Here is a 57,671-nt window from a genome sequence, read left to right as displayed (position 1 = left end):
GCGGAAAAAGCCCAACCAAAAAGGAATACAACATCCCCCACAAGATCATCACAGGACCTTTGATCAATGCAACGATTGCGATGAACACAGTCAGCAATATTAGTTTTTGTGATAACGTTGCAACAGTCATTAATCCAAATAAAATTAATGTGAACCAATGCCAACGGGACTGCTGTTGTTCTTTACGGGAAAAATCGACCCGGTTGGATAAATAATCTGCTAATTTCGGATAAGAACGCTTAAAATCCATAAACTGTTCCTCCTTCGTGGAAAAGGTAGGTTTAGTATACGAAAAATAAAAAAGAAATACATCCGTCTTAAGAGGGAGTTTTTCACTGAAAGTGGAGAAAAAAGAATGGTAAATTAAAATATTCTCAGTTATACTGAAAATTATACCAAATTTCAAAGAAGAAAGAGGATGGGAATGAAAGGCAAACTAAAACGAGAAATCAATCTGTTTGGCGCATTAGCTACCGTTATGGGAACCGTGATCGGTGCAGGCGTCTTCTTCAAAACTGCTGCTGTTACTGCTAGTACTCAGTCTACAAGTTTGACATTGCTAGCTTGGCTTTTGGGTGGTTTCTTAACGATCTGTGCTGGATTGACAGTGGCTGAATTAGCTACAGCAATCCCGGAAACTGGTGGAGCTGTAAAATATATTGAAGCTGCGTATGGAAAATTGCCCAGCTTTTTATTAGGATGGGCGCAAAGCTTGATTTACTTTCCTGCTAATATTGCTGCATTATCGATTATCTTTGCGACACAATTGACGAACTTATTACAATTATCTACCGATTATCTTTTGTTGATTGCAGTGATCACCGCTGTTTCTGTGACAGGGTTGAATTTGTTAGGGACAAAAGTCGGTGCTTCTGTACAATCAGTGACGTTGATTGTTAAATTAATACCAATTGCTGTGATTGTCATATGGGGATTATTGACCCCAGGACAAGGAACTGTCCAGTTATTTCCAATCGAAGCTGGAAAAGATGTTACTTTTGTCGAAGGATTGAGCAGTGCGTTGTTAGCAACGTTGTTTGCTTATGACGGCTGGTTAGGTGTCGGTGCAATGGCAGGGGAAATGAAACGGCCGGAAAAAGATTTGCCTAAAGCAATTATTCTTGGTTTGAGTTTTGTAACAGTCGTTTATTTATTGATCAATTTTGTTTTTTTGAAAACTTTGCCGATTGATCATCTTGCCGGTAATTTGAATGCAGCTTCTGAAGCATCAGACGTAATTTTTGGGGGAATCGGTGGAAAGCTGGTCACTATTGGGATCTTGATCTCGGTATACGGTGCATTGAACGGTTATACACTAACTGGGATCCGTGTGCCTTATGCGATGGCTTTAGAAGACGAGCTACCTTTCAGTAAACAGCTGACAAAGCTTTCAAAGAAGTTTACGGTTCCTTATGTTCCTGCGATTTTCCAGTTAGCAGTAGCTTGTATTATGATGAGCCTTGGTTCTTTCGACTTTTTAACAGACATGTTGATTTTTGTGATGTGGCTATTCAGTTTACTGATTTTTATCGGTGTCTTTATTTTAAGAAAAAAAGCGCCGGAATTGCCACGTCCATATAAAGTACCACTTTATCCAATCGTTCCGATTATTGCGATTCTCGGCGCTATTTTCATTTTAGGTATGACGATGATGACGCAAACGAAATTAGCATTGATCGGTATAGGTGTTACCTTGATAGGTATCCCAGTCTATTATCAAAAAAAGAAAAAACGCTCAGAAGAGTAAAATATTTCAACAACAGACAGAAAAAGTACGAACTAGGTCCTCTAGATCTTCGTGCTTTTTCTATTTCAATAAAACAAGTTCTTCTATTTTGATTTTTGCTACTTCTGCAAGTAGTGCTTATGTGCTAAAGTAAGAATGAAAAGGAGAGATAAACATGATATTTGATTCTCATACCCATTTAAATGCTGAACAGTTCAATGAAGATATTCCAGAAACGATTCAGCGAGCACAAGAAATGGGGGTAACGAAAATGGCGGTCGTGGGCTTCGATACGCCAACGATTGAAAAGTCTTTGCAATTAAGCCATGACTATCCAAATATATACAGTATTATCGGCTGGCATCCGACAGAGGCTGGCAGTTATACGAAAGAAATCGAAAATAAATTACAAGAACAATTGACTTTACCAAAGGTTGTAGCATTAGGGGAAATTGGCTTGGATTATCATTGGATGGAAGACCCGAAAGAAGTCCAAGATAAAGTATTTCGTAGACAGATTGCTATCGCAAAAGAAATGAACCTACCAATCAGTATTCATACTAGAGAAGCACTTGAAGACACGTATCAAATTCTAAAAGAAGAAGATGTTCGAGATATCGGTGGAATCATGCATAGTTTCAGTGGTGATTATGAATGGGCAAAACGATTTCTTGACTTAGGGATGCATATTTCATTTAGCGGTGTCGTCACTTTCAAAAAAGCATTAGACGTCCAAGAGGCTGCAGCAAATGTACCAATCGAACGATTACTTGTGGAAACAGATGCCCCTTATCTGGCACCAGTTCCTTTTAGAGGAAAGCGGAATGAACCAGGCTATACTCGTTATACAGTAGAAAAGATTGCTGAACTTAGGAATCTTCCGACAGAAGAAGTGGCTGCCCAAACATGGACAAATGCGCACCGATTATTTGGTCTAAGCGAACATGGATAAGATGAAGATCCAAGAGATTATAGTCGTTGAAGGAAAAGACGATACAAGAAGGCTGCGGGAAGTAGTTGATGCAGATACGATAGAAACAATAGGGTCTGCAATCAATGAAGAGATCCTGATGCAAATTGAACATGCCCAAGAGACTCGTGGGGTGATCGTTTTTACCGATCCTGATTTTTCAGGAGAAAAAATAAGAAAAATCATTATGGAAGCTGTTCCTCAGGCAAAACATGCTTTTTTGCCGCGCACACAAGCTAAACCAAAGAAAAAGGGAAGCCTTGGTGTCGAGCATGCAAGTGATGCTGCTATTTTAGAAGCATTGAAAAAGGTCGTGACGCCAAACATTTCCCAAACGGCTGTTTCTGAAATCACTAGACAAGACCTTTTAGACTATGGTTTAATAGCTGGGGCACAAGCAAAAGAAAAACGAGAAAAACTAGGTGACGAGTTGCGCATCGGTTACACGAACGGCAAACAATTGGAAAAACGTTTGAAGATGTTTCGTATTACGCCGAAAGAACTCGCCCAAGCAATGAAAATAGTGGAGGAACAACATGAGTGAATATCGTGAAATTGCGACACCCTCTAGAACAAAAGAGATTTTATTGAAACATGGTTTTTCATTTAAAAAAAGTTTAGGACAAAATTTTCTGACTGAACCAAATATTTTAAGGAAAATCGTAGAAACTGCGCAAATAGATGAACATACGAACGTGATCGAAGTTGGACCAGGAATCGGTGCATTGACGGAACAATTAGCCAAGCATGCAAAACAAGTCGTAGCATTTGAGATCGATGATCGTTTGATCCCTGTATTGGCTGATACGATGCAACCCTATGACAATGTGACTATTGTACATCAAGATATTTTAAAGACCGATTTGTCAACAGCTGTTAGAGAAACATTTCATGAGGAGCTTCCGTTAAAAGTCGTAGCGAATTTACCTTACTATATTACGACACCGATCATGATGCATTTTCTTGAATCAAATTTGGTTGTGGATGAACTAGTCGTCATGATGCAAAAAGAAGTAGCTGATCGTATCTCTGCTGAACCAGGAACGAAAGCTTATGGTTCATTATCGATTGCTGTTCAATATTATATGGAAGCCAGTTTAGCATTCATCGTACCAAAAACAGTATTTGTCCCTCAGCCAAATGTAGATTCAGCGATTTTGAAACTGACAAGAAGAGATATACCGGCAGTCGAAGTGACAGATGAAAAAGCATTTTTCCGATTGACAAAAGCGGCATTTCAGCAAAGAAGAAAAACGCTTTGGAATAACTTGCAGCATTCTTATGGCAAAGATGACCAGACAAAAGCATGGTTAGCAAAAAGCTTGGAAACAGCTGGAATCGATCCAAAACGTCGTGGGGAGACTTTGTCATTACAAGAATTCGCCGCATTAAGCAATGCGATGTCAGAAAATATGCAGTAAAAAAAGAGGTTATGACAGAAGTTGTGAAAAAGCTGTCCTGCATCAAGTAATAAGAACAGCCAAACAAAAATAGTTCCTCATGTTTTTCGTTTGTTTGGGCTTATTACCGCAGATGCAAGCTTTTGAACACCGTTTAAGAAAGAGGTTGTGGGCCTGCCGTTTAACTCTAAGTCACAAGGAACAATTTCAAAAAACAGCTTCTCATGTTTTTGAGTTAGTTGGTCTTATTACTTGATGCAAGCTTTTGACCACTATTATGCTGAACAAGGAGATGTGACACAAATTTTGTCACATCTCCTATTTTTGTTTCTTGATCAAAAAATTCTTATACTTGATACTCACACTCATTTTGTATGGATTTAGAAAAGAATATGTGTCTTGACAGTTATTAGTAAGTGAGTTATACTAAGTCGACATTTATGTGTCAAGACATATTAGGAGAGAGAAAAAATGAGAAAAAATTCAGTTCGAAAACTAACGATTTCTGCTTTATTGATTGGGATGGGGGTCATTATCCCAATGGTCATGCCTAAAATCATGATTCCACCAGCTTCCTTTACTTTGGCGTCTCATGTGCCATTATTTATTGCGATGTTTTTTACACCAGGAGTTGCAGTGGCTGTTGCGCTAGGTACGACATTTGGTTTCTTTTTAACAACGCCGGTTATCATCGCATTGCGAGCATTGTCACATCTTGTGTTTGCGTTGATTGGGGCTTGGTACTTGCAAAAGCATCCGAGTATCGTTTTAAAAAATGGACAGTTTACTTTTGCTAATTGGCGTTTCCAAGGGTTCAATTTTGTGATCGGTGTGGTTCATTCTTTAGCAGAAATGCTAGTAGTCAGCATCTTTTACTTTATTGGTAATATGCCTGAAACATATTATTCTCAAGGATATTTTTATACAGTATTCATCTTGATGGGGATTGGTGGGCTCATCCACAGTTTAGTTGATTATAATATTGCTTATTTTATAGCAGGAACACTCAGCAAATATTTTGATATCCCCGTATTTACGGCAGCAAAAAAAGAAAATCGGAAAGAGTCGATTCAAGGGTACGCGAAGAAAACGACATATTAGACATGATCTCTCAAAAAAAAACTCTCATCTAGTAATGGATAATAAATCCTCTAAGATGAGAGTTTTTTGTCCTAAAAAGAGCTGCACCAACATCTTCTGGCACAGCTCTAACAGGGGGCAATTTATGGAAGTTTGATGACTTGTTCTGTTTCTTTATCAAAGAAGTGGCCCTTGCTGATGTTGAAGGCAAGGTCGACTATTTCGCCTGGTTTATGGAAATCTCTTGCATCTACTTTTGAGATGAACTCAGTAGAACCAGTTTTTGTGTAAAGCATCGTTTCAGCTCCAAGTAATTCGGAAACGACAACTTCTGATTTGACTACGGCTTCAGGTGAAGCTTCAAGGGCTACTTGTTCACTGTGGATGTCTTCTGGACGAATACCGAAGATAACTTCTTTTCCTTCATAACCTTTTTCAACTAATACTTTGTTTTTCCCTTCAGGAATACGAAGCTTAAGCCCATGTCCATCTGTGATAACACCATTTTTCAATGTCACATTAAAGAAGTTCATGGCAGGAGATCCAATAAAGCCGGCAACGAACATATTGACGGGTGTATCATAAACTTCTTTCGGTGTACCGATTTGTTGGATAAATCCGTCTTTCATGATAACGATTCGGTCAGCCATAGTCATCGCTTCTGTCTGATCGTGAGTAACATAGATGGTCGTTGTTTCAAGACGCTGGTGAAGTTTGGCAATCTCAGCACGCATGGCTACACGTAATTTAGCATCTAAATTTGATAATGGCTCATCCATTAAGAAGACTTTTGCATCCCGAACGATTGCCCGTCCCAATGCCACACGTTGGCGTTGTCCACCAGATAAAGCAGCTGGTTTTCGTTTCAAGTATTCTGTCAGACCTAAGATCTCTGCTGCATTGTCCACACGTTTTTTGATGTCTGCTTTATCATATTTACGTAATTTCAAGCCAAAAGCCATATTATCAAAAACAGTCATATGAGGATACAATGCGTAGTTTTGGAAAACCATGGCAATATCACGGTCTTTAGGTGCCACGTCATTCATGACTTTTCCGCCGATATTTAGTTCTCCTTCAGAGATATCTTCCAGTCCCGCGATCATTCGCAAAGTAGTTGACTTTCCACAGCCGGAAGGACCAACAAAAACGATAAATTCACGGTCTTTGATTGATAGATTAAAATCAGTTACAGAATAATTTTCTGCATTGTCATATTTTTTATATACGTTTTTCAGAGCCATTTCTACCATAATACGTTCCACACTTTCTTTTTTAGTTTTATTAACTATTTAAAGTATAAATGAAAGCGTTAACTAACCGCAATGTCATGTTGAACAAGAATTTTTTCTTTTTTTTGTCAATGTGCTAGTTTTAAGCTTTAATAAATATCCATAAGAAATAAAAACTGATACACTGGAGTAAATAAGTATGTTAACAATATCAAAAGGAGTGTCTATTATGAAAATCGCTTTGATCGCTCATGACCGAAAAAAAACTATGATGGTGAAATTAGCAACAGCGTATAAAACAATATTGGAAAAACATGAACTTTTTGCTACCGGGACGACTGGGCAGAGGATCACGGAAGCAACCGGCTTGCCGATCCATCGGTTTAAATCCGGACCGTTAGGCGGGGATCAGCAAATTGGAGCCATGATTTCGGAGGATCAGTTAGATTTGGTGATTTTTCTTCGAGACCCGCTGGCTGCACAGCCCCATGAACCAGATGTAACAGCACTTATCCGTTTATCTGATGTCTATGAGATTCCGTTAGCTACGAATATCGGAACAGCTGAGGTGCTACTAAGAGGACTGGAAGCCGGCTTCCTAGATTTTCGAAGAATCGTCCATGAAATAGACAAGCGTCCACTTTCATTTTGATGGATAAGCGTATGGAAAAATAACGTTTAATGTTCGCCTATATGTAGCTATAAAAGCTAAACAAACTGATAATATGCGATATAATACGAACGTATTGGATAATATAAACAATAATATTAGTTTTTCGTATTTGCAGTAAATGTGAAAATATGCTATAGTTTCTGTGGGAAAAGATCCCAAAAATAATACAGAGTAGAAAATAAAGCGTTAAGTGCTAAGAGGATGGGATGTTGCCTCTTGGACGAAGGACGTAATGTTCGCGGTTTTATTTTCGCATTCGCTGCATGATACGATGTAGCAGCTCTTAAAGGAGATGCTAAAAATGAAGAAACACCGGTTAGACGCACGTATGATTGCTATTATGGGCTTATTGATTGCATTGATGGTCACTTTGTCCCGACTGGTAGCAATCGAGACCCCATTTATTAAAATCAGTGTCACATTTATTCCACAAGTGATCATGGGCATTCTTTTTGGTCCTTTTTGGTCAGGGATAGGCGCAGTTTTAGCTGATTTAGTAGGAATGGCCCTCTTCTCGAAATCTGCATTCTTTATTGGATTTACATTGAATGCATTTATTGAAGGAGCAATCTACGGATTCTTTTTCTATCGAAAAGAGATCACTTGGAAAAATGCCATTCTGGCTACGCTTAGTGTCACGCTGATCATCAACTTATTTTTGACACCATTATGGCTTGCGTTGATGTACCATGTGCCATTGTTCAGTTGGGTCGTTTGGGCGCCCCGCCTGTTAAAAACAGTAATATGGTTACCGATTCAATCAATTGCCATTTATTACGTAGGACGTAGTATTCCTTACAAAAAAATTTTAAGAAGTTTAGCGATCCACGCTAAATAAAAAACAAGCAGTCTTCCCATCCCAGAAGACTGCTTGTTTTTATTGTGCTGTGAATTGTGCTTGATAGAGCCGTCGGTAATAACCATCTTTTTGAAGCAGCTCATCATGGGTGCCCATTTCGACAATAGCTCCCTGATCCATCACTAATATCTGGTCCGCATTTTTGATTGTGGACAGGCGATGGGCAATCACAAAACTGGTTTTTCCTTCCATCATTGCTAAGAAGGCTTGTTGGATTTTTTTCTCTGTCAATGTATCGACTGAGCTGGTAGCTTCATCTAAGATCAACATAGGGGGATTACTGATCATCGTTCGAGCAATCGTCAACAGTTGGCGTTGTCCATCTGATATCTTTAACCCTTGACCGCCAATCTTAGTATCTAATTTTTCCGGCAAACGTTCTACAAATTCATACATGTAAGAGGCTTTTAGGGCATCATTGATTTCTGCGTCACTTGCTTCCGGATTCCCAAAACGAAGATTTTCTCGCAATGTACTGTCAAATAGCCAAGTATCTTGTAACACCATTCCAAAACTTTTACGTAATGTATCACGTTGGATAGAGCGGATGTCATGGTCATCGACTGTAATTGTTCCTTTTGTTGTGTCATAAAAACGCATCAGCAAATTAACAAGTGTGGATTTTCCGGCCCCTGTTTTTCCTACTATAGCAATGGTTTGACCTGGATAAGCAGTAAAATTGAAATCTTCGATCAAACGCTGTTTGGGGTCATAAGAAAAAGAAACATGATCAAAAGAGACTTTTCCTTTGATATGTTTGGGTTCCAAGGCATAGGCATCTGGCAAATCAGGCTTTTCTTCTGGCTGATCGATCAAATCAAATGCTCGTTCTAGACCAGAAAAAGCGGTTTGCAGTTGTGTCGTGATTCCAGAAAGTTCGATAAATGGTTTAGAAAACTGACTTGAGTAGATCGTAAAGCTGGAAATCACACCAACAGTGATTGACGAACCACTCTTCAATGCCAATAGGCCGCCAACTAAACCAATCGATAAATAAGCAAGGTGATCTACAAAACGAGAAGACGGGTTTGTCAAGGAAGAAGAAAATTGTGCCCGTTGTCCTTTTTCATATAGATCAGCATTTAGCAGTTCAAATTGCTGTTGACTAGCTTCTTCTTGCTGAAAAGCTTTCACGATTTTCTGGTTACCGATTCGTTCGGTCACAAAGCCCGAGATATCCCCAATAATCCTTTGCTGTCTATCGAAATTTGTTTGTGAAGCACGAGCAACGATCCAACTCACAAGGAAAATAATTGGTGTAGAACAAAGAACGACCAATGTCAGAAGTGGACTTAGACGCATCATAAAAATAAACGAAAGAATGATGATTGCCACTCCAGAAAATAATTGATTGAAGGCCGCAGAAATTGCAATGGAAATATTGTCCATATCATTTGTAAATCGACTGACGATATTTCCGTGGGAGTTTTGATCATAATAACGAAGTGGCAATCGATTCAGATGAGCAAATGCATCTTTTCTTAATTTTGCAACGGATAAGTAAGCTAACCGATTGCTTAACACTTGGATGAGCCATTGACTGACTACGTTGATTAAAACGATACCACCGTATAGAATAAGTAAATGGAACAGTCGATTGAAGCGGACCTGTCCTTCTCCAATCATTTGATCGATACTTTGACCAATTTGTAACGTCATCACAACTGTTGCAATCCCATTGATGATTCCTAGTAGCACAGCTAGCCAAATGTCTTTTGCATAGGCAGTAAGGTAAGGAATGAATCGGCGGAGCGTCTGCAAGGATAATTTTTTTACTTTCATAACTATTCTTCCTCCTGTGATGCGACGATTTCCTGATATTCTGCTGATTGAGCAAGTAATTCTTCATGGGTACCCTGAGCAGCAATCTTACCTTGATCCATCACTAAGATATGATGTGCTTCTTGAATAGAGCGGACACGTTGGGAGATAATAATCACTGTACTGCCAAGATAAGTCTGTAGCGCCTTACGCAAATCCAAGTCTGTTTGATAATCCAACGCACTTAAAGAGTCATCTAAAATCAGTAATGCTGGCTTGGCAATCAAAGCTCTTGCAATCGTCAGTCGCTGTTTTTGTCCGCCAGAGAAATTTTTCCCATTTTCCATGACTTTTGTATCTAAACCATTTGGAAGCTGACGGACAAATTCTTCTGCCTGAGCGATTTTCAGAGCTTCCCAACATTCTTTTTCTGTGGCGTCTTTCTTACCCCATTGAAGGTTTTCACGAATAGTCCCGGTAAATAGTACAGAAGTTTGGGGAACAAGAGCAATTTGCTGACGGAGATGATCCAGCTGCCAAGAACGAACATCCATTCCGTCCATTATGACTGTACCGGAACTGACATCATAGAAACGCGGAATCAATTGTGTCAAAGTCGTTTTCCCGCTTCCGGTTGGACCAATGATTCCAAGGACTGTATTTCGCTTCAGCTGAAATGTAATATTTTGGAGAGAAAGACCAGAATCAGGAGTATAACGGAAGTCAACATGGTCAAAAGCGATAATTGCTTCAGAAGAAAAATCGGGAGTAGTACTGACCTCAGCTTCAAGAATCGAATTTTCTGTGTCTAGCACCTCTTTCACCCGATTTCCTGAAGCTTCGGCACGTGTGAAGATCACGACGAGGTTTGAAACAACGATCAGTGCCAAAAGCATTTGATTCATATAATTGATCAAAGCAAGAACTTGTCCTTGTTGCAAGCTACCAATATTTACTTTGATCCCGCCAACTGTCAGCAAACAGATGATCCCGATATTCATGATCAAGGTTGTAGCAGGTGATAATAGGGCAGAGATATTGGAAACACGTAAATAATTGTTCGCTAGATCATTTGTGCTTTTATCGAACTTCTCTGTTTCTTTTTTTGTCTGCGCAAATGCGCGGATGACACGAACACCGCTAAGATTCTGACTAACGTGTTCATTGAGCTGATCTAGTTTTTCTTGCACTTTTTGGTAGAGAGGAACGGTTTTTTTGATGATAAAAAATAAAATGATTGAGAAAATAGGCAATAATGCTAAGAAAAACAGACCTACTTCCCAGTCGATCACAAAAGCCATGACCACTGACCCGATACTTAAAAACGGTGCTCTGATCAATAAACGAATGACCATTGCTAAAGCTAGCTGAAGCTGATTGATGTCGTTTGTCATTCGGGTGATCAAGGTATCTGTTCCAAAATGATTCAACTCGTTGTGAGAGAAAGTATTGATTTTTTTGATTAGCTGATTACGTAACTCTGTACCAAATCCTTGTGAAGCTACTGAAGCATAGTATTGGCAAATGATAGCACAAATCAGACCAATCACAGACATAGCGACCATCCATAAGCCCATTTCAATGATTTTTCCTCGGTCATTCATTTTTAGTCCATTATCGATCAAGGAAGCCATCATTAAAGGCAGGACAAGTTCGAAGACAGCTTCAAGAAATTTGAAGAACGGGCCCAAAATGATTTGCTTACGATAGTCTTTTGCATAACGTAATAACTGAATCATATGATTCCTCCTATTATTTATTTGTCCACAATTGAAAAAACAAGTACTACCACATTGTAGCTTAGGAAATTTAGAATGAAAAGAGAACAAGCCTTTTCATAAATGAAAGTTTTATTATGAAGAAGCTTTAGAAATTGAATAGACTATTTTTTTTAAAACGCCGATTGTAAAATTAAGCTAGACAACTAAAAAAGTCATTTGTGCTACACTCAAAATAGTTCCGTCCAAAGAATTATAAGGAGTGAGTACAAATGACCTATACCCATCTTACAACGGATGAACTTGTAATGATAGAGTCTTATTTCAAAATAAATCAATCTGTTGCGAAAACTGCGCATTGCTTGAATCGTTCAAGACAAACGATCCATAAAGTATACCTGTTCTTCAAGCAAGGAAAATCAGCCTTAGAGTACTATCAACAGTATAAGAAAAACAAATCAAACTGTGGTAGACGCCCGCTTGTTTTACCTGAGGAACAATCAGAATATATTCAAAGAAAGGTTGTTCAAGGATGGACACCCGATGTGATTGTTGGTCGTGCAGCGTTTCCTATTCGTTGTTCTGCTCGTACCATTTATCGTATGTTCAAAAAGGGGCTATTTAATCCTTCTGACTTACCGATGAAAGGCAAGCGTAAACCAAATGGACATCAAGAAAGACGTGGAAAACAAGCTTTCCGTCGCTCTATTCATGAACGTGAAAAAGATTATAGCCAATTCTCAAATGAGTTTGGTCACCTTGAAGGTGACACTATCGTAGGTTTGAAACATAAAAGTGCTGTAATTACCTTAGTTGAGCGATTATCAAAAGTTATCATCACATTGAAACCGTGTGGTAGACAAGCGATTGATATTGAAAACAAATTAAATCATTGGTTTGAATCTGTACCGAAAAATCTATTCAAATCCATCACTTTTGATTGTGGAAAGGAATTTTCAAATTGGAAACAGATCAGTAATGCCAATGATATTGCCATTTATTTCGCTGATCCAGGAACGCCGTCTCAAAGAGGCCTAAACGAGAATTCTAACGGATTGTTACGTAGAGATGGTTTATTGAAATCTATGGATTTCAATTCAGTAGATGAATCTTTTATTCAATCTGTCGCATCGAAACGAAATAATATTCCTAGAAAATCACTGAATTATCGAACACCTTTGGAAGTATTTTTGAGTTACGTAAGTATTGATGATTTGTCTAACTTAATTTGACAATTAAGAAAAAAAAGAAAATGAGAAAACATGCCAGTCTCTTCATTCATAGGAACGTCTATTTTACTTAATTTTTCTATAAATGAATTCTGCATAAAAAATATATCAAGTAAATGTTTATAGACGAAACTCTATTTACTTTTTTTTTAATTTGTTCTTGCAATCTTTTTTGCTACGTAATTTTTGTAAAAAAGTGGGTTGAGAGAAATCTAATTGATTTTCAAAGAAGGAGTATGAAAATGAGAAAAATATTTATTCGTTTATTGTGGGTACTATCTTAGAGGAATAAATAATAGTGGAGAAAACTATGGTTTGGCGCAGATTCTATCAGGTTTGATGGAACGAAGACAACCTCCCGACATCAAGTCAAAAGCTACTTGAGATTTTGATCTGAAAATAAAAAAAGAAAACAAGGTAGGAACATCAATGTTTCTACCTTGTTTTCGTAATCAATGGGAAAAAACTAAGAGTGGTGTACGTAATCAATAAAAAGGATGGTGACAACAGTACCTCTTTACTCTCTGAAAGCATCATAACTCGTTTTTCCTCATTATGCCAATAAATTGTTGTTATACCACATATAAGGATTTGCAATAGCTAAAAACAGACAGGAAAGTTGAAATCTGTGAATCTTATTTTGTATGGAAGGATTTATAGAACGCAAAAATCAAGATAAAGATGAATAAAAATCCTGTTTCGGCTATATATTGCGTATCTACGCCAATAAAACGAGTTTGTTCTGTCATAGCCATATAAAGCAAAGGCAAAAATACAACTACAGCGAGATAAGATCCGATGATTTCTAGAAAAGTTTTCCAGGAAGTATGTTTCCTGTTTTTATATTTATCCGATTTCATTGAATAGTCATAGCCTCCTTATTCTTTCATATGTTGAAATTCCAGTATAAAAACTGGAAGGAACTGTACGTTTTTTAGAATAAAAATTATAAGGGATAAGTAGGCTGCTGTCTATAATAAGATATATTTTTCAATTCTTTATTAAAGATTTTATTGACAAAATGAATCCGTTTTCTATGATGGAGAAGGGGTGAATAAGTTGTTGAAGAAGGAAATTTTATGTTACTTAGAGAACCAGACAGCCTTTTTCGATTTAGAACATATGAACGAGGTCTTTACAGCACAAAGGTTAGCTGATCATTTTGGGGTAAAAAGAAACACAGTCAGTCATTATTTGAACCAGTTAAATGATGAGCAACTACTAGTCAAAATCAATTCTCGACCAGTGATTTATTTCCACAAAGAAGCTTTTGAAAAACAATTTTTTAAGTTACGCACGAATTTTTATTTTTCTATCGATGATCTCAAAGAGGAACAGCCTTTTTTCGCGCAACCAAAAGACTTATTCTCTTTTATGATCGGATACGACGCCAGTTTGAAAGAAAGTATCGAACAAATCAAAACAGCTCTTTACTATCCAGATGGCGGATTACCACTTTTGATTACAGGCGAAAGTGGCACAGGTAAAAGTTATTTAGTTAATTTGGTCTATCAGTATTGTCTGCTTCATGATCTGCTAGAAGATTCTGCACCATTCATCACTTTTAATTGTGCACAATATGCAGATAATCCTGAACTTTTGACTAGCAATTTGTTTGGACATGTTAAGGGAGCGTACACTGGTGCAGAAGAAAATAAAAAAGGGGCTTTTGAAGCAGCAGATGGTGGGATCTTGTTTTTAGACGAGGTACATCGCTTAACACCAGAAGGTCAGGAAAAACTGTTCACCTATCTTGATCAAGGTGTGATTTATCGTATGGGAGAACCTAATTTGTCACGCCGGATCAAAACACGTCTCTTTTTTGCTACGACTGAAGAGATTACTAGTCATTTCTTAACAACTTTCATTCGAAGAATACCTATCCGAATCGAACTACCTGCACTTAATCAGCGTAGTCGTAATGAACGGCTAGAACTGATTTACTCTTTTTTTCTCGAAGAACAAAGAAAAATGGGGAGCCCTTTGTCAGTCAGTGGACCAGCTTTGTCACTTTTAACAAGTCAGAAATTATCCGGAAACATAGGAGAGCTGAAAAATATCGTCAAAGTTTCAGCAGCAAAAGCATATGCTGAACAGCGTGAACAGCCTGAAATCCATGTCACGATCCATCATTTGCAAAAAGAACTACTTGCGCAGCCTATTACTAAAAATACAGCACAGCAAGGAATCTATATTACGCAAGACCAGACCTTAGAGCAATTAATGGAGAAGCAACAGCCCGAACAGCAGCGAATCGTTAAAAGTTTTGAGCAAATCCTACTTGATTTCAAGAAAAATAACTGTCTGCTATATTCTTGCGAAGGAAAATTAAAGCAAGAAGTGATTCAATTATTTGATTTTTTGCTGTTTGAGACCAGTAGACAAGAAAAACACGAGCTGCTGGTTTATTGGACACAATCTATCCGAGAGACCTTTCGACAAATGGAAACTGCCTATCAAATCAAATTCGATGGAAACAGTGTCTATGCCTTGAGTTACTATCTCTATCAGCGAAGCACTATCAAATGGTTACCGGAAGAACATGATATTATCCAACTAATCAAAGAATTAGAACAACAAGTTTCTCAGTCTTATCCATCTAGTTATCACTATGTCCAACGAATTCTGGAATTAAGTAAGATCAAATTAGATATTGAAGACACAAGTATGGATCGGATTTTACTGACGATCTATCTAAAAAAAGCGAAATGGTCAAAAGAAAAACGACTGCCAAAAGCGATGATTGCTGCTCACGGTTATGCAACTGCTAGCAGTATGGCAAATGTAGTAAATCGTTTATTACAAGAGGATCTATTTGAATCATTTGATATGCCACTAGATGTCACACCACAGCAGATTGCTTCAGAAATCCTTGATTATTGCGAAAACAGCGATGTTTCAAATGGATTGATCATATTAGTAGACATGGGATCTCTGAAAGAAATCCATCAGTTTTTTAAAAAACAGTTATCCGTACCGCTTTTGATTTTGAATAATGTGACGACACCTTTAGCAATCACAGTAGGGGAATGCCTGCAAAAAAATGTATCATTAGAAGAGATAGCAGAAGAGACTGTTCGACAGATCCAGCCAGAATGGCGACTGCTCTATCCAGAGGAAAACAAACCCAAAGCACTCATTACTACTTGCTTCACTGGAATCGGTACGGCGGTCCACTTAAGTGAACTGCTAGAAAAAAGCTTACCTACGGCTTGTCAGTTGAAAATCATCCCATATGAATATCAGCAATTAAAAGATAAGAAAAACAGTGACCCATTATTTTCCATATACGAAGTCGTAGGAATGATTGGCACCACAGATCCTGATATCACCAATATCGAATATCTTTCATTAGAAGACCTCATCTCGGGGGAAAAGATGTCTGTACTAGCTGAATGGTTGGACACTACTATGAATGCTTCAGAGAAGGAAATATTCAATCAGCGCATCATTCGTAATTTTTCATTGGAAAAAGTACTGGATTCCGTGACTATTCTAGATACAGAGAAGGTGATGGGAGAAATCGATCATTTTATGAGAGAATTAGAGGTGCAGTTGAATCGAAGCATCAGCAATCCCAAAAAATTAGCGTTGTATGTCCATGTGAGCTGTCTCATTGAACGATTGATCCGACAAATGCCAATCGAAACCTATCAAGGATTAGAGAAATGGAAGCAGTGTCAAAAAGAAGGGTTATCTGCTATTAAATCTGCGTTTAGTGTCATTGAAGAGCATTATAGTGTCATGATCCCCAATTCTGAGATTGCCTATATCTATGATATTTTGAGTGAAGATACAGAGTTTCTCTCGATAGAAGAAGAATTTTGAACATAAGCAAGTTGTTGCCACTAATTTTGGCATGCAACTTGCTTTTTTAGTATGTGTAAGTGAAAAGAGGAGATGAAAAAGTGGATAGAGAAATTATCTTAGCTTCCCATGGAAAATTTGCTTCAGGGATATTAGATTCATTAGAGCTGATCTATGGGAAAAATCATTCTATTACTGTATTGGATTGCTATACTGATGAGAATTTTGATTTAGCGGAAACAGTAAGGCAGCTTTTTATGAGGTACAAAGATAAAGAAATCATTGTTCTGACGGATCTTTTTGGCGGAAGTGTCAACAACGAATTCTTACAATATATCAATCAGGATCATGTCTATCTCGTTGCCGGATTGAATTTGCCACTCTTGATTGAGCTAGTATCTCAGTTGGACGCTGAAGTAGAGACAACTGTTTTGATCCAGCAGGTGCTAACTGATTCAAAAAAAATGATCCAGTTTTGTAACGAGCGGCTCAATCAGAAAATAGAAGAAGACGAATTTTAGGAGGAAGAAAAATGATTGTATTGACAAGAGTCGACCATCGGTTATTACACGGACAAGTAGCTTTTTCATGGACACAAACAATAGGTGCAGACTGTATTTTGATTGCTAATGATGATGTACCTACGAATGAGATACGAAAGACAACGATCAAATTAGCCAAGCCACAAGGAGTCAAACTAGTGATCAAATCAATTGATGACTCGATTGCCGCGTTGAAAAGCGGGGTGACAGATAAATATAAGTTATTCATCGTAGTGGAATCGATCGAGGATGCATATAAGCTGGCAGAAGCGTATCCAGAAATCAAAACCATCAACTTAGGAGGGATCAAGGCAAAACCTGGTACTCGCAGCATCGGAAAAGCGGTAAATATTTTACCAGAAGAGGAGGAACGCTTGAAACGATTAATTGACAAACAAATAGAAGTAGAAATCCGTCAAGTACCAGCAGATAAAAAAGTGGATGTAAGAGAAGTTTTGTAAGAAAGGAAGAACCTCAATGATTGTACAAGCAGTCTTATTAGGAATTGTTGCATTTGTCGCACAATCAGAATATGCACTAGGGACATCGTTGCTTTCTCGTCCGATTGTGACGGGGCTGTTTACAGGAATCGTGTTAGGTGATGTAAAAACTGGGATCATTATGGGCGCAACTTTAGAGTTAGCATTTATCGGATCGTTCTCAGTAGGTGCTTCGATTCCACCTGATGTTGTGACCGGTGGGATTTTAGGGACGGCTTTTGCTATTACAGCTGGAGCCGGTACAGAAACCGCGCTTTTACTAGGTTTGCCGATTGCTACGTTGACATTGATATTGAAAAATATTTACTTAGGGCTTTTGATTCCAATTATGAACCATAAAGCAGACAGTTATGCAGAAGAAGGAAATTATAAAGGAGTCGAGCATATGCACTTGCTTGCCGGTATCGGTCTTTCCTTGATGCTTGGTGTTGTGGTAATGGTTTCTTATATGGTGGGAAGCAATACGATCGGAAATCTATTAAATATGATTCCTGACTTCGTTCAAAAGGGGTTGTCAGTAGCTACAGGGTTGATTCCAGCTCTTGGTTTTGCGATGCTTGCTCGTTTGCTGATCAACAAACAAGTTGCACCATATTTTTTCTTAGGTTTTGCTATAGCTTCTTACTTAGAGATTCCTGTGACCGGAGTAGCTATTTTTGGTGCGATTTTAGCAGTTGTGGTAGTCAATATTATGAATGTCCGTCAACTACCACTTCAAACAACTGCAGGGGAGGTAGAAGAAGATGAAGAATTCTGAGATCAAAAACAGCAAAATAACGAAAAAAGAGCTAAATCACGTATTTTGGCGTTCTTTTCAAATGGAGTTTTCTTGGAATTATGAACGTCAGATGAATATGGCTTATGTTTATGCAATGATTCCGATTTTGAAAAAGTTATATCAGTCGAAAGAAGAAATGGCAGCAGCTTTGAAACGGCATCTAGAGTTTTTTAACACGACCCCACATATCGTTACACTGATTTTAGGAATCACGGCTGCAATGGAGGAAGAAAATAAGGATGATCCTGAATTTGATGTGACTGCGATCGATAGTATCAAAACATCTTTGATGGGGCCTCTTGCAGGGTTAGGAGATTCTTTCTTTTGGGGAACTTTGCGATTGATTGCCACAGGTGTGGGTACCTCTTTAGCCATGCAAGAAAATATTTTAGGCCCTATCTTGTTCATTTTGATTTTCAATATTCCGCACATTCTGTTTCGCTATCTAGCAACAGGTTGGGGATATCGCTTAGGAACGGGTTTTTTGAAAAAGATCCAGGCAAACGGTATGATGGAAAGTTTGACATTAGGCGCGTCTATTATTGGACTGATGGTCGTTGGAGCAATGACTGCCACGATGATCACCATCAATATTCCTTTAAAAATCGGTTCAGGAGAAAATGCTGTGACTGTTCAAAGTATTTTTGATGATATCGTTCCAAATATCTTATGTCTTGGAGCATTTGGCATAGTGTTTTATCTATTGAAGAAAGAAGTGAAACCATTAACGATCTTGATCGGACTAGCTTTCTTTGGAATTTTTGGTTCGTGGATAGGGATTTTTTAAAAAAGGAGCAGAGAAAATGTTTACGATACAAGATTATATCTATGAAGAAAAGGAAGTACTAAGTACGATCTTGAAAAAGAATGATTTTTCGACAAGAGAACATATGAAAAAAACAGTGAATTTACTGATCTTAGCAACGGGTTCATCTTATAACGCTTGTTTAGCAGCGAAGCCAGCATTGGAATCTTATGGTGATCTTACTGTCGATATTCAAGAACCTTTTTATTTTTCCCATTATGGAAAACTTTCTCCTTCAATCGATACTGTGATTGCTGTGTCACAAAGCGGGAAAAGTGCTTCTACTGTTGAAGCAGTAAAAATGATACAAAAACAAGGGTTACCTGTTGTTGCTATCACAAATGACGTGCAAAGTCCACTTGCTTTAGAAGCTGCACAAATTATTGATTTAGGTGCCGGGGTAGAATCAGTAGGCTTCGTTACAAAAGGCTATTCTGCGACTGTTTTACAGTTACTACTCTTAGGGATAGGAATTGGAATAAGTAAAAATAAAATCAGCAAAAAAATAGAACAAGACTACATGCAACATTTGCGCAAAATAATCAACCATTTACCAGCGATTATTCAAAAAACGGAAGAATTTTTTGATGGATATCAAAGTTTATTTCGTTTAGCACAGCGTTTCGTCACCATTGGATATGGTCCAAACTGGGGAACAGCTAAAGAAGCAGAGACGAAATTGACTGAAACAATCCGCGTTCCGTTACAAGGATTTGAGTTAGAAGCTTATATGCACGGCCCATACCTGGAGGCAGATGCTTCGCATTTGCTATTCTTTATTGAAGGGGAAAGTGTAAATAAGGAACGTTCGCAAAAGTTGCAAAGATATATGAGTCGGTACGTTGGAGAGACTCTCACCATTACCACAAAAAAAGCAAGAAACGAGAAAACACTTGGATTAGCAATAGAATGTGATGAATATCTGTCTGTATTAGCGCTTGTCGTTCCGTTTCAACTATTCGCTTATAAAACCGCAGTAGCTAAAGGTATTGACTTGAACAAAAAGATTTTTGAAGACTTTGATACAGTCTTGAAAAGTAAATTATAAGAGGTGGAAATCATGCTGAAATTCAATGAAGAAGAACAAATCAAAGCAATAAAAGGCGCACTAGCTTTACGTCCGCAAGTAGAAGAAATCATCGATAAACTTTATGCGGAAAAATTTGACGCTGTCTATTATCTAGGAATCGGTGGAACGTATGCTTCCTCGATGCAAGCTGTCACTTATATGAATGGGAAAAGCAACTTGCCTGTCTTTGTACAGCATGCTGCAGAATATTACACTACTGGAAACAAAAGATTAACAAAAGATTCTATCGTTATTTTGTCCTCTGTTACCGGTACAACTCAAGAAGTAGTGAAAGCAGTAGAACAAATCAAGAAAGTAGGAGCGACACTGATTGGATTTATCGATAAAGCGAACAGTAAGTTGTCTCAGCTATGCGATTTTGTGGTCACTTATCCAGCTCCTGGAACAGAACAAATCAAATTTTTTATGGCAGCAGATCGATTGATGTATTTGAATGGAGAATTCGAAGCTTATTCAGAATACTATGAACAGCTCGAACGTTATTTACCAACAGGGTTAGTGGAAGCAGAGAAAAAAGCAGATGCATTTGGCTTATCATTTGCAGAAAAACATCGACGTGATAGTATGCATTATTTTATTGGAGCAGGGAATCAATGGGGAGCTGTTTATTCATATGCCATGTGTTACTGGGAAGAACAAAGCTGGCTTCCATCGAAATCTATCCATGCTGCCGAGTTTCTTCACGGGACGTTAGAGATCGTAGAAGAAACAACCCCAGTCACATTATTTTTAGGCGAAGATGAACAGAGAGTGTTATCTGAACGTGTGGCTAAACTTTTGCCAAAAATTTGCAGCAATTATACATTGATAGACACAAAAGACTATCCAGTAGAAGGTATCAGTGAAAAATATCGCGGACGTGTTTTGTCTTTCTTATTGATGCATGTAGTGACACAACGCATCGATGCTCATGTGGAGCAGTTGAACTGCCATCCATTAGAGATACGCCGCTACTATCGTCAGTTTGATTATTAGGATAGACTGGATAAAAAGAATATAAAAAATAAAGAGAGCAGCGATAACTGCTCCCTTTATTTTTTTAAAATATTGGCATCAATTACGTTATAAAACACATTTTTTGCATTATCTACAGTTCAACTTATAATCTGTTTAATGGGACATGTGGGTGCCAACCATTTTTTGTTATGCAATAGTACTATTTTGTTGTTGCATGGATCCGTAGTAAAAGTCCAAGTACAACGAGTTGCGCCAGTTTACATAGCGTTTTGTATCCAGAATGTTGACTAAAACAAAAGTTCCTATGTCAACCGTAAACAGAGACAATCTGTCCGTTGCAGGACCTGACAGATTTAGAAATGTTCAATCTGTCTCTTATGTATTTTAAATCAATACTCACTAGGAGAAGTTTCCTAACCTCCTAATAGTAATGCTGGTAGTAACATTGTCAAAACTGCTTCCTCTTAGGAACAAGCAAAGCATAACGAGTGTAAAAATAAAATGTAGACTATTGTAACATATCATTGATTATTTCAAGTAAAAACGATAAAAGAAGTAAACAAACACTTAAAAACAATGGAAATTAGTCCCAACTTTAAGAAATGTATACTATAATGGAAATTATCAATTATTTATTTGGAGGAATATCCATGAAACAAAAAATCGCAGTTCTTGGTCCTGGATCTTGGGGCACTGCTTTAGCACAAACATTGGCAGAAAACGGGCATGATGTCCGTATTTGGGGAAATGTACCTGAACAGATTGATGAAATCAATAAGTATCATACAAATCAGCATTTTTTACCTGATTTGACGATCCCAGAATCGATTATCGGATATAAAGAATTGGCAGAAGCAGTGGATAACGCAGATGCTATTTTATTTGTTGTTCCAACAAAAGCGATTCGTTCAGTCGCACAGGAACTTATTGGTAAAATGAATACTAAGCCAATCATTATACATGCAAGTAAAGGACTAGAACAAGATACGCATAAACGAATCTCAGAAGTTTTGGCTGAAGAAATTCCAGAAGAAAAAAGACAGGCAATTGTTGTATTATCTGGTCCTAGCCATGCTGAGGAAGTGGCAGTACATGATATCACAACAATTACAGCTGCAAGTATTGATCAAAAAGCAGCAGCCTATGTACAAAAACTGTTCATGAATGATTATTTCAGGATTTATACAAATAATGATGTGATTGGCGTAGAAACTGGTGCAGCATTGAAAAATATCATTGCAATTGGTGCCGGCGCTATCCATGGATTAGGATTCGGAGATGATGCAAAAGCAGCAATCATGACTCGAGGATTGGCAGAAATCAGCCGTCTTGGTGTCGCGATGGGTGCCAATCCTCTGACATTTATCGGTTTGAGTGGTGTGGGGGACTTGATCGTTACTTGTACAAGTGTTCATTCTCGCAATTGGCGTGCCGGTAACTTGTTAGGACAGGGACATAAGCTGGAAGAAGTTCTAGAAAACATGGGAATGGTCGTTGAGGGTGTGGCAACGACAAAAGCAGCAGTAGAGCTAGCTCAACAGCTAGGTGTTGAGATGCCAATTACTCAAACAATCTATAATGTTTTGTATAATGGAGAAGATATCAAAAAAGCAGCAAAAGAAATCATGTTACGTGACGGAAAAATGGAGAATGAATTTTCTCTTCGTTAAATAGATGAGCAATAGTTAATCGTCGTTTAGGAGGAACAGTAAGTGAAGGTCAAAAAAGCAGTCATTCCTGCCGCTGGGCTAGGAACACGTTTTTTGCCGGCAACAAAAGCCATGGCAAAAGAAATGCTTCCAATCGTGGATAAACCAACGATCCAGTTTATTGTGGAAGAAGCATTGGATTCGGGAATCGAAGATATCTTGATCGTAACGGGAAAAGAAAAAAGACCCATTGAAGATCACTTTGATGCAAATATCGAATTGGAAAACAATTTGCGGGAAAAGGAAAAAACAGAATTACTCGCTTTAGTTGAAGAAACGACTCAAGTCAATCTTCACTTCATCCGTCAATCTCATCCAAGAGGACTGGGGGATGCCGTGCTTCAAGCAAAAGCATTTATAGGAAATGAACCGTTTGTCGTCATGCTGGGGGATGATTTGATGAAAGATGATATCCCATTGACTCAACAATTGATGATGGATTATGAAGAAACACAAGCTTCCGCTGTTGCCGTCATGCGTGTACCAGAAAATGAAACATCTAAATACGGAATTATTGATCCTAAAACAGATAGCGAAAAAGGTCGTTGCAGAGTAAAAGGGTTTGTAGAAAAACCTGAAATGGGAAAAGCACCAAGTAATTTAGCCATTATCGGACGTTATCTACTGACTCCTAAAATATTTGAGATATTAGAAACTCAAGAACCAGGAGCAGGAAACGAGATACAGCTAACGGATGCACTTCAGACTCTTAACCAGACAGAGGCGGTCTATGCGAGAGAGTTTAAAGGAAAAAGATACGACGTAGGCGATAAGTTAGGATATATGAAGACAAATATTGAATATGGACTTCAACATTCGGAAATTGGGACTTCATTAAGTGCATATATTATCCAGTTGAGTAAAAAGCTAAGAACAGAAAGTTAACTGGAAATAAGTGGCCTGCTGAGAATGAAAGGCTATTTGTTATTAAAGCGGCAGCTTGTGCGTCATTTGCGCAACTGTCGTTTTAGTTTTTTGACTCTAGATCAGTTGAGTCGTGGAAAACGAAAGATAGAAAAAGACTTTCGTGAATAGATTCAGAAAATATTCTGCTAATGGTTTAATTTTTTTTTAAGTTGTATAAAAGAAAATGATTACATAAGAGAAATGAAAGCCAAGCCAGAAGATTCATAGTAGAATAAAAAGGCGAATTTTTTAATTATAAAAAAAGGTGTGTGTTCACTATGGGAAAATTAGTCGCTGTTGCACAGTCGCTGCTTGATATACTCAAGTGGCTGATGGAAGGAAGCAATTGGATATTTGTGTTGCCACTATTGCTTATTAGTCTATTTATCATGTTTCGCATGGTCAGAAAAAAAGAAACGTTTCTGATTTTTATCTGGTATGCAGCATCCGTTGCGGTTGCTACCTTGATGGTTGAATTGGCGTTAGGTAGTTGGGAAGCTTGCGTATTTGCTTTATTTTTTGCTGTACTGTATCTAATCATTTATATCCCATATATGAAAAGAAAGTCTCGGATAGGCAGAAAAGGTAGACATACAACTACTTTTTCTAGTACAGATTCTCTCGAACAAAGTAGAAGAACGAGAAGAAGACGGTAATATTTAGTAGGTATACGCAAAAAAAAAGATAAAATAATGGATAAACTATTGAGATGAGAGATTTATTTAATTGGTGAAAAAAAGCTTTTTTCACTTATATAAAAGAATCTTTTTTAAAGGAATACTTGTTGTATCGGGATAAGCCATTCCTTTTTTTATGTTATTTATATATATATAAATCATACCAATGTTTTTTTGTATTTTCGTGCTTGCACTTGGATAAGAGATTACTTACAATAAATTCAGATAGAAACAGCTGAATAAAAAAGGCTCCCTGACCCTTAGTTGACGCTAAGAATCAGGGAGTGACCAGTCACACACATACACCCTGACCGATCATTTTGCCATAGTCAATGCAGTGCATCGACCTAATTTATTGTACCTAATCTAGGGTGAAAATTCTACCCCTATGTAGATATTTTCCATGGTCTGCACGTTGTTTTATTTGCTATGTCAAGGTATTGGGCGTATTCGTTCAATGCCTTTTTTGTGTTTGAAACAGCAAAGACCACATGTGTTACTGTCTAACTACTGTTTTTTTATGTACTTCCTTAGATTAGGCAGCTGTTTCTATTCATGTCAAGTATAGCTAGGCGGGAGAGATAAATGAGTTTATGTTATTTTGACTATTATCACCAATTGGAAGAGAAATTAAGGATAGAAGAGCCGCTGATGCTTCAAGCTGGCACTTGGATTGCGAAACAAATTAATCAAGGTGGTAGATTGCAGATATATGCTAGCCGCACACTAAGTGGTGTAGCATTTGAATTTTGGGATCAAACCCCGGATCTTGTACCAAGTATATTGATTGAAAATCCAGCCGGAGGTGTCTATGAAACGCTAGAAGGTGCAGGACAGGCAATTATTGATCAGCTTTCTGTCAAATCAGAAGACATTTTTCTTCTTCTTTCGAATGAAGGAAGAAACCCGGCAATCATCGAACTAGCTCAGTGGATCAAAGAAAATGGTCATCCATTAATCATTGTTACTGGATTTGATTTGTCACGAAGTATCAAATCGCAACACAGCAGTGGTTTGCGATTATTTGAATTTGCTGATTTGGTTTTGGACAACCACGCCAATTTACATGATGCAGTCTTGACTTTGCCAAATCTAGATCCAGCGATCTGCGGAACAGCCTCTCTTGCAACGATCTTTTTGCTGCAGCAAGTTTTTTATTTTACAGCAAAACAGCTAGTCCAGGACACAAGTGGAAAATAGTTATCCACATGTTGACAAAGTTCCTAAAAAAAATAATGTTCCACATAAAAATGGAGCGTTTGAAAAAAAGAAAACGATTATTAATGAGGATTAACAACGACTACTTTTTTTATTTTAGTTATTTTAAGATGGATCATCTTTGATTTTAAGCTTGTTTTGTTTAAAGTTTGTTATTTTTATAAGTTGTTTCACAGTTATGAGAAATGAGTTATAAGAATATGTAGTGTCAGAAAAATAAAAAGTAGTGGAAAAAGAGACAAGAAAGAATCCATATGGATTCTTTCTTGTCTCTTAATACACGTTGATGAAAGAGTCTTCCCCAAAACTCTTTACAAAGTAATTATAGTACATTTGTTATCATTATTGCAATGAAGTTTACCTGATATAACAAAATTGTCCAACAGGATACCTTTTTCTAATAGTCTTAATTGTCAAATTAAGTTAGACAAATCATCAATACTTACGTAACTCAAAAATACTTCCAAAGGTGTTCGATAATCCAGTGATTTTCTAGGAATATTATTTCGTTTAGATGTGACAGATTGAATAAAAGATTCATCTACTGAATTGAAATCCATAGATTTCAATAAACCATCTCTACGTAACAATCCGTTAGAATTCTCGTTTAGGCCTCTTTGAGACGGTGTTCCTGGATCAGCGAAATAAATGGCAATATCATTGGCATTACTGATTTGTTTCCAATTTGAAAATTCCTTTCCACAATCAAAAGTGATGGATTTGAATAGATTTTTCGGTACAGATTCAAACCAATGATTTAATTTTTTTTCAATATCAATCGCTTGTCTACCACACGGTTTCAATGTAATGATAACTTTTGATAATCGTTCAACTAAGGTAATTACAGCACTTTTATGTTTCAGACCTACGATAGTGTCACCTTCAAGGTGACCAAACTCATTTGAGAATTGGCTATAATCTTTTTCACGTTCATGAATAGAGCGGCGGAAAGCTTGTTTTCCACGCCTTTCTTGATGTCCATTCGGTTTACGCTTGCCTTTCATCGGTAAGTCAGAAGGATTAAATAGCCCCTTTTTGAACATACGATAAATGGTACGAGCAGAACAACGAATAGGAAACGCTGCACGACCAACAATCACATCGGGTGTCCATCCTTGAACAACCTTTCTTTGAATATATTCTGATTGTTCCTCGGGTAAAACAAGCGGGCGTCTACCACAGTTTGATTTGTTTTTCTTATACTGTTGATAGTATTCTAAGGCTGATTTTCCTTGCTTGAAGAATAGGTATACTTTATGGATCGTTTGTCTTGAACGATTCAAGCAATGCGCAGTTTTCGCAACAGATTGATTTATTTTGAAATAAGACTCTATCATTACAAGTTCATCCGTTGTAAGATGGGTATAGGTCATTTGTACTCACTCCTTATAATTCTTTGGTCAGAACTATTTTGAGTGTAGCACAAATGGCTTTTTTAGTTGTCTAGCTTAATTTTACAATCGGCGTAGAAAGAAAATACACAAAAATTGAAGGATAGATAATGGATATTTATAAGTGTTTATTATTTTTTTTGCAATGAAAATCAATTTTTCAATGATTGTAAAATGAAAAAAACAGGACGAGATTTTCTCTAATCTAAAAATAAAAAAAGAATTTTAAGGAAAAACAGAGAAATAAAATACTTAATATAAATGGAAAGAGAAAAAAATAATCATACATAGGAGAAAAAAAGCAAAATAGAAAAAAGTGATTTTCTAATAAATTATTCATGTGGAAATGTCATTTTTACTGTATAATTCATTTGATTATCCATTTTTTATTCATCAAAATTACTGAAAAAAGAAAGGAAGAAATAAATTTGAAGAAAACAAATTCTTCAGGAAAACCGAAACGCGACTTCACTAAATTATCGACACCGCATACGTATGTCATTATTTTTGGTGTAGTCATCTTTGCATGGATACTGACTTTTGTCGTTCCAGCAGGAAAGTTCAGCACGCAAGATATTGAATACAAAGATGCAAATGGCGAAACAAGTACTCGTACTGTTTTACGTCAAGATTCCTTCCGTTATGCTTACGAGCTGGATAAGTCGTATGTGTTTGATCAATTAGAAGAACTGCAAGATCATCCAGCAGAACGTGAAAAACTGGATGTTCCGGAAAAAGGATTGGAAAAAGTCATTGCTGACGGAGAAAAAAATCTTACGCAGGAAAAACTAGATGAAATCTCCTTGACAGATGATGTGCTTTACGATCAGTACGGCGAAAATATCTATGATACTTCTAAAAAATTGCATAAAACAGCCAAAATATGGGGAACAGATGATTTTGGCGGCTTTGGTTTCTTAAATTTTGTTTTTGAAGGACTAGTATCTGGAGATAAGTATGGATCTGCTGTAGGGATCGCTGCATTGATCCTTGTTGTTGGAGGTGCTTTTGGTATTATTATGCGTACCGGAGCGATCGACGCAGGTATCTATGCGTTTATCAGTAAAACTAAGGGACTGGAGCGTTTAGCTTTACCGCTATTATTCTTTGCTTTTTCATTCGGTGGCGCTACATTCGGGATGGCAGAAGAGGTAATTCCATTCTCAATGGTGATGGTTCCATTTGTCATTGCGTTAGGATATGACTCGATCGTAGCAGTAACCGTGACTTATGTCGCATCTCAAGTCGGAAATGCGACCTCTTGGATGAGCCCGTTTAGCGTAGCGGTGGCTCAAGGGATTGCTGGAATCCCCGTGTTGTCTGGTGCGACATTCCGATTGATTATGTGGGTAGTTGTTACTGCATTAGCCGCTGGTTATATGATGATATACGCAGAAAAAATCCGTAAAAAACCAGAAAGTTCGTTGACTTACAAATCAGATGATTATTTCCGTTCTCATATCAAAAAGACATCTGATGAAAATAAAAAATTCATGCTTGGGCATAAACTGATCTTATTAGAGATGTTAGTTGTCCTTGTCTGGATCGTTTGGGGCGTGACTCAAAAAGGCTATTACATTCCAGAAATCGCTTCTCAATTCTTTGTGATGGGATTAGTTGCTGGAATCATTGCTGTTCTTTTCAAATTAGATGGAATGAAAGTCAATGACATCGCTTCTTCTTTCCAATCTGGTGCAGCTGATTTAGCTGGTACAGCAATCGTAGTAGGTATGGCCAAAGGGATTCTTCTTGTCTTGGGAGGATCTGATGCATCTGTTCCTTCAGCTTTGAATACGATTTTGCATGGGATCGGGACTGCGTTGACCGGTGTTCCAGCTGTCATTGGTGCTTGGGCGATGTACATCTTCCAAAGTTTGTTCAACTTGGTTGTTACATCAAATTCAGGACAAGCAGCTTTGACTATGCCAATCATGGCTCCACTGGCAGATTTAGTAGGTGTATCCAGACAAGTAGCAGTTCTTGCTTATCAGCTTGGTTCAGGTTTTATGGACGCTTTTACACCCGTATCAGCCAGCTTGATTGGTGTGCTAGGTGTTGCACGGATCGAATGGGCAAAATGGGCAAGATTCCAAATCAAGATGCAAGGATTCCTGTTTGTTTTAGGAACTATTTTCATCATGATTGCCATTGCAATAGGTCTGCAGTAGTACTGGAGACCTGTAAATAAAAAAGTAATCCAAACAGTAGATAAGGACTCCAAGAACCGTCATTTTACGGTAAAATCAAAGGAGTAAAGATTCTATCGTTTGGATTATTTTTTAAGATCCTATCATCAGTTATACTTAAAGAAAGAGGAAAAATGTATGAAAATCATTCGACAAATTGAAGTGTTTGCACCAGATTACTTAGGAAAAATGGATGTACTGATTGCCGGTGGGAAGATTTTGGCTGTAGAAGAACAGCTAGAAGGCGGCTACGAAGGAGTGGAAGTAGAAGAACTTTCAGGTGAGGGAAAAGTACTAACCCCGGGTTTCATTGACTGTCATTTCCATATTTTAGGTGGAGGAGGAGAAGGCGGTTATCAAAATCGAACGCCAGAAGTCACATTGAGCCAATTGACTACAGCTGGTGTAACGACAGTTGTCGGTTGTTTGGGAACAGACGGAGAAGGTAGAGATATGACTGCGTTGATCAGCAAAGCGAAAGGTCTGGAAGCAGAAGGAATCTCCACTTATGTATACGAAGGTTCGTACCGATTGCCGGTAAAAACAGTAACAGATTCTATCATCAAAGACTTTTTGACAATTGATAAAATTATCGGAATCGGAGAAATCGCAGTATCCGATCACCGTTCTTCTCAGCCAAGTTTTGAAGAGTTCGCTCGTGCAGTAGCAGATGCTCGTGTAGGAGGCATGTTATCCGGAAAAGCTGGGATCATCAATGTCCACTTAGGCGGAGGAAAAAGAAAGCTAGAGCTATTGACACGAATCGTAGAAGAAACAGAAATTCCGATCACACAATTTTTGCCTACTCATGCAAATCGCACACCAGAATTATTTGAAGCTTGCGTGGCATTTGCCAAACGTGGTGGCACGATTGACTTCACTGCTAGCGAAGATCCTGATTTTTGGGAGAAGACAGATGGTGAAGTTCGCTTCAGCAAAGCACTGAAACGATTGATCGAGGAAGATGTTTCTTTAGATAATTTCACGATGACCTCAGATGGACAAGGAAGCTTGCCTTATTTTGATGAAAACAATCATTTCCTAGGGTTAGGAGTAGGAAGTGCCAAGGCATTGCTAGTAGGGATCAAAGAAGCTGTGCAAAAAGAAAGTATCCCTTTGGAAATCGCCTTACGAGCTATAACCAGTAACCCAGCACGTATATTGAAATTGGATAAAAAAGGAAAAATCGAAATTGGTGCTGATGCAGATCTGTGTATCTTGGATAAAGAAACGCTTGATATTGATACAGTTATCGCTAAAGGAGAAATAATGGTCCAAGAAAAAGAAGTCAAAGTATGGGGGACTTTCGAAAAAAGTTTTTAATCAACAGCTCTAACTATCTTTTTTAGAAAACGAGCGTTCTGTTTGTCTGTATCTGTTGTTGATGTTACCCTGAAGGTAGATCAATAAACAAACTAAGAGGAGGAAGCACAATGGCAGATTTAAAAGGACGTTCTAAAGATATGAAAGATAAAGTAGTCGGTGAAGGAAAAGAAGCATACGGCAAAGCAACAGACGATAAGAGCAAAGAAACAGAAGGGAAAGCACAATCACTAGGTGCTGACATCAAAGAAAAAGCTCGAAATTTAGGCGATGAAGTCAAAGACAAGTTTTCTCGAAAAGACGAAAAAAAATAAAAACCACTTATTACTAATTGAATCAAGCAAATAAAAAATCCGAACCATATCTGTCTCGCAGATATGGTTCGGATTTTTTATTTGCTCATTATCCTGTTTTTTAAACTTCGATTTTTTGAAATTTTTTATTTTTTAGTTCAAAGACTTCATCACAGCTTTTTGCTACTTCAATCTCATGAGTAACGATGATAATACAGCGATTTTGTTCATGGGCGATTTCTTGGAAAAGTTTGACGATATCTTGTGAAGTTGTTTCATCTAGATTTCCAGTAGGCTCATCCGCTACGATTAGTTGATGTTCGCAGCAGATAGCACGAACGATAGCGACTCGCTGCTGCTGACCTCCCGAAAGTTTGGTCACCTGTTTTTTTGCTAATATTTCATCAATTCCTACACGAGCCAGTCGATCTAAAGCAACTTGTCGATAATTCTCTTGCTTGGTCTTAGTGATTTCCATTGCTGCTATGACGTTGTCTAGAGCCGATAAATAAGGAAGCAAGTTGTAAGCTTGGAAAATAATCGAGACATCATTTTTACGATAACTTCTTAACCCGATTTTGTTCAGTGAACGATCTTGATAGTATACCTTTCCTTCTTTTGGTGTATCTAGTCCAGAAATAAGCGAAAGAAAAGTCGTTTTTCCAGAACCACTTGCTCCTAAAATAGCGTACATTTTTCCAGCTTCGAAATTCAGTTCTACATCTTTGTAAAGCGCATCTTGCGGATCTTGATACCAAAATCCCAATTGTTCTGTCCGTAACATCAAATTCCTCCTTTAGTTTAATAGGATTTTTCTTGGGTTTAATCTTAATATCCCTATAGAAGCTAAAAAGACAGAAAACAGACTGATTCCAAATGCTACTCCGGCTAATAGTCCCAATTGTGCAGGTTTGACATTGATTTCCAATTCGCTGACTTGATCAGAAACAGCAAATGGATTATTCGTGTTTCCTTGTTGACCACCGCGTTGACCGCCTTGTTCTTGTCTGTTACCTGGCATTTGTCCACCGCCAGGAGCTTGCTGGTTTTGTGTCGTGGTTTCTGTCTGTTGGTCAAGTAGCTGCTGTCCCACGGCATTCGCGACGACGTTTCCGCTAATCGAAGCAACTCCTAATGCAAGAATCATACAAATAGCCACTTCGGTAAACAATTGGAGAATGATTTTACTTCTGGATTCTCCTAAAGATAGCAAGACGCCTAACTCATGCCGACGCTCCCGAATGGTAATCATAATGATCAGAGTAAGTATGATAATACCGGCTACAGCCACTAGTAAAACAACATTTTTAGAAAAACTTGCCACGTTGTTTAAAGGTTCCAACATTGACTGATACATGGAATCATTTGATTGTAAGCTAAATGTATCTGTGTCGATCAGCTTCTCAGCTTCTTTGAGAAACTCATCCATTTTATCTGGATCAGATAGAGTGTAAATAGCAGAATCTATCGTGTTATCGTCAGATGTCCCATTTAGTTCATTTGCAAAAGTGTAAGAAGTGTAAAGTGTATTCGACGGATTCATGAAGTTGAATTTCATACCCATACTGCTGCTTGTTTCGCTGGATTCATAAATTCCTTTGATCGTCATTTCATAAGTGGTATCTTCATCTTCAGTACTCGTGATTGTGAAAGTATCTCCGACTGCCAGGTCATTTGTTTCTGCTAGAGTAGAATCAATGACTACATTGTTTGTGCCTTTGTCGCTGTCATCTATTCCTTCACCATCCGTGATTTTTGCTGTTCCATCAGAAAAATTACTATTTTGTGCAGTTGCTGACACACCACTGATTTGAAAGTCTGCTTGAGTCATTTGCGGATTCCCGCCCATTCCTCCGGCAGGTTCACCGCCTACATCGGTAGTTTCTGAACTGTCTTCACTTGAATCAGAACTAGTGATGGCAGTTATTCCATCTTTTGCCATAGCTGAGGCGGAACTTTCAAAGGAATAACTCTTTACATTATCTAATTCAGCTATTTTTTTCGCGTCCGTTAAGGAAACTGGTGTAAGAGAAAAACTGCCTGTATCTGGACGTTCTTCAGTGGTAGAACCGCTTGAAGAAGTTTGTTCCTGTTTTTTAAATGAAGCTTCTCGATTGGCACTTAAAGTCACTGTTGCTCCAACTTCTTTTTGTGCTTGATTCGCTGCTTCTTCTGCAGCGCTTCGAATCGTAAGGCCAGCTAGCACAAAAATAAGAATGGCTGTGAACACGGCAAACAATAACAATAAACGTCCCCATTTTACTTTTGTACTTTTCCATGCACGTTTCATAAAATTCATATTTTGCATCCCTCCTAGTAGATGCATTTGATAATAGATAACCTATCTTAAAGCTAGCTTAAATCTTATGCTGTTTGCACACCATCAACATGAGGTTCTGTATATATCAAAAGTCACTATAGTTATTGCAAAAAATGTGGTAAAATGAAAAAAGTATGTTTCAAACCGACGAAGAAGAAATGAAAGAGGAATAGCAAAAGAAATCCTAGATGCTACAGAGGGATTTTTACGTGCATAGTTGTTCTAACAATTGCTGATACTAGCGATTTAGTTTATTTGTTGTATAATAATGGGGAACAGCTGAATACTTATATAAGTATTCTGGCTATAGCGTTTCGCAAAAGATCCATTTTGTTAATGAAGTATATCCAAAATAAAATGCCCATCCAACTATCAAAATGAGGATGTGCGGGCAACTTTTTTGCTGATTCTCTATAAATCGAGAAATAGTGATTTTGCATATGCTTCATTGGAATGGCTCATATATTTAGATAAAGAAGAAAATCGACATCTTTAAACTTGGATGTCATAAGAAGAGGTGAAGTTTGTGAGTACCATTAAAATTATCCCATTAGGCGGCGTTCGTGAAAATGGAAAAAACATGTATGTCGCAGAAGTGGGCGAGGATATTTTTATTTTAGATTGTGGGCTAAAATATCCTGAAAATGAGTTGTTGGGGATCGACGTCGTAATCCCTGATTTTACGTATTTAGAAGAAAACATTGATCATGTAGCTGGTGTCTTTTTAACACATGGACATGCAGATGCAATCGGGGCACTTCCTTACTTGTTGTCAAAAATTTCTGTACCAGTATTCGGGACAGAGTTGACGATCGAGTTAGCAAAATTGAATGTCAGTCGTAATGAAGCAGCCAAAGGATTTAAGGATTTCCATGTGGTAGATGAGCATACAGAAATCGACTTTGGTGAAACAGTAGTGAGCTTTTTCCGTACCACTCATACGATACCAGATTCAGTAGGTATCAATCTAAAAACAAAAGAAGGCAGTATCGTTTATACGGGAGATTTTAAATTTGACCAAACGGCTATCCCAATGTATCAAACAGATTATGCACGATTGGCGGAAATCGGCAAAGAAGGAGTCTTAGCCTTACTAAGTGAATCGGCAAATGCAGAAAATCCTCAGCCTGTAGCTTCTGAAGCCCAAATAGCAGATGAAGTATTTGATACGATCAAATATTGGGAAGGGCGTATCATCGTCGCTTGTGTAGCAAGTAATTTGCAACGAGTGCAACAAGTATTGGATGCAGCAGAAAAAGCACAACGAAAAGTTGTCTTGACTGGTCAAGATTTCGAACGAATTATTCGCACAGCGATGCGTTTAGAAAAACTTCAATTACCAAGTGAAGATCTGCTTGTTACGTTGAAAGACATGAAAAACTATGATCCAGAAGAACTGATCATTTTAGAAACTGGCCGAATGGGTGAACCCATCAAGTCTCTGCAAAAAATGGCAAACGGTACACACCGTAATGTCAAGATTGAAGAAGGAGATTTGGTTTATATCACTACTACGCCAAGCATCGCGATGGAAACCATCGTGGCGAAAACGGAAGATATCATTTATCGAGCTGGTGGAACAGTGAAGTTGATCTCTGAGAATATGTGCGTTTCTGGCCATGCCAATCCTAATGACTTGCAATTAATGATCAATTTGATGAAACCAACATATTTTGTGCCAGTTCAAGGAGAGTATCGTGAATTAGCTGCTCATGCAGATTTGGCTCATGCAGTAGGGATGCCATACAAAAATATCTATATTACTGGACGCGGAGACGTGCTGGAATATAAGAACAAGCGTATGAGTGTTGCAGAAACTACAAGTGCAGAAAATGTAATGATTGATGGATTAGGTATAGGTGATATCGGAAACATTGTTTTACGTGATCGAAAAATCTTGTCAGAAGACGGGATTTTCGTAGCGGTTGTCACTATCAGTCGGCGAGAAAAGAAAATCATTTCAAAACCTCAAATTACTTCACGGGGATTCGTTTACGTAAAAGCTAGCCGTGATCTGATGAAAGAAAGCAGCGATATGATTGAAACAATCGTTGAGAAACATTTAGAAAGCAATGATTTTGAGTGGAGCAAATTAAAGCAAGACATCCGAGATCAATTAGGCCGTTACTTATTTGAACAAACAAAACGCCGCCCAGTGATCTTGCCAGTCATTATGGAAGCTACTCAACGTCGAAATAAAAAATAAACAAAAAGAGTAAGATGAACCTCTCTATAGAGTGCTCGTCTTGCTCTTTTTTTGCGAAAAACAAATAATTTTTGAATACAGCATCCCTCGCTTTATAATAAACGATAGAATAAAGGGAGTGAATCAATGATGAGTCAAACAAAAGTCGAACGTTATTTAGAAGAACAAAAGATCAGCTATCAACCACTTGATTTTAGTCATGTGGTAGAAGAATCTTTCACAGAAGAACTACAAAAAAGAGGGATTGATCCAGCTTTGATATGTAAAACTCTCGTAGTGAAAGGAAACAAAACTGGGGTGATCATCGCATTGATTCCTTTGAACGATCACTTAGATTACAAAAAAACGAGACAAGTGACGAAAGATCGTAAAGTTGGTTTTCCTGGAATGGATTTTGTATTAATGCATACAGGATATCCCCACGGAGCAAACACCCCTATTGGAATAAAACTCGCACATCCTGATTATTGTTTTTTAGCAGACAGTTCTTTAAAAGAAAAAGAAGAAGTAATTGTGTCAAGCGGTGAAATCGGGAGAAGCCTTCGGATAAAAGTAGCCGATTTAGAAAAGATCGTCCATCCTATTTACGCTGATTTAATTAGTTAAGGGACGAGAAGAGAAGCTAAGCAGAGCAGAGACCTCAAACTTGAGATTATATCTGCTTGGTACTTGGTGCATCCTGTATTATCTGTTACAATTGCTTTGTACATACTGTACTATCAATCCAATGAAAATATGTTTAGCAGCTATATTTTTTCATTGATGTGCAAGTGATGAAATCGTTTTTAATAAAAAAGATACAGAGAAAACGCGAGGTGTAAAATATGAAAATTACGTATCATGGACATTCCTGTTTAACAATTGAAATGGAAAATGGCCAACGCGTGATGATTGACCCGTTTATTACAGGAAATCCATTGACAGACTTAACTGCAGAAGAAGTAAAGACAGATTGGTTGCTGATTACTCATGGTCATAGTGACCACATAGGAGATATGATTCCTATTGCAAAAGAAAATCAAGCCACAATTATCAGTATTGTTGAGATTGCTGATTATGCGAACAGCAGAGGAGTAGATTCATTCGGTATGAATATCGGTGGAAAACATGCGTTTCCATTCGGCGTGGTAAAATTCGTACATGCACAGCATAGCTCAAGCTATGAAGTAGACGGTATCGTTCAGTATATGGGCGAGCCTAGCGGAATTATTATTCAAGCAGAAGGAAAAACGATTTATCATGCAGGGGATACTGCTTATTTCAGTGATCTAGGATTGCTTGCAGAAGAATTCGATATTGATGTCGCTTTCTTGCCGATTGGCGATAACTATACGATGGGGCCAGAAGATGCAGCAAAGGCTACGCAAACAATTCGTGCCAAGAAAGTAGTTCCAATCCATTACAATACTTTCCCTGTCATTGAACAAGATCCCGAATCTTTTGTAGAGTTACTGGAAGATAGTGAAGGAAAAATAATGAGCGTCTCGGAAACGCTGGAAGTGTAGGCAGAAAATGGCGACAAAACATGATTTGATTTTAGAATATATTGAAAGTTTACCTGTTGGCAATCGAATTTCTGTAAGAAGCATCGCAAAAGAATTGAATGTCAGTGAAGGAACAGCGTACCGTGCAATCAAAGATGCGGAAAATGTCGGACTAGTTTCAACAATTCAACGAGTAGGGACCATCCGTATCGAACGCAAATTAAAAAAACATATTGAACGTTTGACATTTGGCGAGGTCGTCAGGATCATTGAAGGGGACGTTTTAGGCGGGGCGGCAGGATTAGACAAGGTCTTGAATAAATTCGTCATCGGCGCGATGACTAAACATGCCATGGAACGCTATATTACGCCAGGATCACTAATGATCGTCGGCAACCGGGCGGAAGTCCAAAAATTAGCATTGGAAGATGGCGCCGCAGTATTGATCACAGGAGGATTCAATACGACTGCTGAGATTGCAAAGCTAGCTGATGATCTTGAAATGCCGATCTTACGCACCTCTTATGATACATTTACAGTCGCAACCATGATCAACCGAGCGTTAAGCGACCAATTGATCAAAAAAGATATCATGCTTGTCAGTGATATCTATATGCCAGCTGAAAAGACTCATTATTTGCAGCAGACAGATACGATTTCTGATTATCAGCGTTTGTCAGAAGAAACGCAGCATTCGCGTTTTCCAGTCGTCAACCGCCATCATCGTTTGATGGGGATTGTTACGGCAAAAGATGTTTTAGGGAAATCGCCAAACCAGATCATCGATCGGGTGATGACGAAAGAACCAATCAGTGTAAAGAAAACAATGAGTATTGCCTCTGTTAGCCATCAAATGATCTGGGATGGGCTAGAAGTCATGCCGGTCGTTTCCGATGACTTGACATTGGAAGGCTTGATTACCCGGCAAGATGTAATGAAAGCGATGCAGCTTGTCCAGCGACAACCGCAGATTGCAGATACGATTTCGGATCAGATATCTGGAAATATCCATACGATTGATACTGACCGTGAAGGAAATCATTTGGAAAACCCTAAGTTCAAATTCGTAGTAGCACCACAAATGGTCAATGGCGTTGGAACCATTTCTTTTGGCGTACTTAGCGAAATCATTTCTGATGTCGCACAAAAAACAATGGTGATGAACCAAAAACGAAATATCTTGATTGAACAAGTGAACCTACATTATTTGCGGCTGATCCAATTGGAAAGCGAATTAGACATTCGTCCACGTGTATTGGAAATCGGCAGACGTTCCGCTAAACTGGATATCGAAGTGTTTATTGAAAACACCATCGTTTCCAAAGCAATCGTTGTTTGTCAAGTAATGGAACGTTCTTAGAAAGCAGGAGTGAAATGACAGTACAGCAAGAAATAGTAGATACAATAAAAAAATACGATAAAATCATTATCCACAGGCATTTGCGCCCTGATCCTGATGCATTAGGATCACAAGTAGGATTAGCCGAACTATTACGGGAAAGTTTCCCAGAAAAAGAAATACGTCAAGTAGGTGAAACGATTGAAGGGCTTCGCTTTTTAGCAGAAATGCAAGAAGTTGAAGATGTCTTCTACCAAGGAGCGCTAGTCATCGTGACTGATACAGCTAATTCACCCAGAATCAGTGATCAAAGATATCAGTTGGCAGAAAAACTGATCAAAATCGACCATCATCCCAATGATGACCCTTATGGAGATCTTGTGTGGGTAAATACAAAAGCAAGTAGCTGTAGTGAGATGATTGCGGAATTTGCTTTGATGTTTCCTGAATCTTTAAAGATGAACGTTAAGGCTGCAAGGTTACTTTATGCAGGAATCGTCGGAGACACAGGGCGCTTTTTGTATCCCTCCACGACGTCCCGTACATTAGAGATTGCTTCGATATTGAGAAATTATCCATTTGATGCAAGTGCTTTGAACAGAGAGATTGAACAAATGCCGATGAAAGTCGCTAAACTTTCCGGTTATCTTTATCAAAATATCCAGGTGGATGAAAATGGTGCAGGAAGAATAATCCTTCCGCAAGAAATTCTTGATAAATATGGAATCGATGATTCAGAGACAGCTTCGATCGTTTCACTTCCTGGAGTGATTGATGAAGTGCTGGCTTGGGGGATTTTTGTTCAGCAGCCTTCAGGGTATTACCGCGTACGTTTACGTTCTAAGGGGCCGATCATCAATGAATTGGCTAAACGCCATCATGGAGGAGGCCATCCATTAGCAAGTGGTGCGAATGCAAAAGATTTAGCAGAAGTAGAGGAAATCTATAAAGAGATCCAAGATATATGCCAATCGTATAAGAGCAGAAAAACAGAATGATACTTCGTTCGAAAACGTGCCTTTTGTAGTAAAAATCACAACTGTATCTTTTCAAGATCTTCTTTTTCCGTTACAATAGTGCTCACTAAAGATTTTAAAGGAGAAAGAAGATGACATTACCAAATTGCCCAGAATGTGGCTCAGAGTACACATATGAAGATCGAGGCTTGTTGATTTGCCCAGAATGCGGGAACGAATGGAACAAAGAAGAACAAGAAACTGTCATAGAAGACGGATTAGTGGTATTAGATGCAAATGGAAACCGTCTGTTAGAGGGCGATAGTGTGACAGTGATTAAAGACTTGAAAGTAAAAGGTGCGTCAGGTGCCATTAAACAAGGAACAAAAGTCAAGAACATCCGTTTAGTAGAAGGCGATCATAATATCGATTGCAAGGTAGAAGGATTTGGACCGATGAAACTAAAATCGGAATTTGTGAAAAAGAATTAAAGAATATTCAAGGTCTTTTCACATTCTTTTCCTACTACTAATGATAAAATAAAGTAAACGAAAAGGAGTGAAACGACAATGTATGGTTATGGAATGTATGGTTTTTTAGATCCGACATTTCTTTTGGTCATTCTTGGATTAGTTATTTCCGGAATTGCGTCAGCGTACGTCAATAGTACTTTCCGAAAATACGATCAAGTGAGAAGCAAAAACAATGTGACTGGTATACAAGCAGCACAATATATATTACAAAGTCAACAGATAAATAATGTCGGTGTTCAACAAATTGCCGGAGATCTCACAGATAACTACAATTCAGGTAATAAGATGTTGAGTTTGTCTCAAGCAACTGCACAGTCTACTTCAGTTGCTGCGATAGGTGTAGCAGCTCATGAATGCGGACATGCGGTGCAAGATGCTTCGGGTTATGTCCCATTGAAGATTCGTGCAGCACTTGTTCCAGCAGCTAACTTTGGTTCGATGATTTCGTTCCCATTGATTATGGTAGGTGTATTGCTTAGCTGGAACTCTACGTTAATCAATATCGGGATTTTCGCTTTTTCTTTAGCGTTACTTTTCCAATTGGTGACATTACCAGTCGAATTTAACGCGTCTCGGCGAGCAATCCAAATTTTGAGTGAAGGCGGACTACTGACGGAAGAAGAAGTACCGATGGCAAGACACGTATTATTTGCAGCAGCACTGACTTATGTTGCAGCAGCACTTTCGACATTCCTGCAGCTGTTGCGCTTGATCTTATTGTTCGGCGGCAACCGAAGAGATTAAAATAAAGAAGTTGTGAAATCAGTGCTTTGATCTGAGCTAATACCGAGAGTTAGCTGATTGAATACCGTTTATTTGGAATAAGAGGATGTGACAAGAATTTTGTCACATCCTCTTTGTTTTGTTCTCATAACCTTTTTTCATATACAGTTCATGAACCGCTTTTATTAACTCGCCAAATAACACTGTATTGTGCGTTGTATCCAGATAGAAAGTTTCCGTTTCATCTGAAATTTTCTCATGCTGATCTGTAATGATCAAATCAGCATGTTCTGAATATGCGGTAATTTTAACAGCATCTTTGCGAAATAACTGCTGCAAATGGCTTTGAAGATGATAATTTCCTGTAAACTGTTTGGTTATCTGTAAATGGATGAGTAACTGCTCTTTCGTTTCTGTTTGTAGTAAGTGTTGGATCAATTGACTAAGGTATTGACTGATTTGGTTTCTTCCCCATTTTTTGAAAAAAGTGTATCGATTTTTTTTCTTAATTTCTTTTCCTGTATAAAAGAACTAGAATGATTGGACGTGGCTTCTGGAAAGCAAAGTGTAGAAAAAATACTGCTGGATTCACCCAACAGTTCGAAAAAAACAACTGCCAACACAAGAAAATAAAAATAAATTGGTATTTTATTTTCTAAATGGTTGAGAGGAAACTGTTGAGTTAAGTAAGTCATCAATTGACCGACTTGTCGACAAATAAGGTTTTTGCTTGTGGAAAATAAGAAACCAATCTCCTGTTTTTGTCGAAAAGAGATTTGATTTGGAAAAAAACAATAGAAAAAATAATTAAAGTAGGCTCTCTCTGTTTCTGTCTCTTCACAAGGGCGACTCACTGAAAAAGAAGTAAAGTATTCTGAATAATCATGTGTATGCTGCAATAAGTCCATCAATTCAGTGATTTCAGAAGAAGTTTTTGGAAAATATGCCTGTTGTTTGTTTCGTAATATGAATAAAGTTAACAGCAAGTAGATATTTTTTTCTTGTTTTGAAATTTTTTCTATTTGCTCATCTGTACTGTTCATTTTTAGTGCATTTAATTCAAGTGAGGAAAATGGCCAATCGTTACCTCCAAATGTATCTGAAAGAAAAAAGTAAAGATAGAGACGGATAGATAACTCATTTCCTTCAAGAGTACAGCAATTTTTTACAGATAGGATCCGTAAATGGAATTTTTTTAAGGAATGATTGAGCTGTTTTGTCAGTTTTTCGAGATAGGAGGGCGATATATAAAGTTGTTCAAGTAAATATTTTTTTGGTACAGCAGTTTGTGGATAATTGATTAGTAACATCAAATAGTTAAAACGATTGGATTCTTTTAGGTAGCATAATTTTAACTTAGAAAAAACAGCTAACTTTTTAGTTTGATCGGTTTCTTTGGTTTGGATCTCTCCTTTATGATTAGAATAAATAAATTCATCAATCAATAAAAATTGCTTGAGTGATACATTTATTTTTCGGATCAGTTCTTTGATTGTCCGTTTTGGAATATGTAAGTCATTGGATAATTCTTGTAAAGAACAATTATTTTTTTGAATGACCATTTGTAGAACAAGTAACTCTTTTTTTCTTGCTTCAATTAGCATAAATACCTCCTTTTTATTCTGTTTTTGTATATAGTTAGACAAAAACTGTGAGTGGAAAGTCATTTCAGTCTGTGTTATTCTCACAGAGTATCGCCTTCTTTTTTATATAACGTTATTTAATTTTTTTGTTACCTTGTTTATTCTATTGTTTATTTCCTAGGGTATTTTGTCAATATATTCTTGTTTTTAAGGCGAAAAAATTTATTTTTAATGGATATAACTAAATATGTTTTGATAATTATCAATAATATTTTTAGAATTATTTATGTTATTTATTTATGGGTAGATGAAAAGAGACGGAGGTAAGAATGATGGGGAGAGTAACAAATTATAGTAAAGAATATTTGCTGTTCAAAAGTATGGTATACGTGGAAGAATATGGAATGAAGTCAATTACTGCAAGAGAGTTAGCAGAGTTCTGCGGTTGTTCTACATACCCGATTTATACACATTTCAAATCAATCAGCGGGTTAAAAGAGAAGATATTAGAAGAAATCACTGTTTATTTTGAAAACTACTTAGCTGAATGCAGTTCCGATGATGTTTTAAGCATTGTCTACTTATTGAAAGATTTTTTTTCTATCCATGAAAGTATTCGTGAAATCATTGCAAAATCTGATTTAGACATGGATTCGCTATTTAAGCGGCCATTTTTATCATATGTCAAAGGTCACACGAAGATCAAAGAAGAAAAGTCGCTTGAATTGGTATGGCTTAATGCATTGGGAAGTTTGCGCTCAGATGATTCTTCTCAAGATTTTCTTGAAATGATGAACGCTGTTTGGGATAAAAACGAGGTGACGGATGAATACTTGGAAAATATCTTAAAGGAACAGTCACCTTAGGCAGCAACATGAAAAAGTAGATCAGCCACCTTTATTTTTCGTAAAAAAGATTGTAAAATGTCTAACGAAACATTGGAATGAAGGAGGAAGCGACAACGTTACCACAGCAATTTATCAAAAAATATCGTCTTCTTTTAGGCGAAGAAGCATCCGATTTTTTTTCTGCGCTTGAACAAGGAAGCGTGAAAAAAGGATTTCGGTGGAATCCACTAAAACCGGCAGGATTGGACATGGTCCAAACTTACCATAGCGAAGAATTACAACCCGCTCCCTACAGCAATGAGGGATTTCTTGGCACTGTCAATGGAAAGTCTTTCCTCCATCAAGCTGGGTATGAATATAGCCAAGAACCAAGTGCAATGATCGTTGGAACAGCTGCTGCAGCAAAACCCGGTGAAAAAGTTTTGGATTTGTGTGCGGCTCCCGGTGGTAAATCAACCCAATTAGCTGCTCAAATGAAGGGGAAAGGGTTATTAGTGACGAATGAGATCTTTCCGAAACGTGCGAAGATTTTATCAGAAAATATAGAACGATGGGGAGTTTCGAACGCAATAGTGACAAATCATGCACCCGCAGAACTTGTCCCTCATTTTTCGGGCTTTTTTGATCGGATCGTGGTTGATGCTCCTTGTTCAGGAGAAGGAATGTTCCGAAAAGATCCAAATGCAATAAAAGAGTGGACAGAAGAATCTCCGCTATACTGTCAAAAACGTCAGCAAGAGATTTTGTCTTCAGCAATAAAAATGCTAAAAAATAAAGGACAACTGATTTATTCGACTTGTACGTTTGCACCAGAAGAAAATGAAGAGATCATTAGCTGGCTTGTAGAAAATTATCCAGTAACGATTGAGGAGATTCCTTTGACTCAATCCGTTAGTTCAGGACGTTCTGAATGGGGAAGCGTAGCTGGTTTGGAAAAAACAATACGTATATGGCCTCATAAAGATCAGGGTGAAGGACATTTTGTTGCAAAGCTGACTTTTCATGGACAAAATCAGATGCATAAAGAAAAGAAGACACGAAAAAAAAGTAAAGTGCAAATGACAAAAGAGCAGGAAAAACTCTGGACGGAGTTTTCAAATGATTTTCATTATGAAGCTACTGGAAGACTTTTAGTGTTCAACGACCATCTTTGGGAAGTTCCTGAGTTAGCCCCTTCTCTCGATGGTTTAAAAGTCGTACGTACAGGTTTGCATTTAGGAGATTTCAAAAAGAATCGATTTGAACCTAGCTATGCATTAGCGCTTGCTACAAAAAAGATAGAGAATATACCTTGCTTGCCGATCACTCAAAAGGAATGGCAATCTTACACAGCAGGAGAAACATTTCAACGTGATGGGAATCAAGGATGGGTTTTGCTAGTATTAGATAAGATACCTGTCGGATTTGGGAAACAAGTAAAAGGAACAGTAAAGAACTTTTTCCCTAAAGGATTGAGATTTCACTGAGTGGATTAGTTCGTTTATTTTTTTGTCTATGCTATGATGGAGATAGATAAAAAGGAGCTGATACTTATGAAAACATCAACAAAAGTAACAATCGGATTAAGCGTAGCAGCCGCTGCCAGTTTAGCGACAGCAGTCGTTGTATCGGGAAAAGTAATGGAAAAGATCCATCATATGACTACTCGGACGAAAGTAAAAAAATTCGTCTATGACAAATTTGATGGAAATGAAAAATTACTAGAAATCGTAGATGGTCTTTCAGATAGTGACTTGGATTCTTTGATGGGAATGTTAGCAAAAATCAAATCAGGAAAAAAGAAAATCTCTGTTTATGGTGATTCGATCAAAGATTCAACCGAAGATGTAAAAGACCGGCTAATGCATTTTGTTGAAAAAATGATGTAAGAGAAACTAGCTTTTGAACACTATTCATTCGAAATAAGGGGTTGTGACAAAATTATTGTCACAACCCCTTTAATCTATCTTTAGTTATGTTCATGAATCAATAAAAGATAGCAAAACAGTAAATCGTTGGCTTTTTTTAGATTGAAACCAGTCTGTTCTTGAAATTTTTCGATTCGATATTTTAGAGTATTACGATGAAGAAACAGTGTTTTTGCAGCAGAGCTGACATTGCCTAATTCATTCCATAATTCTTGAATGATCACTTCCATTTCATTTTGTTTGATCAGTTCTATGTAACTTTTGATCAACTTACTATCTTTTACAGTATCTTTTGTATAGTAATGTAAAGCCACATCTTGCATAGAAAAAGTACGGCTGTGAGTATAAAGATTGTTTTGCTCTGTTAAAAAAATTTTTCTTTCTTCAGCAAACAAAGGGACGAGGTCGGTGCCAGGTGAATGGAAAGAACCAACGAATACAGACGTTGTCGTATCAAAATCAGCATCTAAAGATAGAAAAATACCGTTGATTTCAGTAGCATCAAGATAATCACGGTTTATTTGTTCGACTAAGAGCGCATCTGTGTCTGTATAAAAAAAGAAATCAGCAGAATAGCGAAATAATTCCAAAATAGTATCTTGCCATTCTTTTTTTAAGAATTCTCCTTTTGATTCGACGTGAAGCTGGATCAAACGAAAGCTTTTTTCTTGAACACAAGAAGCATCTTTAAAAAGATAGTGATACCATGGGTGTTTTTTTTGATCGTTGATTACAGGGAATAACGCTTTCAAAAGGCTGGTTTCTTGTTGAGATAATGAATCTTGTTTGATCCAGATAAAAGCATCATCAATTGCAAAAGAAAGGATATCCGCTTCTGATGCTGGAGAGTTTTTTTTCTGTGCTTGTGGGTAAAGAGCAAGTAATTTATCCATTTTCATCTTGTTCACCTCTTGTATTTATTTTACCATAGAAAAAAAAGTTAGTTACAGCCTTTTTATCATATGCTAAAGTAAAACAAGAAAAAACAAAGGCAGGGAAGGGTAATTGGTAAATACAAATCTTGATGCAGTAGAAAAAGAAAAATGGATGCGCCTTGCATTGGCAGAAGCAAAGAAAGCAGAAATGCTTCATGAAGTTCCGATTGGAGCAGTGGTTGTATTGGATGGAAAAGTGGTTGGAAGAGGATATAACCTTAGAGAAACCACGCAAGATGCTACTACACATGCAGAAATGCTTGCAATCAAGGAAGCCTGTGAAAAAGTGGGAAGCTGGCGCTTGGAAGATGCCACACTTTTTGTTACCTTAGAGCCTTGTCCTATGTGCAGCGGCGCGATGATTTTGTCTCGTGTAGCAGAAGTTTATTTCGGTGCGTATGATCCAAAAGGCGGAACAGCCGGTACCTTGATGAATCTTTTGGAGGACGAGCGGTTTAACCACCAAGCATATGTAGAAGGTGGCATTTTAGAAGACGAATGTGGGATGATTTTGACTGACTTTTTCCGAAAGCTCCGCCAGCGAAAAAAGAAATTAAAAAAAGACTGGTCAACGAATGAAAAATAAGGTATACTATTCTTTGCCGAAAGGCTAGGACAATGGTGGGCTTGTGAAGCGTGTCAGGTCTGGAAGGAAGCAGCACTAAGCAGGTTCCGCCATGTGTCTGATTATAATGAAACGACAACAGACTTTCGGGTCTGTTTTTTTTATTTTTATAGTACTGTAAAAATGAATGTTCCTGATTTTTTAGCCAGACTGATTTATCGAATATTGTACTTATACAATTTGCTTCAAGGCAGGAAGAACTCTGAAATAGAGCTTGTTTCAATGGAAGAAAAAGCTGCCTATGGTATGATAAAGATAAAGAGAGGCGAGAGGGTACATGGAAAAAATAGTGATTTTACATACGAATGATCTGCATTCTCATTTAGAAAATTGGCCAAGGATCAGAAGGTTTTTGGATCAACGTAAACGAGAAAACGAAAAGAAAGAAAAAACGACAACGATTGCAGTAGATCTAGGTGATTTTGTGGATCGTTGGCATCCATTGTCAGAAGCAACGAATGGACAGGAAAATATCTTGCTGATGAATGAAGTTGGTTATGATGCAGCGACGATAGGAAACAATGAAGGCGTAGGAAATTCCAAAGAAGAGCTGAATCATTTATACGATCATGCTGAGTTTGATATCATCCTGGATAACTTATTCGATAAAAATACGCTCCAGCCACCGGCATGGACGAAACCATATAAAATTATTACAACGAAACACCAGACGAAAATCGGACTAATTGCATTTACTGCTCCATTTCCGCTTACTTATAATCCGAATGGCTGGGACATACGCAATCCTTATGATATTTTGCCAGAATTAGTCGAATATTTACGTTCACAAGTGGATGTTTTAGTTTTGATGAGTCATCTCGGGATTCAGGATGATTTCCAAATTGCAAAAGAAATACCAGCAATTGATGTTATTTTAGGATCGCACACCCATCATTTATTCAGAGAAGGTCACGTAATCAATGATGTCCAAATAGCAGCCGCTGGAAAGTACGGGCAGTATGTCGGTGAAGTCCATTTAACCATCGATGAAGAGAAAAAAATCCTTAAGCATTCAGCCAAAGCCATCCCTACCGAAACAATGACAGCTTTTACAGAAGATGAACAAGAAATAAATAGTTATCTAGAACGTGGGCATGAATTATTAAAAGAAAAAGAAGTAGCAGATTTGCCATTTTCTCTGAGTCTAGATATCTTCAATGAGCATTCGTTTATCCAAGTCGCCCTTGAGGCGGTGAAAGAACGAGGAAAGACGGAAGCAGCAATATTAAACAGTGGTCTGTTTTTAACTGAAATTCCAAAAGGGCGGGTCAATCAGGATCAGCTTCACACTGCGTTGCCGCATCCGATGCACTTGTTAAATGTCACATTGGGTGGAAATGATCTGATTCGCTTAGTTTTAGAAATAGAAAAAAATCGTAACTTTTTACGTGACTATCCTATGAAGGGAATGGGATTTCGCGGTAAGATTTTTGGGCAGATGGTCTATAATGGAATCACATATGATTCTATTAACCATCAAGTCTTTTGGAAGAACCAGCCAATCGATCTGAATAAAAATTATACTTTTACTACCGTAGATCATTTGATGTTTGTTCCATTTTTTCCAACGATTGAGATTGCTGGAAAAAATGAATTTTTGTTCCCTGAATTTATCCGAAGTGTGGTAGGAGATTACTTGAAAGCTCACTACCCAATCAAATAAAAACAAGGTATAATAAAAAAGATAGGTGGTGAACGCATGTCTGCAAAACAAAATGAACAGCAGAACGTTGAGCATAAAACAGAAATTGCTAAGAAAAAATCATCAGCTGAACAGGAAACAACAGTCACCGAAGAACTGACAGCTGCTTTGGAAGAAATCGTTGAGGAGCCTAAAGCAGAAAAAGTCAAAGGCGAGCTAGTGACACTGTTAGATGACAGTAATTTTTTGATAGGTGAAAGACATTATCGGCTTGTGTCCGATTATCGTGAAGGATTTAATGCAGAAAAGCTTGGAGAACGTTACAGTGATGTACTAGCCCGATATGATTATATCGTAGGAGATTGGGGTTATGAACAACTACGCCTAAAAGGATTTTTCCAAGCGGATAATCGACGGGCGCATCCAGATCAGCGAATCGATTCCTTGGAAGACTATCTTTACGAATATTGCAATTTTGGTTGTGCGTATTTTGTCATCGAGAGAATCGGCGGTAAAAAAGAAAAGACAACTCAGCGCCGAAAAAAGAAAAAAAACCATAATCGTGCGTATATCGATGAGAAAAAAGGACCAGTCGCATCTAATCGCAAAAAACCGGTTATTAAAAATCGAAAAACAGAGTCAGCAAAAACCTCTGAAAAAGTAAAAAAACAAGAACAACCTAAACAAGTAGAAAAAACAAAAACAGCATTTACGATAAGAAAAAGGGAAGAGTAGTGGATGAATGGACTATAAAGGATATTTAATTGATTTAGACGGAACGATTTATCGTGGGACACAACCCATACCGGCCGGTAAACGATTTGTGGAAGAATTGCAAAAAAGAAAATTACCTTTCTTGTTTGTTACCAATAACACGACTAAGTCACCAGAAACAGTAGCTAATCGTCTAGCAGATGAGTTTGACATTCATGTAGCTCCAGAGACAGTCTACACAGCTACTTTGGCAACAATCGATTTTATGAAAGCAGATGGAAAAGGGGAAAAAGTCTATGTTATCGGAGAAGCAGGATTGATTGACTTGATTTTAGCTGCCGGATTTACATGGGAAGAAGAGGCTCCTGACTATGTAGTGGTAGGCTTAGATAATTATCTGACCTATGAAAAAGTAGTTAAAGCAACACTTGCTATTCAAAAAGGTGCTACTTTCATTGGAACGAACCCAGATAAGAATATACCTACTGAACGCGGCCTTCTTCCTGGAGCAGGGTCAGTCATCTCTCTTGTAGAGACAGCAACCCAAACGCCGCCGATCTACATCGGAAAACCAGAAGCAATCATTATGGATAAAGCCGTTGAAGTATTAGGGCTGCAAAAAGAAGAAGTAATCATGGTTGGAGATAACTATGAAACAGATATCCAAGCTGGGATACGCAATAATATAGATACTTTGCTCGTTTTATCAGGTTTTACAAAAGAAGAAGATGTACCTGGGTTGCCTATCCCAGCTACCTATGTGAAACAATCACTGGATGAATGGAGCTTCTAATATGAAAAATTCGAGATGGCAGTGGATGGAATATGCTGGATTGTTCAGCCTATTTCTGACACTGATCAGTCTGGCAGTTGGTGTGACGATCAACTTTCGACCACTATACGTATTTGATATCGGACATTTGCAAATTTTGGATTATACTTCTTTAGATCAAGAGACATTACTGAAAAATTTTGATCACCTAATGAATTATCTCAATAATCCCTTCAAAACCATCCTCAGCTTGCCAGATTTCCCAGTTTCTGCTAGCGGAGCCCATCACTTTTATGAAGTGAAAATTTTGTTTTTAGTGGATTATGCTGTGTTTTTCATCACTTTGATCCCGAGTATTTTGTTTATCAAATATTTGCAAAAGAATGATCGGCTTTGGCGGTTGATTCGTCCGTTTCAAATCGGCATGTTACTGCCAGTTGTTTTCGGTTTTTTCATGATGGTAGGATTTGATCGCTTTTTTATCCTTTTTCATGAAACGTTTTTCAAGAACGATGACTGGTTATTCGATCCCGTTATTGATCCAATCATCAATGTACTTCCAGAAGAATTTTTCATGCATAGCTTTATCTTATTTTTTGTATTATTAGAATTATTTTTTGCTGTTTTTCTTTTCTTAGGAAAAAATAGCTTGAAACAAACAAAAAAGAAAGAACTCGTCTAAATAGACGTTTTCTTTCTTTTTTTGTTGAATTATTGAGTAAGGCGACTTCTTTTTTCTGGTTCTTTGTGTGCTAATCGACTGGCAGCAGCAGCGGCGATCGCTCCGACGATATCATCTAAGAAGGTATGGACATGAACGCCATCGTGGCTGTTTAGTTCTTTTAAAATACCAGGTTTCACCTTGTCGATATAACCATAATTTGTAAAGCCGATCGTACCGTAAACATTCACGATTGACAAGGCTAGGATCTCATCGATACCGTAAAGGCCTTCGTCATCTTCGATAATATGTTGCAACGGACTCATCAATTTTTTCTTTTCTGCTAATATATCTAATTGGATTCCAGTGATAATGGCGTTATGTACTTCACGCTTTGTTAGCACGCTGTTGACACTTTCAGTACAATCCGCCAAAGTCAAATCAGAAATATAATCTTTTTGTAAAAACATGACAAGTTGTGCGATATCTTCTACAGTTACGCCACGTTCCTTCAATAGTTCTCTTGCCTTTTCTTCTAAAGTCTCAGTTTTGACGACCATATTATTGCTCCCCCTTTATTTTTTCTTTCTCTATTTCATGTTAACGGAACATGAAAAAAATGCAAGAAACTGCTTTCGGGTTTAACTTGAAATGCAAAGAGATATAAAAAATCAACTAGGACGAAGATTTTTATCGTATAAGCTTGTGCTGTGACCAGGCTGAGTTCGTTCCTTTGGATTAATATAGTGTAAAGCATTGTTCACTGCAGTAGGTGCTTCACCGAGCCCAGTAGCAATCAGTTTCACTTTTCCTTCATAGGTACAGATGTCACCAGCTGCATAAACGCCTGGAATAGAAGTAGACATATCTGATTTTACAGTAATGGCATTTCTGGTACTATCAAGTCCCCAAGAAGAAAGATGTTCTAAATTAGAAGAGAATCCATAATTGACGATCAGAGAATCAATCATCAAATCAATCGTCTCGTCACTTTTCACTTTTTTTAACCGGATATCTGTCAGTTCCCCATTATTGCCTGATAATCCATCGATGAGATAGGGAGTAAGCAAGTTGACAGATGAAGATTTCAAGCGTGATACACTATGTTCGTGCGCACGAAATTCCGGGCGACGATGAATCAAGTAAACTTCGCTTGCAATAGGCTCTAACATCAACGCCCAATCGATAGCAGAATCACCACCTCCAGCAATAGCGACTTTTTTTCCAGCATACTTCATCAAATCATTCACGAAATAATCCAATCCGTGGTTTTCAAATGATTCAGCATTATCTAAATTCAATTTTCTTGGCTGGAATGAACCATTTCCTAAAGCTAAAATGACTGCTTTGGAATAATGGATGCCTTTATTTGTAGTAATCTCGATAACTTCGTCTTCACGAGTAAGCGAGAGAACTTCTTCTTTTAAATGGAATGTATGGTTAAAAGTAGTTAATTGTTTTTCTAATTGATCGATTAATTCACTTGCTTTTATTGCTGGATACCCAGGAATATCGTAAATATATTTTTCGGGATACAAAGTTGCTAATTGACCACCAAGTTGAGGTAGACTGTCAATGATTTTTGTTTTAGCTTGGCGCATTCCTGCGTAAAAAGCGGCAAACATCCCTACAGGACCTGCACCGATGATTGTAATGTCATAGATTTCCATAAAAATTCCTCCCTTTTCACACTATAGCAGAATTTAATTGAGAATGCTTCTCAAAAATGTTTGAATTCGAAATCGAAACGGTAAGTTATAGAATGTATCTAGTGATGAAAAATAAAAGAAAACAAATCTAGTATTTTTACGAGAGGTTAGGTATTATGTTATTATTATTATGAAGTATGCAAATATTAGGAGGAAACAATATGGCATTCCCACAACTAGATTTAAAAAGTGAAAAAGGACCAAAAGCTGTTATCAAAACAAACCGTGGTGACATTACTGTTCAATTATTCCCTGAACTAGCACCGAAGACGGTTCAAAATTTCATTGAACTTTCCAAAAAAGGTTATTATGATGGCGTGATTTTTCACCGCGTTATTCCTGATTTCATGATCCAAGGCGGCGATCCAACTGGAACAGGAATGGGTGGCGAAAGTATTTATGGCGAAAGTTTTGAAGATGAATTCAGTCGTGAACTGTTCAACCTTCGCGGAGCTTTATCTATGGCAAATTCAGGTCCAAACACAAACGGAAGCCAATTCTTTATTGTAAATAACACAAATGTGCCAGCTAATATGCTTGGACAACTAGAAGGTGCTGGATTCCCATCAGAAATCATTGAAGCGTATAAAGGTGGCGGAACTCCTTGGCTAGATTTCCGACATACAGTCTTTGGACATGTACTAGAAGGGATGGACACAGTAGATGAAATCGCAAATGTACAACGTGGTCCACAAGACCGACCTGTACATGATGTAGTGATTGAAACAATTGAAATTTCAGAATAGTTTGGTATGGTACGGAGTAATTATGAAAAAGGACGAAACCTAGTAAGGTCTCGTCCTTTTATTTTGAATAAATGATTTAATCGATTGTCTCTAAAGCATACTTGATTCGATTAAGTCCTTCCAGTAAAGTTTCTTCTGGACAAGCAATATTCAAGCGCATATGCCCATGACCGGAAGGACCAAACGTGATGCCAGGATTTAATACGACTTTTCCTTTCCGAACAAGAGTGTTCTCCAATTCTTGGTCGTCTGAAATATAGGCGGTAAAATCTAACCACATTAAGTAAGTTCCTTCAGGGTTCATTATTCTCACTTTCGGAAGATACTGTTCAAAAAACTGATTAACTGTTTGAACATTTTTTTCTAGATAAGGAATCAGTTGGCTTAACCATTCTCCACCCGTCTCATAAGCCGCTTGGGTTCCAATCAGTCCAAAAGTGTTGATTTCGTGCTGTTGGTTCATCACTAAATGTTTTTCAAAATCAGCTTTCATCTCTGGATTTTTGATAAATACCATTGAATTTTTGATTGCAGCTAGATTGAAAGTCTTGGTTGCGGAAGTAAAAGCAACTAGTAGATCATCTAAATTAGGATCAATCGTTAGCATGGAAGTAAATGTATGATCGAATAAAGTTAAATCTTGATGGATCTCGTCACTAAACAGAATCACTTGATGTTTTAAACACAATTCGCTTAACTGTTTCAATTCTTCTTTGCTCCAAACACGCCCTCCAGGATTGTGAGGATTACATAAAATCATTGCTTTTACATTGTTTTCTTCGATTTTTTTCTCCATGTCAGACAAGTCCATGATGAAATGATTATTTTTTTCTAGCAAAGAGCTTCGAACGATGTGACGTTGATTTGTTTCTATAATAGAGGAAAATGGAGGATAAACTGGGTCATGAATCAAAATAGAATCGCCTGGTTTTGTAAAAGTTTGTACTGCTGCAGCTAAACTAGTTAACACACCACTTGTAAAAACGATATTTTCTTTCGTCAACTCCACAGCATGGTGTTGGCGTTCCCAATGAATGATAGCCTGATATAGTTTATCAGACAGAGTGGCATAACCAAAGATTCCATGTTTGATGTATTCACTAAACGCTTTAGCTACTCCACCGGGAGACAAGAAGTCCATATCTGCTACCCACAAAGGAAGTAAGTCATCCATTTGATATGTCTCAGCAATTGCGTCCCATTTTACACTTTCTGTATCTTTTCTTGAAATCTGTTTATCAAATTCGATCATCTTAAGACCTCCAGTCATTTTCGTCGCTTCTTTTTTTGAGCTATTTACAGTATAATGATAAATGCGAAGAGAGGGAAGTAGATGACTTATAAAATTGGACAAATAATTGAAGGAAAAGTGACAGGAATACAGCCTTATGGCGCATTCGTTTCTCTTGATAACGAGACGCAAGGACTTATTCATGTTTCGGAAGTACAATCCGGTTATACGAAAAATATCCATTCATTGTTAAAAGTCGGACAGCCAGTAACAGTTCAGATCATCGACATTGATGAATATTCCAAAAAAATCAGTTTATCTTTAAGAACGTTAGAAAAAACAAATCCAGCTGTTCCATATCGCAGAAAAAGGTATTTCACGAATAAAAATCGTAAGATCGGATTTACCACTATTGCGGAGCAGTTACCTATTTGGATAGAAGAAGCATTATCTGAACTAGAACGGAAAGAAAATAAGAAATAAAAAGTGTATTTTTTCTGAAAATGTGCTAGAATTTTTATGTAAGCCATAGAACAAGTTGATCGAGGTGGAAATTTTGGCAAGCAAAAGAGTTGCTGGTACAATTATGTTGCATTTGGAGGATGGTACTAAAAAATTTTTGGTCCATTCAATTGATGACAAGTTGGAATTTGCGTTAGCGGAACTTTCTGAAGGAAAGACTGGTTTAGCGAATATACTTAATTTCTTAAAAGAAATAGTTCATATCGATGTTAGCAAGATTAGTTTGATGGAATTGACAAATACACATATTAAAGAGGAAAATGTTCCGTTGTTTGTCTTTGAAACTGAACAAAAGAATCAAAGAGAAGAATTAGGCGAAGGATATATTTGGGAAGAACCAGGTCAAATGCGCTCTGTTCTTGGAACTTACGAAGTAGAGGGAGTGCCTTTCTTCTAAAATACAGATTAAGCGAACAAAGAAGTTTGAATTTTTTTCAAACTTCTTTTTTTATTGTTTGGTCCAAAAAATACAATGAAATGTTCTGCTAAAGATAGTTTTTTAGTGCATTTTATTTTCAAAATATGTAGAAAACGGTTGTATAACGAATAATAATAATTGATCGAAAAATCATTTCACAAAGTAACGCTTAATTTATAGTTGACCAAGGAAGAAATACATGATAAATTTAACAGCGTTGATTCTGAAGTGGATATTATATCACATTTCTAAAAAAAATTAAAAAATAGTTATTGACATGTTGGGAATGACATGATAAGATAACTGAGTCGTTAAAAAAGAACCGCTTGCGAAGCTTGATTCTATCGAAAAAAACTTCAAAAAAGTTCTTGACAAATAACAAACGATAAATTATGATAAATGAGTTGCTGAAAGATTTCAAAAAACGAAATCGAAAAAAACTTTTAAAAAAGAGTTGACAATCGCTTGTCTCTCTGATATGATATAAAAGTTGCTGCGGCAGCCAAAAATGAATCGGGAAACACTCTCGATGAAGTAGACCTTTGAAAACTGAACAAAGTAAGACAAACCAAATGTGTAGGGCGTCTTGATTCAATTCAAGACAACAAACATTTTTAACAAGCAAGCAATATGCTAGCAAACAAATTGAGCTTAACAATCGCAAGATTGTTCGAACTTTTTATGAGAGTTTGATCCTGGCTCAGGACGAACGCTGGCGGCGTGCCTAATACATGCAAGTCGAACGCCTCTTTTTCCACCGGAGCTTGCTCCACCGGAAAAAGAGGAGTGGCGAACGGGTGAGTAACACGTGGGTAACCTGCCCATCAGAAGGGGATAACACTTGGAAACAGGTGCTAATACCGTATAACAATCGAAACCGCATGGTTTTGATTTGAAAGGCGCTTTCGGGTGTCGCTGATGGATGGACCCGCGGTGCATTAGCTAGTTGGTGAGGTAACGGCTCACCAAGGCCACGATGCATAGCCGACCTGAGAGGGTGATCGGCCACATTGGGACTGAGACACGGCCCAAACTCCTACGGGAGGCAGCAGTAGGGAATCTTCGGCAATGGACGAAAGTCTGACCGAGCAACGCCGCGTGAGTGAAGAAGGTTTTCGGATCGTAAAACTCTGTTGTTAGAGAAGAACAAGGATGAGAGTAACTGTTCATCCCTTGACGGTATCTAACCAGAAAGCCACGGCTAACTACGTGCCAGCAGCCGCGGTAATACGTAGGTGGCAAGCGTTGTCCGGATTTATTGGGCGTAAAGCGAGCGCAGGCGGTTTCTTAAGTCTGATGTGAAAGCCCCCGGCTCAACCGGGGAGGGTCATTGGAAACTGGGAGACTTGAGTGCAGAAGAGGAGAGTGGAATTCCATGTGTAGCGGTGAAATGCGTAGATATATGGAGGAACACCAGTGGCGAAGGCGGCTCTCTGGTCTGTAACTGACGCTGAGGCTCGAAAGCGTGGGGAGCAAACAGGATTAGATACCCTGGTAGTCCACGCCGTAAACGATGAGTGCTAAGTGTTGGAGGGTTTCCGCCCTTCAGTGCTGCAGCTAACGCATTAAGCACTCCGCCTGGGGAGTACGACCGCAAGGTTGAAACTCAAAGGAATTGACGGGGGCCCGCACAAGCGGTGGAGCATGTGGTTTAATTCGAAGCAACGCGAAGAACCTTACCAGGTCTTGACATCCTTTGACCACTCTAGAGATAGAGCTTCCCCTTCGGGGGCAAAGTGACAGGTGGTGCATGGTTGTCGTCAGCTCGTGTCGTGAGATGTTGGGTTAAGTCCCGCAACGAGCGCAACCCTTATTGTTAGTTGCCATCATTCAGTTGGGCACTCTAGCAAGACTGCCGGTGACAAACCGGAGGAAGGTGGGGATGACGTCAAATCATCATGCCCCTTATGACCTGGGCTACACACGTGCTACAATGGGAAGTACAACGAGTTGCGAAGTCGCGAGGCTAAGCTAATCTCTTAAAGCTTCTCTCAGTTCGGATTGCAGGCTGCAACTCGCCTGCATGAAGCCGGAATCGCTAGTAATCGCGGATCAGCACGCCGCGGTGAATACGTTCCCGGGCCTTGTACACACCGCCCGTCACACCACGAGAGTTTGTAACACCCGAAGTCGGTGAGGTAACCTTTTGGAGCCAGCCGCCTAAGGTGGGATAGATGATTGGGGTGAAGTCGTAACAAGGTAGCCGTATCGGAAGGTGCGGCTGGATCACCTCCTTTCTAAGGAATATTACGGAGACTACACAATTTGTTTTTACTTTGTTCAGTTTTGAGAGGTTTACTCTCAATTTAAAACGGGGCCTTAGCTCAGCTGGGAGAGCGCCTGCTTTGCACGCAGGAGGTCAGCGGTTCGATCCCGCTAGGCTCCATTAACAACATTAGTTGTTAAATTTGTTCATTGAAAACTGGATATTTGAAGTAAATGTAAGTAATACAAACCGAGAACACCGCGTTGAATTTGAAAGCTGAACAAATTGTTTAGCCTGAAGCAAAATAGGCGGACGGCTATAAAATCTTTGATTTTATAAGACGATCGATCTTTTTGCCGTACAGGCTGATTTGTGAGCTGGATAGAGTTTTTTAATAAGTTCAATTGCTTATTTTCTTGATCTAACTTCTATCGCTAGAAGAAGGATCAAAACCCAACCGTAAGGTTGATAAGGTTAAGTGAATAAGGGCGCACGGTGGATGCCTTGGCACTAGGAGCCGATGAAGGACGGGACTAACACCGATATGCTTTGGGGAGCTGTACGTAAGCTATGATCCAGAGATTTCCGAATGGGGGAACCCAACATCTTTAATAGGATGTTACGATTGTGTGAATACATAGCACATTCGAGGTAGACGCAGAGAACTGAAACATCTAAGTACCTGCAGGAAGAGAAAGAAAATTCGATTCCCTGAGTAGCGGCGAGCGAAACGGGAAAAGCCCAAACCAGCAAGCTTGCTT

General features: G+C 38.1%; 52 protein-coding genes, 1 tRNA gene, 2 rRNA genes, 1 other RNA gene, 1 pseudogene and 1 riboswitch (2 of these 58 running past the window's edge). Of the genes and pseudogenes, 44 read left to right on the top strand and 13 right to left on the bottom strand.

Annotation, left to right across the window (positions count from 1 at the left end; genetic code table 11):
* Positions 1-250: the 5' portion of a hypothetical protein gene (locus MKX69_RS10035; protein WP_002307249.1), read on the bottom strand. The gene continues 338 nt to the left of window position 1, outside the view; the window shows 250 of its 588 coding nt (coding positions 1-250); its start codon is at positions 248-250; the stop codon falls past the left edge of the window.
* Between the two features lie 174 nt (positions 251-424).
* On the opposite strand from MKX69_RS10035, the gene MKX69_RS10030 reads away from it, so the two are divergent.
* The 5 genes from MKX69_RS10030 (at position 425) to MKX69_RS10010 (ending at position 5,197) form a co-directional block, all read left to right on the top strand.
* Positions 425-1,747 carry an APC family permease gene (locus MKX69_RS10030; RefSeq protein WP_002319648.1) on the top strand — a complete coding sequence of 441 codons (1,323 nt, stop codon included), beginning with the start codon at positions 425-427 and terminating at the stop codon, positions 1,745-1,747.
* Between the two features lie 154 nt (positions 1,748-1,901).
* On the top strand, positions 1,902-2,678 hold the full coding sequence (locus MKX69_RS10025; RefSeq protein WP_002294001.1) for a TatD family hydrolase: 777 nt from the start codon (positions 1,902-1,904) through the stop codon (positions 2,676-2,678).
* Positions 2,671-3,240, top strand: a complete 570-nt coding sequence (rnmV, locus tag MKX69_RS10020; protein ID WP_002339751.1) for a ribonuclease M5 — start codon at positions 2,671-2,673, stop codon at positions 3,238-3,240. The genes MKX69_RS10025 and rnmV overlap by 8 nt, the downstream gene beginning before the upstream one ends.
* Complete coding sequence (gene rsmA, locus MKX69_RS10015; RefSeq protein ID WP_002339752.1) at positions 3,233-4,117, top strand: 16S rRNA (adenine(1518)-N(6)/adenine(1519)-N(6))-dimethyltransferase RsmA; 885 nt, start codon at positions 3,233-3,235, stop codon at positions 4,115-4,117. Before rnmV ends, rsmA begins: the two co-directional genes overlap by 8 nt.
* Before the next feature lie 450 nt (positions 4,118-4,567).
* Positions 4,568-5,197: a hypothetical protein gene (locus MKX69_RS10010; protein ID WP_002319013.1), complete on the top strand. Its 630-nt coding sequence runs from the start codon at positions 4,568-4,570 to the stop codon at positions 5,195-5,197.
* A gap of 122 nt (positions 5,198-5,319) precedes the next feature.
* Here MKX69_RS10010 and MKX69_RS10005 read toward each other — a convergent pair whose 3' ends face one another.
* Entirely contained in the window at positions 5,320-6,429 is a 1,110-nt protein-coding gene (locus tag MKX69_RS10005) for an ABC transporter ATP-binding protein (RefSeq protein ID WP_002289507.1), read from the bottom strand.
* Between the two features lie 208 nt (positions 6,430-6,637).
* Between MKX69_RS10005 and mgsA the strand changes: the two genes are divergently transcribed.
* Both mgsA and MKX69_RS09995 read left to right on the top strand, forming a co-directional pair.
* Positions 6,638-7,060, top strand: coding sequence for a methylglyoxal synthase (mgsA, locus tag MKX69_RS10000; RefSeq protein ID WP_002319014.1), 423 nt, complete (start codon positions 6,638-6,640; stop codon positions 7,058-7,060).
* A 186-nt stretch (positions 7,061-7,246) separates the two neighbouring features.
* Positions 7,247-7,345: riboswitch (THF riboswitch) on the top strand.
* A 37-nt stretch (positions 7,346-7,382) separates the two neighbouring features.
* Complete coding sequence (locus tag MKX69_RS09995; protein WP_002289509.1) at positions 7,383-7,919, top strand: folate family ECF transporter S component; 537 nt, start codon at positions 7,383-7,385, stop codon at positions 7,917-7,919.
* Between the two features lie 39 nt (positions 7,920-7,958).
* On the opposite strand, the gene MKX69_RS09990 is transcribed toward MKX69_RS09995, so the two are convergent.
* Together MKX69_RS09990 and MKX69_RS09985 are read right to left on the bottom strand one after the other, a co-directional pair.
* Positions 7,959-9,722, bottom strand: a complete 1,764-nt coding sequence (locus MKX69_RS09990; RefSeq protein WP_341010031.1) for an ABC transporter ATP-binding protein — start codon at positions 9,720-9,722, stop codon at positions 7,959-7,961.
* 2 nt (positions 9,723-9,724) lie between these two features.
* Positions 9,725-11,440, bottom strand: coding sequence for an ABC transporter ATP-binding protein (locus tag MKX69_RS09985; protein WP_002319016.1), 1,716 nt, complete (start codon positions 11,438-11,440; stop codon positions 9,725-9,727).
* A gap of 251 nt (positions 11,441-11,691) precedes the next feature.
* On the opposite strand from MKX69_RS09985, the gene MKX69_RS09980 reads away from it, so the two are divergent.
* Entirely contained in the window at positions 11,692-12,651 is a 960-nt protein-coding gene (locus tag MKX69_RS09980; protein ID WP_000222573.1) for an IS30 family transposase, read from the top strand.
* Positions 12,652-13,283: 632 nt separating this feature from the next.
* On the opposite strand, the gene MKX69_RS09975 is transcribed toward MKX69_RS09980, so the two are convergent.
* Positions 13,284-13,508, bottom strand: coding sequence for a hypothetical protein (locus tag MKX69_RS09975; RefSeq protein ID WP_341010027.1), 225 nt, complete (start codon positions 13,506-13,508; stop codon positions 13,284-13,286).
* 190 nt (positions 13,509-13,698) lie between these two features.
* Between MKX69_RS09975 and MKX69_RS09970 the strand changes: the two genes are divergently transcribed.
* From MKX69_RS09970 to MKX69_RS09920, 11 genes are all read left to right on the top strand, one after another.
* Positions 13,699-16,476: a sigma 54-interacting transcriptional regulator gene (locus tag MKX69_RS09970; RefSeq protein WP_179189817.1), complete on the top strand. Its 2,778-nt coding sequence runs from the start codon at positions 13,699-13,701 to the stop codon at positions 16,474-16,476.
* An 80-nt stretch (positions 16,477-16,556) separates the two neighbouring features.
* A complete protein-coding gene (locus tag MKX69_RS09965) occupies positions 16,557-16,976 on the top strand; it encodes a PTS sugar transporter subunit IIA (RefSeq protein ID WP_002319018.1) in 420 nt (139 codons plus the stop codon).
* Positions 16,977-16,987: 11 nt separating this feature from the next.
* Complete coding sequence (locus MKX69_RS09960; protein ID WP_002287114.1) at positions 16,988-17,458, top strand: PTS sugar transporter subunit IIB; 471 nt, start codon at positions 16,988-16,990, stop codon at positions 17,456-17,458.
* Between the two features lie 16 nt (positions 17,459-17,474).
* On the top strand, positions 17,475-18,254 hold the full coding sequence (locus MKX69_RS09955) for a PTS mannose/fructose/sorbose/N-acetylgalactosamine transporter subunit IIC (protein WP_002299096.1): 780 nt from the start codon (positions 17,475-17,477) through the stop codon (positions 18,252-18,254).
* Positions 18,241-19,062 (top strand): PTS system mannose/fructose/sorbose family transporter subunit IID, encoded by an 822-nt coding sequence (locus tag MKX69_RS09950; RefSeq protein ID WP_002339755.1) that lies wholly within the window; start codon positions 18,241-18,243, stop codon positions 19,060-19,062. The genes MKX69_RS09955 and MKX69_RS09950 overlap by 14 nt, the downstream gene beginning before the upstream one ends.
* A gap of 16 nt (positions 19,063-19,078) precedes the next feature.
* The gene (locus tag MKX69_RS09945; RefSeq protein WP_341010022.1) at positions 19,079-20,128 is read left to right on the top strand and encodes an SIS domain-containing protein; all 1,050 of its coding nucleotides are present in this window, start codon (positions 19,079-19,081) and stop codon (positions 20,126-20,128) included.
* Between the two features lie 12 nt (positions 20,129-20,140).
* The gene (locus tag MKX69_RS09940; RefSeq protein WP_002287119.1) at positions 20,141-21,145 is read left to right on the top strand and encodes an SIS domain-containing protein; all 1,005 of its coding nucleotides are present in this window, start codon (positions 20,141-20,143) and stop codon (positions 21,143-21,145) included.
* 632 nt (positions 21,146-21,777) lie between these two features.
* Positions 21,778-22,797: an NAD(P)H-dependent glycerol-3-phosphate dehydrogenase gene (locus tag MKX69_RS09935; protein ID WP_002287121.1), complete on the top strand. Its 1,020-nt coding sequence runs from the start codon at positions 21,778-21,780 to the stop codon at positions 22,795-22,797.
* A gap of 42 nt (positions 22,798-22,839) precedes the next feature.
* Complete coding sequence (galU, locus tag MKX69_RS09930) at positions 22,840-23,721, top strand: UTP--glucose-1-phosphate uridylyltransferase GalU (protein WP_002287122.1); 882 nt, start codon at positions 22,840-22,842, stop codon at positions 23,719-23,721.
* Between the two features lie 299 nt (positions 23,722-24,020).
* Positions 24,021-24,398 (top strand): hypothetical protein, encoded by a 378-nt coding sequence (locus MKX69_RS09925; RefSeq protein WP_002298948.1) that lies wholly within the window; start codon positions 24,021-24,023, stop codon positions 24,396-24,398.
* A 606-nt stretch (positions 24,399-25,004) separates the two neighbouring features.
* The gene (locus MKX69_RS09920) at positions 25,005-25,619 is read left to right on the top strand and encodes an SIS domain-containing protein (protein ID WP_341010016.1); all 615 of its coding nucleotides are present in this window, start codon (positions 25,005-25,007) and stop codon (positions 25,617-25,619) included.
* 431 nt (positions 25,620-26,050) lie between these two features.
* Here the strand turns inward: MKX69_RS09920 and MKX69_RS09915 are convergent, their stop codons facing one another.
* Complete coding sequence (locus tag MKX69_RS09915; protein WP_002330482.1) at positions 26,051-27,010, bottom strand: IS30 family transposase; 960 nt, start codon at positions 27,008-27,010, stop codon at positions 26,051-26,053.
* A gap of 446 nt (positions 27,011-27,456) precedes the next feature.
* On the opposite strand from MKX69_RS09915, the gene yfcC reads away from it, so the two are divergent.
* From yfcC to MKX69_RS09900, 3 genes are all read left to right on the top strand, one after another.
* Positions 27,457-29,196 (top strand): putative basic amino acid antiporter YfcC, encoded by a 1,740-nt coding sequence (gene yfcC / locus MKX69_RS09910; protein ID WP_002294022.1) that lies wholly within the window; start codon positions 27,457-27,459, stop codon positions 29,194-29,196.
* 156 nt (positions 29,197-29,352) lie between these two features.
* Positions 29,353-30,537 carry a beta-aspartyl-peptidase gene (gene iadA, locus MKX69_RS09905; protein WP_002287126.1) on the top strand — a complete coding sequence of 395 codons (1,185 nt, stop codon included), beginning with the start codon at positions 29,353-29,355 and terminating at the stop codon, positions 30,535-30,537.
* 110 nt (positions 30,538-30,647) lie between these two features.
* The gene (locus MKX69_RS09900; RefSeq protein ID WP_002287127.1) at positions 30,648-30,851 is read left to right on the top strand and encodes a CsbD family protein; all 204 of its coding nucleotides are present in this window, start codon (positions 30,648-30,650) and stop codon (positions 30,849-30,851) included.
* A gap of 100 nt (positions 30,852-30,951) precedes the next feature.
* Here MKX69_RS09900 and MKX69_RS09895 read toward each other — a convergent pair whose 3' ends face one another.
* Together MKX69_RS09895 and MKX69_RS09890 are read right to left on the bottom strand one after the other, a co-directional pair.
* Entirely contained in the window at positions 30,952-31,614 is a 663-nt protein-coding gene (locus tag MKX69_RS09895) for an ABC transporter ATP-binding protein (protein WP_002298949.1), read from the bottom strand.
* Between the two features lie 12 nt (positions 31,615-31,626).
* Positions 31,627-33,129 (bottom strand): ABC transporter permease, encoded by a 1,503-nt coding sequence (locus tag MKX69_RS09890; protein WP_341010011.1) that lies wholly within the window; start codon positions 33,127-33,129, stop codon positions 31,627-31,629.
* Between the two features lie 547 nt (positions 33,130-33,676).
* Between MKX69_RS09890 and MKX69_RS09885 the strand changes: the two genes are divergently transcribed.
* The 7 genes from MKX69_RS09885 (at position 33,677) to MKX69_RS09855 (ending at position 40,412) form a co-directional block, all read left to right on the top strand.
* Positions 33,677-35,356: a ribonuclease J gene (locus MKX69_RS09885; RefSeq protein ID WP_341010009.1), complete on the top strand. Its 1,680-nt coding sequence runs from the start codon at positions 33,677-33,679 to the stop codon at positions 35,354-35,356.
* A gap of 126 nt (positions 35,357-35,482) precedes the next feature.
* Entirely contained in the window at positions 35,483-35,962 is a 480-nt protein-coding gene (locus MKX69_RS09880) for an aminoacyl-tRNA deacylase (protein ID WP_002287132.1), read from the top strand.
* A 218-nt stretch (positions 35,963-36,180) separates the two neighbouring features.
* Positions 36,181-36,861: a metal-dependent hydrolase gene (locus tag MKX69_RS09875; protein ID WP_341010006.1), complete on the top strand. Its 681-nt coding sequence runs from the start codon at positions 36,181-36,183 to the stop codon at positions 36,859-36,861.
* Between the two features lie 7 nt (positions 36,862-36,868).
* Positions 36,869-38,200 carry a DRTGG domain-containing protein gene (locus MKX69_RS09870; RefSeq protein ID WP_341010004.1) on the top strand — a complete coding sequence of 444 codons (1,332 nt, stop codon included), beginning with the start codon at positions 36,869-36,871 and terminating at the stop codon, positions 38,198-38,200.
* A gap of 14 nt (positions 38,201-38,214) precedes the next feature.
* Positions 38,215-39,177, top strand: a complete 963-nt coding sequence (locus MKX69_RS09865) for a DHH family phosphoesterase (protein WP_002287135.1) — start codon at positions 38,215-38,217, stop codon at positions 39,175-39,177.
* A gap of 110 nt (positions 39,178-39,287) precedes the next feature.
* Positions 39,288-39,626, top strand: a complete 339-nt coding sequence (locus MKX69_RS09860; RefSeq protein ID WP_002287137.1) for a zinc ribbon domain-containing protein YjdM — start codon at positions 39,288-39,290, stop codon at positions 39,624-39,626.
* Between the two features lie 78 nt (positions 39,627-39,704).
* Positions 39,705-40,412: a zinc metallopeptidase gene (locus MKX69_RS09855; RefSeq protein WP_270269923.1), complete on the top strand. Its 708-nt coding sequence runs from the start codon at positions 39,705-39,707 to the stop codon at positions 40,410-40,412.
* Between the two features lie 102 nt (positions 40,413-40,514).
* Here the strand turns inward: MKX69_RS09855 and MKX69_RS09850 are convergent.
* Positions 40,515-41,995 (bottom strand): annotated as a pseudogene (locus MKX69_RS09850) (helix-turn-helix domain-containing protein).
* A gap of 308 nt (positions 41,996-42,303) precedes the next feature.
* Here MKX69_RS09850 and MKX69_RS09845 point away from each other — a divergent pair.
* The 3 genes from MKX69_RS09845 to MKX69_RS09835 all read left to right on the top strand — a co-directional run bounded on the left by MKX69_RS09845 (position 42,304) and on the right by MKX69_RS09835 (position 44,690).
* Positions 42,304-42,840: a TetR/AcrR family transcriptional regulator gene (locus tag MKX69_RS09845; protein WP_341009998.1), complete on the top strand. Its 537-nt coding sequence runs from the start codon at positions 42,304-42,306 to the stop codon at positions 42,838-42,840.
* A 77-nt stretch (positions 42,841-42,917) separates the two neighbouring features.
* Positions 42,918-44,288, top strand: a complete 1,371-nt coding sequence (locus MKX69_RS09840) for an RsmF rRNA methyltransferase first C-terminal domain-containing protein (protein ID WP_002287145.1) — start codon at positions 42,918-42,920, stop codon at positions 44,286-44,288.
* 66 nt (positions 44,289-44,354) lie between these two features.
* Positions 44,355-44,690 carry a hypothetical protein gene (locus tag MKX69_RS09835; RefSeq protein WP_341009996.1) on the top strand — a complete coding sequence of 112 codons (336 nt, stop codon included), beginning with the start codon at positions 44,355-44,357 and terminating at the stop codon, positions 44,688-44,690.
* 80 nt (positions 44,691-44,770) lie between these two features.
* Here the strand turns inward: MKX69_RS09835 and MKX69_RS09830 are convergent, their stop codons facing one another.
* A complete protein-coding gene (locus MKX69_RS09830) occupies positions 44,771-45,628 on the bottom strand; it encodes a helix-turn-helix domain-containing protein (RefSeq protein ID WP_002298960.1) in 858 nt (285 codons plus the stop codon).
* Between the two features lie 106 nt (positions 45,629-45,734).
* Between MKX69_RS09830 and tadA the strand changes: the two genes are divergently transcribed.
* The 6 genes from tadA to MKX69_RS09800 all read left to right on the top strand — a co-directional run bounded on the left by tadA (position 45,735) and on the right by MKX69_RS09800 (position 50,099).
* Complete coding sequence (tadA, locus tag MKX69_RS09825) at positions 45,735-46,250, top strand: tRNA adenosine(34) deaminase TadA (RefSeq protein WP_002298962.1); 516 nt, start codon at positions 45,735-45,737, stop codon at positions 46,248-46,250.
* A gap of 21 nt (positions 46,251-46,271) precedes the next feature.
* Positions 46,272-46,358: signal recognition particle sRNA small type (gene ffs / locus MKX69_RS09820), an RNA gene on the top strand.
* A 208-nt stretch (positions 46,359-46,566) separates the two neighbouring features.
* Positions 46,567-47,952 carry a bifunctional metallophosphatase/5'-nucleotidase gene (locus tag MKX69_RS09815; RefSeq protein WP_341009993.1) on the top strand — a complete coding sequence of 462 codons (1,386 nt, stop codon included), beginning with the start codon at positions 46,567-46,569 and terminating at the stop codon, positions 47,950-47,952.
* 36 nt (positions 47,953-47,988) lie between these two features.
* On the top strand, positions 47,989-48,666 hold the full coding sequence (locus MKX69_RS09810; RefSeq protein WP_002287156.1) for a YutD family protein: 678 nt from the start codon (positions 47,989-47,991) through the stop codon (positions 48,664-48,666).
* 7 nt (positions 48,667-48,673) lie between these two features.
* Positions 48,674-49,438 carry a TIGR01457 family HAD-type hydrolase gene (locus MKX69_RS09805; RefSeq protein WP_341009990.1) on the top strand — a complete coding sequence of 255 codons (765 nt, stop codon included), beginning with the start codon at positions 48,674-48,676 and terminating at the stop codon, positions 49,436-49,438.
* 1 nt (position 49,439) lies between these two features.
* Positions 49,440-50,099 carry a TIGR01906 family membrane protein gene (locus MKX69_RS09800; RefSeq protein WP_341009988.1) on the top strand — a complete coding sequence of 220 codons (660 nt, stop codon included), beginning with the start codon at positions 49,440-49,442 and terminating at the stop codon, positions 50,097-50,099.
* Positions 50,100-50,128: 29 nt separating this feature from the next.
* Here the strand turns inward: MKX69_RS09800 and MKX69_RS09795 are convergent, their stop codons facing one another.
* A complete protein-coding gene (locus tag MKX69_RS09795) occupies positions 50,129-50,638 on the bottom strand; it encodes a phosphatidylglycerophosphatase A family protein (protein WP_002287163.1) in 510 nt (169 codons plus the stop codon).
* Between the two features lie 111 nt (positions 50,639-50,749).
* Positions 50,750-51,748 (bottom strand): NAD(P)/FAD-dependent oxidoreductase, encoded by a 999-nt coding sequence (locus MKX69_RS09790; protein WP_002296073.1) that lies wholly within the window; start codon positions 51,746-51,748, stop codon positions 50,750-50,752.
* A gap of 200 nt (positions 51,749-51,948) precedes the next feature.
* On the opposite strand from MKX69_RS09790, the gene MKX69_RS09785 reads away from it, so the two are divergent.
* Positions 51,949-52,533, top strand: a complete 585-nt coding sequence (locus MKX69_RS09785) for a peptidylprolyl isomerase (RefSeq protein WP_002287167.1) — start codon at positions 51,949-51,951, stop codon at positions 52,531-52,533.
* 76 nt (positions 52,534-52,609) lie between these two features.
* Here MKX69_RS09785 and MKX69_RS09780 read toward each other — a convergent pair whose 3' ends face one another.
* Positions 52,610-53,785 (bottom strand): MalY/PatB family protein, encoded by a 1,176-nt coding sequence (locus MKX69_RS09780; RefSeq protein ID WP_002296072.1) that lies wholly within the window; start codon positions 53,783-53,785, stop codon positions 52,610-52,612.
* A gap of 81 nt (positions 53,786-53,866) precedes the next feature.
* On the opposite strand from MKX69_RS09780, the gene MKX69_RS09775 reads away from it, so the two are divergent.
* The 5 genes from MKX69_RS09775 to MKX69_RS09755 all read left to right on the top strand — a co-directional run.
* Positions 53,867-54,247: a CvfD/Ygs/GSP13 family RNA-binding post-transcriptional regulator gene (locus MKX69_RS09775; protein WP_002287231.1), complete on the top strand. Its 381-nt coding sequence runs from the start codon at positions 53,867-53,869 to the stop codon at positions 54,245-54,247.
* 73 nt (positions 54,248-54,320) lie between these two features.
* The gene (locus MKX69_RS09770) at positions 54,321-54,683 is read left to right on the top strand and encodes a hypothetical protein (RefSeq protein ID WP_002287172.1); all 363 of its coding nucleotides are present in this window, start codon (positions 54,321-54,323) and stop codon (positions 54,681-54,683) included.
* 698 nt (positions 54,684-55,381) lie between these two features.
* Positions 55,382-56,941, top strand: a 16S ribosomal RNA gene (locus tag MKX69_RS09765).
* A 76-nt stretch (positions 56,942-57,017) separates the two neighbouring features.
* Positions 57,018-57,090: transfer RNA gene (locus tag MKX69_RS09760), tRNA-Ala, on the top strand.
* Between the two features lie 292 nt (positions 57,091-57,382).
* Positions 57,383-57,671: ribosomal RNA gene (locus MKX69_RS09755) — 23S ribosomal RNA — on the top strand (it continues 2,626 nt past the right edge of the window).
* Together the 16S and 23S rRNA genes with 1 tRNA gene alongside form the textbook arrangement of a ribosomal RNA operon.

It is taken from the genome of Enterococcus sp. FSL R5-0957 (genome assembly GCF_038008005.1).
GTDB classification, from domain to species: Bacteria; Bacillota; Bacilli; order Lactobacillales; family Enterococcaceae; genus Enterococcus_B; species Enterococcus_B faecium.
The sequence above is the reverse complement of the archived record's forward strand: the minus strand, read 5'-3'. Positions and strand labels throughout refer to the sequence as shown.

Coding starts and splice junctions, on each gene's coding strand:
- MKX69_RS09815 (WP_341009993.1), top strand. CDS start 46,567: ATGGAAAAAATAGTGATTTTACATACGAATGATCTGCATTCTCATTTA.
- MKX69_RS09995 (WP_002289509.1), top strand. CDS start 7,383: ATGAAGAAACACCGGTTAGACGCACGTATGATTGCTATTATGGGCTTA.
- MKX69_RS09835 (WP_341009996.1), top strand. CDS start 44,355: ATGAAAACATCAACAAAAGTAACAATCGGATTAAGCGTAGCAGCCGCT.
- MKX69_RS09870 (WP_341010004.1), top strand. CDS start 36,869: ATGGCGACAAAACATGATTTGATTTTAGAATATATTGAAAGTTTACCT.
- MKX69_RS09990 (WP_341010031.1), bottom strand. CDS start 9,722: ATGAAAGTAAAAAAATTATCCTTGCAGACGCTCCGCCGATTCATTCCT.
- MKX69_RS09830 (WP_002298960.1), bottom strand. CDS start 45,628: ATGAAAATGGATAAATTACTTGCTCTTTACCCACAAGCACAGAAAAAA.
- rnmV (WP_002339751.1), top strand. CDS start 2,671: ATGGATAAGATGAAGATCCAAGAGATTATAGTCGTTGAAGGAAAAGAC.
- MKX69_RS10030 (WP_002319648.1), top strand. CDS start 425: ATGAAAGGCAAACTAAAACGAGAAATCAATCTGTTTGGCGCATTAGCT.
- MKX69_RS09955 (WP_002299096.1), top strand. CDS start 17,475: ATGATTGTACAAGCAGTCTTATTAGGAATTGTTGCATTTGTCGCACAA.
- MKX69_RS10025 (WP_002294001.1), top strand. CDS start 1,902: ATGATATTTGATTCTCATACCCATTTAAATGCTGAACAGTTCAATGAA.
- MKX69_RS09925 (WP_002298948.1), top strand. CDS start 24,021: ATGGGAAAATTAGTCGCTGTTGCACAGTCGCTGCTTGATATACTCAAG.
- MKX69_RS09880 (WP_002287132.1), top strand. CDS start 35,483: ATGATGAGTCAAACAAAAGTCGAACGTTATTTAGAAGAACAAAAGATC.
- iadA (WP_002287126.1), top strand. CDS start 29,353: ATGAAAATCATTCGACAAATTGAAGTGTTTGCACCAGATTACTTAGGA.
- MKX69_RS09985 (WP_002319016.1), bottom strand. CDS start 11,440: ATGATTCAGTTATTACGTTATGCAAAAGACTATCGTAAGCAAATCATT.
- MKX69_RS10010 (WP_002319013.1), top strand. CDS start 4,568: ATGAGAAAAAATTCAGTTCGAAAACTAACGATTTCTGCTTTATTGATT.
- MKX69_RS09810 (WP_002287156.1), top strand. CDS start 47,989: ATGTCTGCAAAACAAAATGAACAGCAGAACGTTGAGCATAAAACAGAA.
- MKX69_RS09785 (WP_002287167.1), top strand. CDS start 51,949: ATGGCATTCCCACAACTAGATTTAAAAAGTGAAAAAGGACCAAAAGCT.
- MKX69_RS09915 (WP_002330482.1), bottom strand. CDS start 27,010: ATGACCTATACCCATCTTACAACGGATGAACTTGTAATGATAGAGTCT.
- MKX69_RS09890 (WP_341010011.1), bottom strand. CDS start 33,129: ATGAATTTTATGAAACGTGCATGGAAAAGTACAAAAGTAAAATGGGGA.
- MKX69_RS09950 (WP_002339755.1), top strand. CDS start 18,241: ATGAAGAATTCTGAGATCAAAAACAGCAAAATAACGAAAAAAGAGCTA.
- MKX69_RS09795 (WP_002287163.1), bottom strand. CDS start 50,638: ATGGTCGTCAAAACTGAGACTTTAGAAGAAAAGGCAAGAGAACTATTG.
- MKX69_RS09920 (WP_341010016.1), top strand. CDS start 25,005: ATGAGTTTATGTTATTTTGACTATTATCACCAATTGGAAGAGAAATTA.
- MKX69_RS09790 (WP_002296073.1), bottom strand. CDS start 51,748: ATGGAAATCTATGACATTACAATCATCGGTGCAGGTCCTGTAGGGATG.
- MKX69_RS09780 (WP_002296072.1), bottom strand. CDS start 53,785: ATGATCGAATTTGATAAACAGATTTCAAGAAAAGATACAGAAAGTGTA.
- MKX69_RS09865 (WP_002287135.1), top strand. CDS start 38,215: ATGACAGTACAGCAAGAAATAGTAGATACAATAAAAAAATACGATAAA.
- MKX69_RS09775 (WP_002287231.1), top strand. CDS start 53,867: ATGACTTATAAAATTGGACAAATAATTGAAGGAAAAGTGACAGGAATA.
- MKX69_RS10005 (WP_002289507.1), bottom strand. CDS start 6,429: ATGGTAGAAATGGCTCTGAAAAACGTATATAAAAAATATGACAATGCA.
- MKX69_RS09845 (WP_341009998.1), top strand. CDS start 42,304: ATGATGGGGAGAGTAACAAATTATAGTAAAGAATATTTGCTGTTCAAA.
- MKX69_RS09940 (WP_002287119.1), top strand. CDS start 20,141: ATGCTGAAATTCAATGAAGAAGAACAAATCAAAGCAATAAAAGGCGCA.
- MKX69_RS09855 (WP_270269923.1), top strand. CDS start 39,705: ATGTATGGTTATGGAATGTATGGTTTTTTAGATCCGACATTTCTTTTG.
- MKX69_RS09840 (WP_002287145.1), top strand. CDS start 42,918: ATGAAGGAGGAAGCGACAACGTTACCACAGCAATTTATCAAAAAATAT.
- MKX69_RS09805 (WP_341009990.1), top strand. CDS start 48,674: ATGGACTATAAAGGATATTTAATTGATTTAGACGGAACGATTTATCGT.
- MKX69_RS09800 (WP_341009988.1), top strand. CDS start 49,440: ATGAAAAATTCGAGATGGCAGTGGATGGAATATGCTGGATTGTTCAGC.
- MKX69_RS09975 (WP_341010027.1), bottom strand. CDS start 13,508: ATGAAATCGGATAAATATAAAAACAGGAAACATACTTCCTGGAAAACT.
- rsmA (WP_002339752.1), top strand. CDS start 3,233: ATGAGTGAATATCGTGAAATTGCGACACCCTCTAGAACAAAAGAGATT.
- MKX69_RS09945 (WP_341010022.1), top strand. CDS start 19,079: ATGTTTACGATACAAGATTATATCTATGAAGAAAAGGAAGTACTAAGT.
- MKX69_RS09935 (WP_002287121.1), top strand. CDS start 21,778: ATGAAACAAAAAATCGCAGTTCTTGGTCCTGGATCTTGGGGCACTGCT.
- MKX69_RS09895 (WP_002298949.1), bottom strand. CDS start 31,614: ATGTTACGGACAGAACAATTGGGATTTTGGTATCAAGATCCGCAAGAT.
- MKX69_RS09980 (WP_000222573.1), top strand. CDS start 11,692: ATGACCTATACCCATCTTACAACGGATGAACTTGTAATGATAGAGTCT.
- mgsA (WP_002319014.1), top strand. CDS start 6,638: ATGAAAATCGCTTTGATCGCTCATGACCGAAAAAAAACTATGATGGTG.
- MKX69_RS09875 (WP_341010006.1), top strand. CDS start 36,181: ATGAAAATTACGTATCATGGACATTCCTGTTTAACAATTGAAATGGAA.
- MKX69_RS09900 (WP_002287127.1), top strand. CDS start 30,648: ATGGCAGATTTAAAAGGACGTTCTAAAGATATGAAAGATAAAGTAGTC.
- MKX69_RS09860 (WP_002287137.1), top strand. CDS start 39,288: ATGACATTACCAAATTGCCCAGAATGTGGCTCAGAGTACACATATGAA.
- MKX69_RS09960 (WP_002287114.1), top strand. CDS start 16,988: ATGATTGTATTGACAAGAGTCGACCATCGGTTATTACACGGACAAGTA.